Genomic DNA, 56395 nt, shown 5'->3' with positions numbered 1-56395 from the left:
CGTTGGTATGCTCGTCGACGATGCGGAAGATGGATTCGAGCGGCTGGCCGGCGGCCGCCTGCATGGTCCAGCCGGTGAGCTGCTCGGCGATCGGGTTCATGAAGGTGACGCCCATGGTGGCGTCGGTGCAGATCACCGCATCGCCGATGGAGCGCAGCGTGATATGCAGGCGTTCCTTCTCCTCGAACAGCGCCTCGGTGAGGCGGCGCTGTTCGGTGATGTCCCAGTTGGTGCCGATCATGGACACCGCGGTGTCATCGTCCTGGCGCAGCACCATTGCCATGGCCCGGATGTGGCGCACCGCGCCGTCGGGGCGCTGGATGCGGTATTCGGTATCGAAGGTGCGCGTGCCGCGCACCGCCTCGCGCATCTCGGTGCTTGCCTGCTCGACATCCTCGGGATGCACCATGGCCGTCCAGCGCTTGATGTCCGGCGCGCCCAGGGCAGGATCGACGCCGTGCAGCGCATGCATGCGCGCGTCCCACTCGATCGCGCCGCTGGCAATGTCCCATTCCCAGATGCCTACGCCGCCGGCTTCCACCGCCAGCTGGGTCCGGCGCGACAATGCCTCAAGCTTTTCCAGCGCGGCCTTGCGCTCGTCGATGTCTTCCACCTGCGAGATGAAATGCAGCGGCTTGCCCGTGTTCTCGTCGTGCACCAGGGAGACGGCCAGCAAGGTCCAGCGATAGTGGCCGTCCTTGTGGCGGAAGCGCTTTTCTATCCGGTACGACTCGATCTCGCCGGCCAGCAGGCGCTCGACCTGGTGCAGGTCGGGGGCGAGATCGTCCGGGTGGGTGATGGTCGGGAAAGGCAGCTCCGCCAGCTCGGCGGCATCATAGCCAAACAGGTCACAGATGGCGCGGTTGACCTGCAGCCAGCGGCCGTCCAGCCCTACCAGCGCCATGCCGATGGCCGAATGCTCCATGGCCTGGCGAAAGCGCCGCTCGCTGCCGCGCAGCTCGCTGCGGTCACGCCGGTTCTGCTCCAGCAGGAAGGCAATGCAGATCGGGAACACCATGATCAGCGCGGTCGACAGCTGCACCGACTGCAGCAGGAACGGCTCGTTCGCGCCCAGGCCGAGCGACGCGGTGATCAGCCCCAGCGCCACCGTGCCGCAGATGGCCAGCAACGTCAGCAGGGCAGTGGCAAAGGGATTGGTCAGCAGCGCCGCCAGCACCAGCGGCAGCGCCATCACCACGAACGGCTCGTTGCTCTTATATAGCGCCACGCCGCCCACCGCCAGGCTCAGCAGGAGCAGGCCGGCAAAACGGGGCAGCTGCGCGCGGCGGAAGGTATCCGCGAAACGCTCGCGCGTGATCGATACCATCAGCGGCAGCAACATGACGATGCCCATCGAGTCCGCTGTCCACCAGGTCCACCAGACCGCGCCAAAACCGCTGTGGTAGGCGGTGCTGATGGTGGCGGCGCCGATGGTGGCGCCCACCGCTGGTCCCAGCGTGCTGGCCGCGCCCAGCGTCAGCGCGAAGCGCGCCAGCGGTCCCGGGCGGGATAGCGTCGCGCCGCCGGTCATGGCGCGCACCAGCCACGCCGAAAAGGCAATCTCGGCGACGTTGCCCAGCGCCAGCGCCAGTGCAATGACCGGGCTATCGCCCATGGTCGCGTTGGCCGCCAAGCCTGCCACCAGCATCCCCGCCAGCTGCCAGAGCGCATCGCTGCTGCGCTGGTGCAGCAAGATGCCAAGGCCGAAAGCGTTGGCCAGCCAGAGCATGGCCACGTTTCCGGGGTAGCGCGACACGGCCAGCCCGGCCAGGGCCAGCAGGAAGAAGGCGATGGCGGATAGCGACACACGCTGCCAGCGCGGGTAGGTGGTGGGCAAGGGGCGGACATCCAAATCTGGCGTCATGTGGCGTCAGCCTGAAGCTGCGTTCTCGAAATTGAGGCGATGGGCGGGCGTCGGGCAGGTTGCACGCACGGCCCAGCTTAATGGATCAATATAGCGGCGATACGCCGGAATCACGAGGCGATAAACCCCGCTGTGTTCCCGCTGTTCGGACTAGCGCCGGACGCCGTTTTGCGGTAGGAGAGTGGCCGGCGGCGAGCCGCAACCGGCCCCGGCGGCCGGTCTGCTGCCAAGGCGGACAGGCGCGCTGCCGGTCCAGTCATACAGGCGTTTCAGGCATTGCCCTGCCGAGGAGGGGTATTGGCGCGGATATCGGACCGGCGCGAAACGCGTCCGCCTCGCCAGCCATGGCGGCCCTTGGGCGCGCGGTGACGACGCGACGGCAATTACCCCGCGCGTCATCGCGCGTAGCGCTGCGCGCACCGATGATATGGACAGCTTGCTCACGCACACCAAGGAGAAGACCATGTCCGAATCGGATCGCATCGCCGCACCTGCCAACCTCGCCGCCAACTTCACTGCCTCCGATCTTGCCGCCCTGGCGGATCGCTATCTTGCGGCCTGGAACGAAACCGACGCAGCTCGCCGGCGCGCGCTGATCGTCGGCGCCTGGACCGAGTCCGCCAGCTATGTCGACCCGCTCATGCGCGGTGACGGCCACGCCGGGATCGACGCCATGATCGCCGCCGTCCAGGCGCGCTTTCCGGGTTTTCACTTTACGCGCGTGACGCCGGTCGACGCACACGGCGGCAACCTGCGCTTTACCTGGGAACTGGCGCCTGCGGGTGCGGCAGCCGTGGTGGCCGGCACCGACTTCGCGACCGTGGCGGCGGACGGCCGGCTGCAATGCATGACGGGCTTTATCGACCGCGCGCCGCAAGGCATGGCCTGAGGCCGCCCGGGTGCGGTGCACGGTACCGCACGCGACTGCCCTTTTTGCACTATGCTCACAAGGTTGTACGGCGTGCGCACCGCGGCTGGGGCGCACGCTGCTGACCGGCCGCCGCCGGCGCGGCGCGGCGGATCGAACCGCTGCACCATGCCGGGGGCGGACCAGGGCAAACAGACCCAAGGAGCTCCCCCCATGACCACGCTAGATATCAACGGCAAGCCGTTGCAGGTAGACGTTGATCCTTCCACGCCCCTGCTGTGGGCGTTACGCGACAGCCTTGGCATGACCGGCACCAAGTTCGGCTGTGGCATGGCCGCATGTGGCGCGTGCACCGTGCATGTGAACGGCCAGGCCACGCGCAGTTGCGTGACGCCAGTCTCGGCGGCACAAGGCGCGCGCATCACCACCATCGAAGGCGTCACCGGCGACAAGGTTGGCCGCGCGGTGCTCGACGCCTGGATCAAGCACGATGTGGCGCAGTGCGGCTACTGCCAGAATGGCCAGGTGATGAGCGCCGTCGGGCTGTTGCGCAGCAAGAAGCACCCAAGCGATGCCGATATCGACCAGGCCATGGCCGGTAACCTGTGCCGCTGCGGCACCTACCAGCGCATCCGCGCGGCCATCAAGGACGCGGCGCGCGCGCTGGCTTAAGGGGACGACACCATGCGAATCAGATACCTCGAAGCGCTGGCCGGCGGCAATCGCAGGCACGCGGACGCCGGCGGCGTCGCCGCGCTGGACCGCCGCAGTTTTCTCAAGCTGACCGGCTTTGCCGGCGGCGGCCTGGCGCTCGGCATCTTGCCAGCCCAGGCCGCGCTGGCGCAGGAAGGCGCGGCGCCCAAGGCCCCGCCTTCACCGCCGCAAGCGTTCCTGCTGATCGCGCCGGACAACACCGTCACGGTGGCGGTCAACCGGCTCGAATTCGGCCAGGGCGTGCATACGGCGCTGCCCATGGCGCTGGCGGAAGAGCTCGACGTGGACTGGCGCAACGTGCGCGCCACGCTGGCGCCCGCCGGCGATGCATACAAGGATCCCGCCTTCGGCATGCAGATCACCGGCGGCTCCACCGCGCTCAACCATTCCTTCCAGCAATACCGCGAGCTGGGCGCGCGCGCCCGCGCCATGCTGGTTTCCGCCGCGGCTACCCAGTGGCAGGTCGATCCGGCGAGCTGCCAGGTGGCGCTGGGCGTGGTCACCTCCGGCAGCCATCGCGCCACCTTTGGCGACCTGGCGCAGGCCGCCATGGCGCTGCCGGTGCCGCAGCAGGTAACGCTCAAGAACCCGGCGCAGTTCAAGCTCATCGGCAAGCCCACGCGCCGGCTGGACGCGCGCGGCAAGCTGGAGGGGACCACCGCCTTCGGTATTGACGTGCATCTCAAGAACATGGTGGTGGCCGTGGTGGCACGCCCGCCGCGCTTTGGCGGCAAGGTGAAATCCTTCAACGCCGACAAGGCGCGCGCGATCAAGGGCGTGGCCGACGTGATGCTGGTGCCGGTGGATCGCGGCGGCACCGGCGTGGCGGTGGTGGCCAATGGCTACTGGCCGGCCAAGCAGGCGCGCGACGCGCTGGAGATCGTGTGGGAAGACAGCGGCTCCAGCGTTTCCACCAAGGACCTGTTCGCGCAGTACAGGACGCTGGCCGCGCAACCCGGCACTGTGGCGCTGCAGGCTGACCTGGGCGCCATGTCCGGCGCCGCGCGCACCATCTCGGCGGATTACGAGTTTCCCTATCTTGCGCATGCGCCGATGGAGCCGCTGAACTGCACTTTGCAGGCCGAGGTGTCGGGCAAGGCGGTGCAGAGCGTGAAGGTATGGGTGGGCTCGCAGTTCCAGACCGTGGACCAGGCCGCCATCGGGCGTGTGCTCGGGCTGCCACCGGCCAAGGTCACGCTCAACACCATGATGGCGGGCGGCGGGTTCGGCCGGCGTGCCGTGCCCACCTCCGACTACCTGGTCGAAGCGGCCAACGTGCTGCTGGCCTGGGTCAAGAACGGGCATGACGAACCGCTCAAGGTGATGTGGAGCCGCGAGGACGATATCCGCGGCGGCTACTACCGGCCGCTGCATGTGCACCGCGCGCGCATCGGCACCGATGCGAACGGGCAGGTGCTCGGCTGGCAGCATACCGTGGTCGGGCAGTCCATCCTCTCCGGCACGCCGTTCGAGGCGTTCATGGTCAAGGGCGGCGTGGACTCAACCATGGTCGAAGGCCTGGTGGAGAACGACTACGGCTTCCCGCTGCAACTATCGGTGCATCACCCGCAGGTGGCGGTGCCGGTGCTGTGGTGGCGCTCGGTTGGCAACACGCACACCGCCTTCGTCAAGGAAACGCTGGTCGACGAAGTGGCCGCCAATGCCAGGCAGGATCCGGTGGCGTACCGCCTTGCGCGGCTGGACGCGGGCAAGCACGCGCGCCATCGCGCGGCGCTGCAGCTGGCGGTGGACAAGTCCGGCTACGGCAAGCGCAAGCTGCCCAAGGGCCAGGCCTGGGGCGTGGCGGTGCACGAGTCGTTCGGCACGGTGGTGGCCTATGTGGTGGAGGTGTCGCTGGTGAAAAACGAGCCACATGTGCATCGCGTGACGGCCGGGGTGCATGCCAACCGCGTGGTCAATCCCATGTCGGCCGAGGCACAGGTGCAGGGCGCATGCGTGTTCGGGCTGGCGATGACGCGGCCGGGCTTTGCCATCGAGATCGAAAACGGTGTGGTGAAGAACAGCAACTTCCCCGACTATCCGCCGCCGCGCATCACCGATGCGCCGGTGGTGGACGTGTTCTTCGTGCCATCCGAGGATCCGCCCACCGGCCTGGGCGAGCCGGGCGTGCCAGCCATTGCGCCAGCGGTCGCCAACGCGCTGTTCACGCTCACCGGCAAGCGCCAGCGGCAGTTGCCGTTCGTGTTGGCCTGAGCCCTGAGCCCGGGCGCCGGGCTCAGGGCTCAGGGCTCAGGGCTCAGGGCTCAGGGCTCAGGGCTCAGGGCTCAGGGCTCAGGGCGCACGGTTGTCGCCAGCCGCGCGCCAGGCCTGCGTGAAGCGCAGCAGGTCGTCGGCCGAGGCATCGGTGATGGCCGCGTAGCGCATGCCGTCCGACTCCCAGATCCCCAGCTGGTAGCCTTGGCGCGCCTCGATCTGCGCTGGTGCCTGGCTGTGGCCGGGGTTGAGGGCTGGCTTGCTGTCCGCCGTGCGCGCTGGCAGCACGAACACATCGATGGGGTGCTGGTTGCGGCGGTAGACCAGCACCGCCACCGGCCGCCCGTGCACGTAGTCGAGCCGTCCCCCGACCAGCGGGAAACCTTGCGGCGCGAGTTCCCGTACCGACGGCGCGTAGTCGATCCGGCCATTGAACCAGGGTTTGACGGTGTGGCGGTCCGACGAGGCGACATCGATCGTGTGCCCCGAGATCAGCGCGCGCACATGGCTGCTTACCATCTCGCCTTCCACCGTCGGCCCGGAGCCATCGCTCAGCGCGTACTGGGCCATGCCGATGCCCAGCGTCGCCACCGTCAGCGCGGCCATGGCGGCATTGGCGGCGGGACCCCATTCGAAATAGCGCCGCATCCATTGCCACCATGCGCCACTGTTGCCGGCTGGCGCCGCCGCAGCGCCAGAGCCAGCCGCGGCCTGGGCTGCATCCAGCGCCGTGGTCAGCCGCGCGCGCAGGGCCGGCCCGGCGCGGTGGTAGGGCGCATGCGCGCGCAATACGGTGCGCAGTTCGCGCAGGTGCGCGAGCTGCGCGGTGCAGGCCGTGCATTGCGCCAGGTGCCGTTCAAGGCGCAAGGCATCGCCCGCGCCGAGCTCACCGTCGGCATTGGCCTGCAGCAGCAGGCGGGCGTCATTGCAGTTCATGGCCTGTCTCCCCGGCAGGTTGCGCCGGCGTGGCGTGGACGGCGGTTGCCGCGGCGGCCCTGCCCGTTGCCGGTGCGGTGGACAGGGTGCCTGCCGCGCCAAGGTCGGCGCCGCCCTGGGTGCCGATGCCGCACTTGCCCTCCGCGCGCAAGTCGAGCACTGCCGCCGCCAGCAGCTTGCGCGCGCGTGCCAGCCGCGACATCACGGTACCCAGCGGGATTTCCGCGATGACGGCGATGTCGCGATAAGGCAGGTCCTCCAGCTCACGCAGCACCAGGACTTCCCGAAAGGCCAGCGGCAGGCGCTCCAGCGCCACATGCAGCAGCCGGACATCCTCGGCGCGCAGCAGCCATTGCTCAGGGCTGTCGCCGTGACTATCCTGCCAGCCGGGCAGCGGCTCGCCATCGAAATGCCCATCGTCGTAGCCAGCGCTCTCGGCCTGGCCCGGCTGGCGCCGCTTGCGCCAGGTGGTGAACCACGTGTTGCGCACGATCGCCAGCAGCCACGCGCGCGGCTGATCGCCCCGGAAGCTTTCAAAAAAGCAGAAGGCCCGCAGGCAGGCTTCCTGCACCACGTCATCCGCCTCCACGGGGCTGCCCGACAGCCAGCGGGCCAGGTTGTAGGCGGCGTCGAGGTGCGGAAGCACCAGATCGTCGAAACGGCGGCGCTGGTCGGCAGCGTTCACGTCACTCCTTTGGCTCGGTGCCCGGGTTGGACGCATCGCGCGCCATCCCCGTTCATTCCGTCTCTGCCGCGTATACCGGGAATGCATTGAGTTTATTCCCGATTCTCACCACCACCACGTAAAAAAATTATCGCCAGCAACGGGAATAAACGCGCCTGCGCGCCGGTATGACAGGCAGGTCCACAGCAACCAGATCAAACCGATCGATCCGATCGATCCGATGGAGCTCAATATGAAGCGAGCATGGAAGCGGCGCGATTTTCTCGGGCTTGCCGCGTGCGCCGGCGGCGCGGTGTTTGTGTCGGCATTGCCAGGATGGGCCGCCGGACGCGACGAAGCGTTCTACTTTGTCCAACTCTCGGACGCGCACTGGGGCTTCCAGGGCCCGCCCAATCCCGACGCGCGCGGGACCTTGCCCAAGGCGGTGGCAGCGGTCAACGCACTGGCCGAGCCGCCGGATTTCCTGATGTTCACCGGTGACCTTACCCACACGACCGATGACCCCGCCGAGCGCCGCCGGCGCATGCGCGAGTTCCAGTCGATCATCGCCGCGCTCAAGGTGCCGGTTGTGCACCTGATGCCGGGCGAACACGACGCCAGCCTGGACCAGGGCGAGGCCTATCGCGAACTGTTCGGGCCCACGCACTATGTGTTCGACCACAAGGGCGTGCACTTCATCGTGCTGGACAACGTGTCCGATCCTGCCGGGCGGGTGGGCGCGGCGCAACTCGACTGGCTTGCCGCGGATCTTGCGCAGCAGCCGCAGTCCGCGCGCATCGTGGTGTTCACGCACCGTCCGCTGTTCGACCTGTATCCGCAGTGGGACTGGGCTACCCGGGACGGCGCACAGGTCATCGAGCGGCTGATGCCGCATCCCAACGTGACGGTGTTTTATGGGCACATCCACCAGGAGCATCACCACATGACCGGGCATATCGCGCACCACGCGGCGCGCTCGCTGATCTACCCGTTGCCGGCGGCGGGGTCGCAGCCGCAGCGCTTGCCGGTGCCGTGGGATCCGGCGCAGCCCTATCGGGGATTGGGCTGGCGGGAAGTGGAAGCGGGCAGGGCGTCGGGGGATGTCGGGATCGAGGAGAAGCCTGTCAATGGTTGAGCAGATCGTGCCACGCCGCTTTGAACGGCTTTGAGCTGCTTTGAACTCGCTATCAGGAGTTGGTCATGTCAGTCATCGGACGGGAAGGAATCAGCCGCAGGCGGGCGCTGTGCTGCCTGCTGGCGCTGGCGGGCGGGACGCCACTGTTGCAAAGCGCTGCCGCTGCGCCGCGGGTGATCAAGGTGCATGCGCGCAAGTTTGTCTTCACGCCAAACCGGATTGCGCTGCGGGTCGGAGAGCCGGTGGTGTTCGAGCTGACCGCGCAGGATGTGATCATGGGGTTTAGCGTGCCGGATCTCGGCATTCGGGAGGATTTGCCGCCCGGCAAGGTCGTGCGGGTTTCGGCCTTGCCCAAGGTGGCTGGCAGTTTTGGGTTCTTGTGCGATATTTTTTGTGGGTCGGGGCACGAGACGATGAACGGGGTGATTGAAGTTAGTTAGTTAGTTAGTTCGTTTGTTTGTTTGTTTGTTTGTTGCAACTGCAACTGATTAACGTCAAGGTCAAAGGCAACTGCAACTGCAGTTTCACCACCCCTGCGGGGCGGCGACCTACTTTCTTGTCTTGCCAAGAAAGTAGGCAAAGAAGGCGCGCCGGATGGGGCGACTACCCCCTCGGGCTTCGACGAAAAGAGCGGCCGGGACCCAAACTCGCATCGCCTTAAGGCGATACTCAGACATGGGTCCCTCTTTTCCGCTCTTTTCGCCGAATCCCGAGGCGCCCCATACGGCCTCTGAACACCTCCACGGCTCGCTTCGCATCGCCGTGGGTGTTTCCCGCCCCTTCGGGCGGGAAACACGGCTATCACAGTTGGTTGATCTTGCCGCTGGTTGGCTCCCCTCTCCCACTTGTGGGAGAGGGGCCGGGGGAGAGGGCGGGCGCTCGCAAGAGCGCGAGATCTCATTGACCGTGCCTCAATCCCCCTCTCCGGACGCCAGCACCTGCTGGCTCTCGCGTTTGGCCTCCGTGCCGCTCGCGTGCTCACGCCCCTCGCGCCGTGCCTGCCGCCGTTCCTTGCGGTTCATATACCAATAGTGCGCGCGATCCAGGTAGAGATACACCACGGGCGTGGTGAACAGCGTCAGCGCTTGCGACAGCACCAGTCCCCCCACCATCGCAAAGCCCAATGGCCGCCGCAGCTCCGAGCCAGCGCCATGCCCGAGCATCAGCGGCAGTCCGGACAACAGCGCGCACATGGTGGTCATCATGATCGGACGGAAGCGCAGCAGGCACGCCTGGTAGATGGCTTCCTCCGGTTTCATGCCGTGGTCGCGCTCGGCGGTGAGCGCGAAGTCGACCATCATGATGCCGTTTTTCTTGACGATGCCGATCAGCAAGATGATGCCGATCAGCGCGATCACGCTGAGGTCATAGCCGCCGGCCAGCAGGATCAGCAGCGCGCCCACGCCGGCAGACGGCAGGGTGGAGAGGATGGTGAGCGGGTGGATGTAGCTTTCGTACAGCAGCCCCAGCACGATATACACGGCGACCAGCGCGGCGGCGATCAGGTAGGGCTGCGAGGCAAGCGAGGCGCCGAAAGCCTGTGCCGTGCCTTGGAACGAGCCGGAGAGTGTCTGCGGGCGGCCCATGCCGGACAGCGTGCTGTTGATGGCCTTGACGGCATCGCCCAGCGCCACGCCCTTGGCCAGGTTGAATGAGATCGTGACGGCCGGGAACTGCCCCTGGTGGCTGATCGACAGGTAGGCGGTGCTGTCGGTGTCGATCTTGACGAAGGTGGACAGCGGCACTTGCTCGCCGGTCAGCGGCGAGGTCACATACAGCTTGCTGAACAAGCGCGGGTCGTCCTGCAGCGCGGGCGTGGCTTCCAGGATCACGTGGTAGCTGTTGATCTGGGTGAAGTACTGCGCGACCTGGCGCTGCCCGATCGCGTCATAGAGCGTGGAGTCGATCAGCGCGGGCGTGATGCCGAAGCTCGATGCGCGCGCGCGGTCGATGGTCAGGCGCGCCGCTGCCGCGGCGTTCTGCTGGTCGGACGCCACGTCAGCGAGCTGGGGCAGGGCGCGCAGGCGCTCCAGGATGCGCGGCGCCCACTGGTTGAGCTCGTCCAGGTTGGAGTCCATCAGCGTGTACTGGTATTGCGTGCGCGACAGCCGCCCGCCCACGTTGATGTCCTGCCCGGCCTGCAGGAACAGGTTGGCGCCCTGCACCTGCGCCAGCTTGGGCCGCAGCCGCGCGATCACTTCGTCGGCGCTGACGGTGCGGCCCGCGTCCTTGGGTTTCAGGCTGATGAAGAAGTTGCCGGTGTTGAGCGTATTCTGCCCGCCGGTCATGCCCACCGCGGCGACATCGGGGTCGGCACGCACGATATCGGCAAGCTGCACCATGCGCGCGTTCATCGACTTGAACGATGCGTCCTGCGCGGACTCCGCGATGCCAAACATAAAGCCGGTGTCCTGCTGCGGGAAGAAGCCCTTGGGTATGTAGATGAACAGCGCCACCGTGGTGGCGACCGTGGCGATGAACACGCACAGGGTGAAGAACTGGTGGCGCATCACCACGTCCAGTCCGCGCTTGTAGCTCGCCAGCATGGCGTCGAAGCCATGCTCGAACCACTGGTAGATGCGGCCGTGATGATGGCCGCGCGGCGGGGTCAGGTAGCGCGAGCACAGCATCGGCGTGAGCGTCAGCGAGACCAGCACCGATACCACGATGGTGAGCGTGACTGTCACGGCGAACTCGCGGAACAGCCGCCCCACGATGCCGCCCATTAACAGCAGCGGTATGAACACCGCCACCAGCGAGACCGAGATCGACACGATGGTGAAGCTGATTTCGGCGGCGCCCTTGAGCGCGGCTTCCATGGGCTCCATGCCGTCTTCCACGTGGCGGTAGATGTTCTCCAGCATCACGATGGCATCATCCACCACGAACCCCACCGCAATGGTGAGCGCCATCAGCGACAGGTTGTCGCGGCTGTAGCCCAGCAGGTACATGCCGCCGGCGGTGCCCATCAGCGCCAGCGGCACGGTCACACTGGGAATCACCGTGGCGGCCACATTGCGCAGGAACACGAAGATGATCATCACCACCAGCGCGATGGTGAGCATCAGCGTGAACTCCACATCGGCCACCGAGGCGCGGATGGTCTGGGTGCGGTCGGCCAGTGTGTTGACGTTGACGGTGGGCGGGATCGCGGCCTGCAGGCGCGGCAGCGCGGCGCGGATGCGGTCCACGGTCTCGATCACGTTGGCGCCCGGCTGCTTGGTGATGGCCAGGATGATGGCGCGCCCGTTGTGAAAGGTGTTGTCCGCCGGCGCGGCGGCGCCGGCAAAGCCCCAGCCGGCCAGCTTGGCGTTCTCCGGCCCGTCCACCGCCACGCCGACATCGCGCACACGCACCGGCGCGCCGTTGCGGTAGGCCAGCACCATGTCGTTCCACGCCGCCGCCTTGGTGACCTGGTCGTTGGTGTAGACGTTGAAGGCCTTGGTGGCGCCATCGGTGCTGCCGGTGGGCTGGTTGACCGTGGTGGCGGCAATCACGCCGCGCAGGTCTTCCAGGCTCATGCCCATGGCCGAGAGCTTCTGCGGATCCACCTGGATGCGCACCGACGGCTTTTGCTGGCCGCCGATGTTGACCAGCCCGACGCCGGAGATCTGCGAGATCTGCTGCGCCAGCACATTGTCGGCGAAGTCGTTGACCTCGGTCAGCGGCAGCGTGTCGGACTGCACCGCCAGCACCAGGATCGGCGAATCGGCCGGGTTGATCTTGCGGAAGGTGGGGGGCGTGGGCAGGTTGCTGGGCAACTGGCCGCTGGCGGCGTTGACGGCGGCCTGCACGTCCACGGCGGCGGCATCGATGCTGCGGTTGAGGTCGAACTGCAGCGTGATCTGGGCGTTGCCCTGCGCGCTGGTCGACGTCATCTGCGTGAGCCCGGCGATCAGCGAGAACTGCCGCTCCAGCGGCTGCGCCACGTTCGACGCCATGGTCTCCGGGCTGGCGCCGGGCAAGTTCGCCGACACCTGGATGGTGGGGAAATCCACCTGCGGCAGCGGCGCGATAGGCAGCAGCGGCCACGCGGCCACGCCGACCAGCAGCACGGCCAGCGCCAGCAGCGAGGTGCCGATCGGGCGCTTGATGAAGGTCGCGGAAATGCTCATGGCCGTGCGTTCCCGGCGCGGTTTGCCGGGGCTGCGGCGGCAGGCGCGGAGGCGGGCGCTGCGCCGGCATCCGCTATGGTGGTGGCCGCGGTCGTCTCGTTCACGCGGGTGCCGGGCTTGAGCTTGTACTGCCCGTCCACCACGACCCGCTCGTCGACCGCCAGCCCCTTGGCCACGACGGCCTTGGCGTCCTGGGTCTCCGCCACCTCGATTGCCCGGGACGCAACCGTATGGTCCGCCTGCACCACATAGACATAGGTGCCGGTCTGGCCGCGTTGCACGGCGGCGGCCGGGATGGTCAGCGCCTGGTCGCGCTCGCCGAGCACCAGCCGCGCATTGACGTACTGGCCGGGCCACAGCGTGTGCGAGGAATTGGGAAAACGCCCTTTCAGCTGGATGGTGCCGGAGGTGGTGTCGATGGTGTTGTTGAGCAGGATCAGCTTGCCTTGTCCCAGCAACTGGCCGCTGGCGCGCTCGCTGGCCTCGACCGCGAGCGGCGCGCCGCTGGCCTGCATGGCGCGATTGATGCGCTGGAATTCGCCGTCGGGCAGCGTGAATACCACGTCGATCGGGTCGATCTGGCGGATCACCACCAGGCCGTTGGCGTCGGCGGCGTGGACGATATTGCCCGGGTCGACCAGGCGCGCGCCAACGCGCCCGGACAGCGGCGCGGTGATGGTGGTGTAGTCGAGCTGCACGCGAGCGACGTTGACCAGCGCTTCGTCGGTCTTCACCGCGGCGGCTAGCTGCGCTACCTGCGCGCGCTGGGTATCCAGCGTTTGCTGCGTGGTGGCGTTTTCCTTGATGAGGCCCTCGTAGCGTTGCAGGTCGAGGCGCGCATTGGCTAGCTGCGCTTCGTCACGCGACTTTTGCGCCATGGCTTGCTGCAGCTGCGCCTGGAACGTGCGCGGGTCGATCTGCGCCAGCAACTGCCCGGCCTTGACGTCCTCGCCTTCGACAAAGCCGACGCGGTCGAGCTGGCCGTCCACGCGTGGCTTGACCGTCACCGTGGCCATCGCCTGCACCGTGCCGACGCCAGCCAGGCCGATCGGCACGTCCTCGCGCTTGACCTGTGCGCTGGTCACGGATACTGGCGACGCTGGCGGCGCTGCCCCGCGCGGCGCCACCATGCGCTTGAGCGGGCCGGCGGCGAACCACGCCAGGGCTGCCAGCATGAGCACGGCCAGGCCGATCAGGACGGGGTTGCGGCGGGAGAACTGGGTCGCCATGGATTGCCTTGGAAGTGGTCTGCCGATGTGGATCGGGGAATCAGGGAATCAGGGAATCAAGAGATCAGGGTTGCGCCAGCGCGTCGCTTTGCCAGCCGCCGCCGATCGCCTTGACCAGCGCCACGCTGGCTGCAAGCTCCCGGCCGCGCAACTGGATCGCGGTCCGTTCGTTAGACAAGGAAAGGGCCTGTGCCGTTACCACCGAGAGGTAGGAAGCGGTGCCAGCGCGGTATTGCGCCAGGCTCACGCGCTCCGCCACGCGGGCGGCATCCACCGCATGGTCCTGCACCACCACTTCCTGGTCGAGCACACGCAGCGCCGAGAGGTTGTCTTCCACCTCCTGCATGCCGCTGAGCACGGTTTGCCGGTACGCCGCGACCGCCCCGTCGTAGGCCGCCACGGCCTGGTCGTTTTGCGCGTTGCGCAGCCCGCCGTCGAAGATGGTGCCGGCCAGCGTCGCGCCCAGCGACCACACCCGGCCGGGCGGCCCGAACCAGTTGGCCAGGCTGCCGCTGCTGGCGCCGCCCACCGCGGAGAGCACCAGCGACGGGAAGTACGCAGCGCGCGCCACGCCGATATTGGCATTGGCCGCCGCCATGCGGCGCTCGGCCGCCGAGATGTCGGGGCGGCGCTCCAGCAGCGCCGAAGGCAGCCCCGGTGGCACAGCCAGCGGGCGCATCGAAAACGCCTCTGGCGCCAGCGTGAACTCGGCGGGCGCGCGCCCCAGCAGCACGGCGATGGCATGCTCCAGCTGGTTGCGCTGCACGTCGAGGTCGATCGCCTGCGCTTGCGCTGCGTTCAGCGTGACCTGCGCCAGCGCCACGTCGCCCGCGGTGGCCACTCCCGCGCGGAACTGGCTCTGGGTCAGCTTGAGGGAGTCCTCGTAGGCGGCCAGCGTGCGCGCATAGAGCGTCTTGAGTACATCGGTGACGCGCAACTGGATATAGTCCTGCACCAGCTCGCCCTGGATCGTCAGGCGCGCGGCGGCGAGGTCGGCGGCACTGGCCTGCGCGTTGTCGCGGGCCGCTTCGATGCTGCGCCGCACTTGGCCCCACAGGTCGATCTCCCAGCTGGCATCGAGGTTGGCCGAATGGGTGTTGGACACAGTCTGGATGCCCAGCGTGCTGGTGCGCGCGCGCCCCACTCCCACGCCAGCGCCGAGCGTGGGATACAAGCCGGCCCGCGCCGCCTGCGCCAGCGCGCGGGATTGCCGGTACTGGGCCTCGGCCTGGCGCAGGCTCTGGTTGGCTGCGTTGGCTTGCCCCACCAGCTCATTCAGGCGGGCATCGTCGAAGCCCGCCCACCACGCCTGTGTCAGATCCACCGGACGGGGCTCGGCGACCTTCCATTGGTGATCGTCCGGCACGGCCTCGCGATACGCGGCGGGGGTCTCGACCGGGGGGCGCTGATAGTCCGGCCCGACCGCGCAGCCGCCCACCCAGGCAGACGCCAGGGCGATGCAGAGCAGGCGCGGCGAGACCAAACGCGCGGCGTTCATGAGGGCGAGAAGCAAGCGATAGTCATGAAGGGCTTTTGTGAGGCGATGCCATTGTTTGTCGTTTCCTGCTCGGGCTGGCGGGTTGGTTTCCGCGCGCACGCACGCCGCCTGAGCGGCGTCGCGCGGGCGGGTCTTATGGCAAGGATAGTGCGGCGCGGGAATGTGTGAAACGCGCTGCGCATTACTGAATATTTCACTCGCTTACGCCGATGCGCCGGGCGGCGCCACGGCTTGCACCGCCAAGTGAAGCGCGAAATACACCCACGGATGCGGCAAGCGGCGGGCGCGCGTGCCTGTTACGGTATCTTGCAGCGGGTGGATGTCGGGTGGATGCCGGCTTGTGCAGCGCGGCAAAAGGCGAGCCAGCATCAGCGCCGCAGAGGACGCCACGGCGCCGCGCGAGCGGCCACGGGCGGGCTGCCGCAGCCTGTTGTAATCTTGTGTAATTGTGCGCCAGCGAGCCCCGGCGGGTTGCATTTGCTGCGCCTGCCGCGTAGAAAGTAGGTGTCAGGCGGCCGCGGCGGAAGGACTGCGGCAATCCGCACGGCCGGCTGACGCATATATCGACATGACATCTGGACGACGAGCGGGAAGGCGTGGCCATGGAGACCGATCAAGAAAGCACACTGACGTACGCGCTGCTGACCGTGCCAGCGCGTGCCGCCATCTGCCGCGCGCTGCTGGAGGCGGGCGAAGCCGGCATGCCGGCGTTCGACCTGGCCGGCGTCGCAGGGCTGAGCCTGCCGCGCGCCAGTCACCATTTCAATGAGCTGATGCAGGCCGATGTGCTGGCGCTGGTCGTGCGTGACCGGCAGGTGATCTATGTGCTCAAGGCCCGCCGCGCGGTGAGCCTGGCGCTGGAGTATCTCGACAGCAGCGGGCTGTAACAGTCCAGCGGCCAGCATGGCTGCAGCCAGCGGCTGCTAAAATGCGCCCCTGCGCGCCAAGGGCCTCCTGTTGTCCAGGTGGCCCTTTTCGTTTTGACGTTTCCCCAGCACGAAGTCTCCCACCCATGTCAGCCCTGGAACGTTTGTTTGTTGCCCTGGAAGAGCACGGTTGGGCCGTGTCCGACGACCTCATCGACACCACGCTGGCGGCGCGGCTGCATGCCGAGAGCCGCGCGGCGTGGCAGGCCGGCCTGTTCCATCCGGCCCGCATCGGGCGGGGCGAAGCCACCGCCCGCGACGCGGGCATTCGCGGCGATTCGATCCTGTGGCTCGACGACGCGCCCGCCGGCGCGGCCAGGGCGGATTTCCAGGCCTGGGCTGCGGGTTTGCGCGAGGCCTTGAACGAGCGCTACTTCCTGGGCTTGAAGCGCGAGGAATTCCACTTCTCGCACTATCCGGTCGGCACCGCCTACAAGAAGCACGTGGACCAGCATCGCGCGACACTGCATCGCAAGATTTCGCTGGTGTTCTACCTCAATCCTGAATGGAGCGAGCGCGATGGCGGCGAGCTCGCGCTCTACGGACAGGACGACGGCGCCACCGAGTTGCACCGCGTGCTGCCGCGGCGCGCGCGGCTGGTCGTGTTTCGCAGCGACCTGGTTCCGCACGAAGTATTACCCTGCCACAAGACGCGCTGGGCACTCACCGGCTGGTTCCGTACCGATCAGGCCTGAACCGCCCGAGCGGCATCAGCAGCGTAACCAGCACCCCGGGGAAAAGGCATGAGCACACGACCGAAGCCGCACGAAGACGACACCGCCGCTGGACAGTTTTCGGCCGAGCTCGAAGCACTGCTCCGGTCGCATGCCATGCGGCGGCAACTGGTCAAGGGCGAGGTGCTGTTTACCTACGGCTCCAACCCGGACGCGCTCTTCTGCGTCGAACGCGGCGCCATCAAGGTCAGCAGCACGGCGCAGAACGGGCGCGAGGCCGTGGTCAGCCTGCTGGAGCCCGGGCAGTGGTTCGGGGAGGTCTCGCTCTTCATCGACGCGCATCGCGTGTACGACACATGCGCCGCAGAGGCTAGCGAACTATTGGTGATTCCCGCCGCCACCTTCCATACGCTCGTCGCGCGCGAGCCGCGCTGGCTGATGGAGTTCACGCAACTGATCTGCCGGCGCTACCGCAGCGCACTGGAGTGGATCGACGAGGTGATCCTGATGCCGTTTCCGGTGCGGCTGGCGCGGCGCCTGCTTGCCGTCGAGCATGCGCACGCGCTGTCCACCCACGGCATGCCGGGTGTGCGGACATCCGGTGCCCCCGCCGCGCTCAAGCTCTCCCAGGAAGACCTGGGCCATATGCTTGGCGTGTCCCGCCAGAGCGTCAACCGGCAGCTCAAGGACTGGGAGAAGCAGGGCGTGCTGCGCCTGGAATACGGGCGCCTGACGTTATCCGACAAGGCGGCGCTGCAGGCCATCGCCAGCGAGTCCGCGCCTGGCACGTAGTGGGAGCTTGCGCTTCGTCGCAAGACTGAAATAACCGGCGGCTAAGATCGTGGCGGGGCCGGCCGATACTTTTCCCTTCGCGGGGATGGCAGGTTTTTTGACGAAATCCGTGTCTGCACGGCCCCGTCCCGATTGGCGGCGATGGCTGCTTCCTCCCCTTCCTCTGCTTCCTCCCTTTCGCGCCGCTTGTCAAAATAAACGATATATACTGTTTTGATACCACTGCGATCAAAACAGGAGGATGCATGGCAACGGTTTCGAATGGGCGCACGCGTGCGCCCGCGCCAGCCGCGGCGCAGAAAAGGGCAGCCACCGCAGTGAAGCGGCCGGTCACGCGCGCCAGTAAGACGGAGACGGCAGGCAAGGCTGCCAAGGCTGAAGCGGTCAAGACCGTGGCTGCCGCACCGAAAGCCGAGAAAGCAGAGAAGACTGAGAAGGCACAGAAGCCTGCCAAGGCCAAGGTCGTGCGCGACAGCTTCACCATGCCGGAGTGGGACTATGCCAAGCTGGCGGAACTCAAGCGGCGCTGCCTGAACGGCGGCGCGCACGTGAAGAAGAGTGAGTTGCTGCGGGCCGGGCTCAAGATGCTGGAGTCGCTGCCGGAGCGGCAATTGCTGGCCGTCGTGGCTCAGGTCGAGACCGTCAAGACGGGCCGGCCCGCCAAGCGCAAGGCGCGCGATGCGGCTTCCGGGCAGTAAAGCTGCGGCGTATATTGCGTGGCCCCCGGACGTATTCCGTCCAGGGGCGCGCCGTATTTTGCGGGTTTCGTGAATAGTTGATGACAGCCTCAACCATCCGCCGATTCGGTCGTTAAGATGGGCAGGGCTTACCAATCCTGAAGCCGGACCGGCAGGGCGCTGCCTTGCTGGTCCTTCGCTTTTCAGAGCCTTCACCGTTTCTTGCCGGCGCCATCGTCATCCGCAGAATGAGTCTCTTCAGGCCGTCTTTCTGGTGCCCGTTTTCTGTGTTCGCCGTCGTCACGGTGCCGCTGGCCGAGCCGCCGCGGGAACGGCCTCCGGGCGATACGTCCGCGCGCGGTGAAGCGAATCCAGATGCGCGGCGGGACCTCCTCACGGTGCCCACGCCTGCGGTCCGCTAGCCTGGCGGCAGCGGCCCTGCCAAGGCTTTTTTTGTTGCGCCGCAAGGCAACTCATAACCCGCTATATATCTGGAAAAGGCTCGCAAAGTGCCTATAATTATGGTGCGTTGCACCAATTCGTCTGCTGCCATCCTACACCCTGCTGTGCAGGATGGAACCATGCCCCCTGTCAACCTGAGGTAAATCCATGTTGCCGTGTGAGCGATGCAAGCGCCAGGCCGGCAGGCCAGGACACCTGCCGCCGCACGAGGATCTGGAGGCCGCGGGCGTCAATGCGCGGGCCCAGGACGGCGCCGCCTATGCCTACCGCTGCCGCCAGTGCGGCTGCACGCTGGTGCTGCGTAGTCCCAGCCGGGAAGTGCCTGACTACTGGGCTCTGGAAGGCTGGGCGCCTTCCGCCTGAAGTTGGCGGGATACCGGCCCGTGCCCGGCGTGCCCGTTATTGTTCCCGCCACACCGCCGTGCCATCATTGCCTAGCCGCCTGTGACTTGCCTGGCCGCGCTGAATCCGACACCTCCCAAACGTAACGTCAGTAACGTCAGCAAATTCCCCGGATGGATTGGAGCGATATCAAGATCTTCCTGGCGATCGCCCGCGCCGGCACCCTGGGCGGCGCCGCGCGCGCGATCGGGCAGACCCAGCCGACCATGGGGCGCAGGCTGAAGGCGCTGGAGGATGCCGTCGGGCATGCCTTGTTCCAGCGCACCAGCGACGGCTACGTGCTGACCGATGAAGGGGCTGCCGTGCTCGCCCACGCGCAGCGTATCGAGGCAGAGGCGATTGCTTTCGAGCGCCAGCTGTCCGGCCAGGCAGGGGAGCTGGACGGCACGCTGCGGATCTCCTCGTCCGACTGGTTTGGCGTGCATATGCTGACCCCGGTGATCGCGGACTTTATCCGCGCCCATCCACGCGTCGCGGTGGAACTGGTCACCGATGCGCGCTTGCTCAGCCTGGCACGCCGCGAGGCGGACCTGGTCTTTCGCATCCGCGCGTTCGACGAGGCCGATATCGTGCAGCGCAAGCTGATGCACATGGACTACGCGCTCTACTCGGCGCCCGGCGTGGCACCGCCGCGCGCGGGCGATGGCGAGGGCCATGCCCTGCTGACGCTGGATGCGGGCTTCGCGGACCTGCCCGACGTGGCCTGGATGCGCAAGCAGCTGCCGAACGCCCGGGTGGCATTCGGCAGCAACAGCCGCGAGGCGCAGGCCAAGCTGTGCGCGGCCGGCGCGGGGCTGGCTGTCCTGCCCTGCGCGCTGGCCGAGCGCCTGGGCGGGCTGCAGGCCATCGAATTGGGCGAGGCGCCACCGGGGCGCGACGTCTGGGTGGGCTATCACCGCGACCTGCGCCGCCTGCGGCGGCTGCGCGCCTTCCTGGATGCAACCATCGAGCGCCTGGGCAATAGCGCAGACGCTTAGTCCCCGGCAATCTCCACCACTAGCTTGCCCTTGGCTGTGCCTGTCTCGATGGCGCGATGCGCATCGATGGCGCTGTCGAGCGTGAAGTGCCGCGCATCGAGCCGCACGAAGAGCTTGCCCGCATCGGCCAGCCGCGCCGCTTCGCGCAGGATCTCGCCGTGGCGCGCGCGGCCCTTGCCGGTGAGCATTGGCATCAGCGTGAACACGCCCGAATACGTGGCTGCGCGAAACGATAGCGGCGCCAGCGCGTGCACGCCCCAGCCAAGGCAGCTCACCACATGGCCGCCATAGGTGCGCGCCGCGAGGAACGCATTGTCCAGCACCGAGCCGCCCACCGTGTCGTAGACCACGTCGAAGCCCTCGCCCGCAGTGTATTGGTCGACATACTGCGCGACTGATGTCGCGGCATGGTCGATCGCGGTGGCGCCATAGCCTTCGATGATCGCCTTCTGCGCGGCCGAGCCCGTGGCATATACCTGCGCCCCAAGCGCGTGGGCGATCTGCACCGCGATATGCCCCACGCCGCCGGCGCCGCCATGCACCAGCACCTTCTGGCCAGGCTGCACGCGCGCCCGGTCGACCAGGCCTTCCCACGCGGTGATGAACACCAGCGGCAACGCGGCGGCTTCGCGCATCGACAGCGCGGCGGGCTTGCGCGCGAGCAGGTCGGCATCGACTGCCGCGTACTGCGCTAGCGATCCTTGCAGGCCACCCACGCCACCGGTCATGCCATAGACCTCGTCGCCGGGCGCGAAGGCCGTCACGCCCGCGCCCACGGCTTCGACCACGCCGGCCAGGTCCAGCCCCAGCACGGCGGGCAAGGGGTGGCGGGCGTGCCCCGCCTGGCCGGCGCGGATCTTGGTGTCGAGCGGGTTGACGCCGCTGGCCAGGATGCGCACCAGTACCTGGCCGGGGCCGGCCACTGGCCTGGGAAGCTGGACGGGCGTGAACGGCGCGCCCGCGGATTCGACGATGAGGGCCTGCATGGTGGGGTGGGACATGATGCGCTCCGGATGGGTTGGCGATGAACTAGCGAGGGGTTTGAGACGGGTTGGTGTGACCATTCTTGGCCAGGCCGGCGCGCTCGTAAATCAACGCTTCTGTACTCTTGCCATGCAGTTTTGAATGGGGTGGCTTCTTGTCACGTCGCCGTGGATGTGGGTGACGTTGAGCATTGCGCAGCAGGCGAAAGTGCCGCAGGCAACACCACGGGTGGTATACGATGATCCGACCCGGAGACATTGGGCTGGTGATTCATGGGTAACTTTCATGTCGGCGAAATCCGTCCGGATTCCATCAGGACGCGAATAAAGATTTCGCCGCGCGGCCAGGCTCCATAACGATTTTCACAATTCCAGGGTAAACACGTATCAAGTCGTTGACTTGAAAACGCTACCCCCCGTCCCTATAATTAGCACTCGTTGGGCATGAGTGCTAACAGACCTCTCCCAGCGTACTAATTCTGCTGGCCGTCAGTGCTGGCGGTCATTTTTGTGAACCTGAAATCACTTTTTGTACCAAGGAGTCCGTATGAATCTGCGTCCTTTGCACGACCGCGTGATCGTGAAGCGTCTGGACAATGAAACCAAGACCGCTTCCGGCATCGTGATTCCCGACAACGCTGCCGAAAAGCCTGATCAAGGTGAAGTGCTCGCCGTGGGCCCCGGCAAGAAGGACGACAAGGGCGCTTCGATCGTCCTCGACGTCAAGGTGGGTGACCGCGTGCTGTTCGGCAAGTATGCCGGCCAGGCCGTGAAGGTGGATGGCCAGGAACTGCTGGTCATGCGCGAAGAAGACATCATGGCTGTGGTGAACAAGTAATCCACGCACCCCATTCGTACAGATTTAGGAGATTCAGAACATGGCAGCTAAAGACGTAGTATTCGGCGACGCCGCCCGTGCCAAGATGGTCGAAGGCGTGAACATCCTCGCCAACGCAGTCAAGGTTACCCTGGGCCCGAAGGGTCGTAACGTGGTGCTGGAGCGCAGCTTCGGCGGCCCGACCGTGACCAAGGACGGCGTGTCCGTGGCCAAGGAAATCGAGCTGAAGGACAAGCTGCAGAACATGGGCGCGCAAATGGTCAAGGAAGTGGCTTCCAAGACCAGCGACAACGCCGGTGACGGTACCACCACCGCAACCGTGCTGGCCCAGTCGATCGTGCGCGAAGGCATGAAGTATGTTGCCGCCGGCATGAACCCGATGGACCTGAAGCGCGGCATCGACAAGGCTGTGGTGAACGCGGTTGAAGAGCTGAAGAAGCTGACCAAGACCACCACCACCAGCAAGGAAATCGCGCAAGTTGGCTCGATCTCGGCCAACAGCGACGAAGTGATCGGCAAGCTGATCGCTGAAGCGATGGACAAGGTTGGCAAGGAAGGCGTGATCACCGTGGAAGACGGCAAGTCGCTGGCCGACGAGCTGGAAGTCGTGGAAGGCATGCAGTTCGACCGCGGCTACCTGTCGCCGTACTTCATCAACAACCCGGAAAAGCAAGTTGTCGCCCTGGACAACCCGTTCGTCCTGCTGTTCGACAAGAAGATCTCGAACATCCGTGACCTGCTGCCGGTGCTGGAACAAGTGGCAAAGTCGGGCCGCCCGCTGCTGATCATCGCTGAAGACGTCGAAGGCGAAGCCCTGGCGACCCTGGTGGTGAACAACATCCGTGGCATCCTGAAGACCGCTGCTGTCAAGGCTCCGGGCTTCGGCGACCGCCGCAAGGCCATGCTGGAAGACATCGCCATCCTGACCGGCGGTGCAGTGATCGCTGAAGAAATCGGCCTGACGCTGGAAAAGGCAACCCTGCAAGAACTGGGTCAAGCCAAGCGCATCGAAATCGGCAAGGAAAACACCATCATCATCGACGGCCACGGCGACGCAGCCTCGATCGAAGCACGCGTGAAGCAAATCCGTGCCCAGATCGAAGAAGCGACCTCGGACTACGACCGTGAAAAGCTGCAAGAACGCGTGGCCAAGCTGGCTGGCGGCGTTGCAGTGATCAAGGTTGGTGCAGCCACCGAAGTCGAAATGAAGGAAAAGAAGGCACGTGTGGAAGATGCACTGCACGCAACCCGTGCAGCCGTGGAAGAAGGCATTGTCCCCGGCGGCGGTGTGGCCCTGCTGCGCGCTCGCGCTGCCATCGCTAACCTGACCGGCGACAACGCTGACCAGAACGCTGGCATCAAGATCGTGCTGCGCGCCATGGAAGAGCCGCTGCGTCAGATCGTGCTGAACGCTGGCGAAGAAGCTTCGGTCGTCGTGGCCAAGGTTATCGCAGGCAACGGCAACTACGGCTACAACGCCGCCACCGGCGAGTACGGTGACCTGGTGGAAATGGGCGTGCTGGACCCGACCAAGGTGACCCGCACCGCGTTGCAGAACGCTGCTTCGGTCGCATCGCTGATGCTGACCACCGACTGCGCTGTTGCCGAACTGCCGAAGGATGACTCGGCTCCGGCAATGCCGGGCGGCATGGGCGGCATGGGCGGCATGGACGGCATGATGTAAATCTGCCGGCCTGCCAAACGGCAGCCTGCTGTACCCGCATCACCCGTAGTAGCAAAAACCCCCGCTGGCGCGAGCCGGCGGGGGTTTTTGTTTATGGGGCGACAGTACCGGCCGAAGGGGCGCCGTCGCGGGAAAGGCTTACAGCTCCACCGTGTAGCACCAGTCGAAGGCCGGGTTCTCCAGTTCGCCGGTCTTGCGGCGGATATAGCCGCGCGGGTTGCACACCACGCGCGCATCTTCCAGGCGGTAATCGAAGCCGGTATGCGTATGGCCGTGCACCCACAGGTCGGCCTGCGCAACCAGGTCCGGCCTGCGCGAGATAAAGCCGGCGGAGACCAGATCGTGGGAGAAGCGCGGGTCGAGGCTGCCGAGATCCGGCGCATGGTGGGTCACCACCACCGTCTTGCCGGCAAAGGGCGTGGCGAGCTGCGCCGCCAGCCAGGCGCTGGCCGCTTCGTGCCGCGCCAGCGCGTCGGCCGTGGTGAAGCGGCGCCGCTGGCCCTCGCCGTCCGCCACCTCGATCAGGCGGTGGTCGACCATTACGCCGGCGCAGGCCAGCATCGACTCCTCGCGCCGGTTGGCGCCAAACAGCGCGTAGTCGGTCCACCAGGTGGTGCCGATCACGCGCACCGGCTCGCCTGCCAGGTTGTCGAAACAAGCCACCGAGTCATTGAGCACGCGCACATGCGGCGCCGCCCCTGCGGCCTCCGCCATCGCCGCGTCCACTTGCTCGAAGGCGCTCTCATAGTACTCGTGATTGCCCGGCACATAGACCACCGGCCCCGAAAAGGTGCGCGCGGCCCAGTCGACGCCGGCACGGCCATTGGCGATATCGCCGGCCAGCACCACCAGGTCGGCGGGGCAGGGGGGTATCGCCGCCGGTATGTCGTGTTCGAGGTGCAGATCGCTAAGGATGCGGATCTTCATGGGGTCTCCATGCGAAATGCCGACGCGCCGACGGCAAGGGGCCTGCCTGTATTCTTCATGCGAGCGAAGACCTGGTCAAGCGTCATGGGCGCGTCGCGCCGTTCACCTCCCGCCGGCGGGCATACTAGCTATTAGTGCCACCAGCAAAAATGCCCGGACAAAGTCCGGGCAAGACTGGCTCCCTGGCATTGCACCGGGAGACAATCGAGGGAGCGACGTCCAGTCAGGCGAGGCTAGCTAACTTACTGGCCGGACATGGTCGGCAGCAAGACCCGATAAATCTGGATGAATGCGGGTCCAAGCAACACCAGCAGCAGTGTCGGGAAGATCATGAAGATCAAGGGGAACAGTAGTTTCAGCGCAATCTTCGCGGCCTGTTCCTCAGCACGCATGCGGCGCTTGGTTCGCAGCATGTCGGACAGCACCCGCAGCGACTCCCCCAGGCTCGTGCCGAAGCGATCGGCCTGGTTCAGCATGGATGCGAATTTGTCCACGTCATCCACACCGGTGCGCAGCGCCAGGTTGGTCAGCGCCTTGTCCTTGGCGAAGCCAGAGCGCAGTTCCAGCAGCATCAATTGCAGCTCGTCGGCCAGCACCGGGCAGCGCAGCGCAAGTTCATCCGCCACGCGCATCAGCGCCGCGTCGAGCCCGAGCCCGGCCTCCACGCAAACCGTGAGCAGATCAATCACGTCCGGAAACTCCTCGAACACCGCGCGCTTGCGGTTATCCACCTTGCGCGATAGCACGGCATTGGGCAGGTAGTAGCCAATCGCACCTAGTACTGCCAGGAGCGCTACGGTCTTGTACTGCCCCTGGAACGCCGGCATGCCGCTCACCGCTACCAACGCCAGCATGGGAAGCCCGATGGCCAGTACCGTCTTGGCGGCGAAGTAGAGATGCGGCGCAGCGCTGCTGCGCCAGCCGGCGTTCATGAAGCGCACGCGCATCTGCGAGCCTTCCCAACCCTCCTTGGGCAACGACAGGCGGGACACGGGCCTGGCCCACCGCACCAGGTTGTCGAGCCAGGCATTGTCCTGCCCCGTGCCGGCTCCCGTGGCCGTACCGACTATCTGCCCCAGTCTCTCGCGTGCCCGGCTTGGCGTGAATGTCAGCAGCAGACCGAACACCGCGCCGAACGCCGCCACGAAAATGAGAACCAGCATCAGGACCTGCTCTGTATGGACACCTTGCATGATCGCCTCCGGAATCGAGAATTCTGCCTGCTTCTGGGTCGCGTACATTCAGACCCGGATACGGATGATCCGGCGCATCCAGACGACGCCGAGCGTCATTCCTCCCAGCGCCATCCCGACCATCTTGAGGCCTATCGGGTCTTGCCATAGCACTGTCATGAAATCCGGATTCACCACGAGAATCAGTCCCGCGGTGGCGAACGGGAGCAGGCCCAGTATCCAGGCCGATAGGCGCCCCTCTGCCGAGAGCACCTTGATCTTGTCGAACAGCTTCAGGCGTTCACGCACCAGGTTGCCGATCGTGTCGAGAATTTCGGCAAGGTTGCCGCCGCTCTCGCGCTGTATCAGTACCGCGATCACGAAGTAGCGCAAGTCGTTGATCGGCACTCGCATTGCCATGTTTGTCATTGCCTCGTCGAGAGCGACTCCGTAATTGATCTCCTCAAAGGTAGTCCGGAATTCGCGGCCCATCGGGTCTTTTACCTCCTGCCCCACCATCCCCAGCGCACCCGAGAAGGAGTGCCCCGCACGTAGCGCGCGGCTGATCATGTCGACAGCATCGGGCAATTGCGTCTCCAGTTGCTTGAGGCGTTTATGCCGAAGTGCGATGACATGCCAGACAGGCAATGAGCCAACCAGTAACGCGCCCAGTACCACCAGTCCTGGTGGCACGGGCAGCAGCGGCACGAGCGCCAGCGTGCACAGCGCGACCAGCCCGCAATATCCGAGTAGCTGCGCAACCGACCACGTGCTCCCGGATTGCTCGAGCCATCGGTCGAGCCCGCCGACGCGAGGCAGCATCAGCAGCCAGCGCTGCAGCAACGGCGTGTTGCTCAGCATGCGCCCCTTCAGGATCGACAGGGTCTCCGCGCTCACCTGCCCGCCGGCCGACAGCGACCGCAGCCTGGCCTCGATCCGCTTCGCCGCCGGGCCGTGGTAATTGTTCCACCAAAGGTAGGCGCCTTCGATGCAAAGCACCACCGCAGCGAACAACAAGATGATGAAGGCATAAAATATGAAGCTCATTTTCTTCTCCCCGCATTCTCTGTGCCGCTGGCCGGTTCAGACGTCGAAGCGCTTTGCCGGGTCATAGGTTTCGTCGGGCAAGCCCACGCCGAACACGCGCAGGCGTTCGGCAAACTTCGGGTACACGCCTGTGGCGCGGAAGTGCCCGTTGACCGTGCCATCCTGGGCTACACCGGTACGGTGGAAGGTAAAGATCTCCTGCATGTTGATGATCTCGCCCTCCATGCCGGTGATCTCCTGGATGCTGACTATCTTCCTGCGCCCGTCAGTCAGCCGTGACGCCTGCACAATGACGGTGATTGCCGAGGATATCTGTTGCCGGATTGCCTTCGGTGGAAGATTGAGGCCGGCCATGCTGACCATGTTCTCCAGACGCGTAAGCGCATCGCGCGGTGTATTGGCGTGGATGGTGGTCAGCGAACCCTCATGGCCGGTATTCATTGCATTGAGCATGTCCAGCGCCTCACCACCTCGCACCTCGCCCAGGATGATGCGGTCAGGACGCATGCGCAGCGCGTTGCGTACCAGGGCGCGCTGCGTGATCTCACCCTTGCCTTCGATATTCGGTGGCCGGGTTTCCAGTCGCAGCACGTGCGGCTGGCGCAACTGGAGTTCTGCTGCATCCTCGATGGTGACGACGCGCTCGCTCTCGGGAATGAAGCCCGACAGGATGTTCAGCAGCGTGGTCTTGCCGCTGCCGGTTCCGCCTGACACCAGCACGTTCACCTTGGCGTGCGCTAGCGCTTGCAGGAGTTGCGCCATCGGCGGCGTGAGGCTCTTGAGTTCGACCAGGTTGGCTACCTGCAGGGGATTGACGGCGAACCGCCGGATCGATAGCAAGGGACCATCGATGGCAGAGGGGGGAATGATCGCATTGACGCGCGAGCCGTCCGGCAGCCGCGCGTCCACCATCGGACTGGTTTCGTCAATGCGCCTGCCGACCCGCGAAACGATCTTCTCGATGACTTTCATCAGGTGTGCATCGTCGTAGAACGTGACATCGGTGAGCTCCAGCTTGCCGCGCCGCTCCACGAAGGTCTGTTTCGCCGTGTTGACCAGGATGTCGGAAACCGTAGGGTCTTGCAGCAGTGGCTCAAGCGGCCCGAAGCCGAACATCTCGTCGTAGACCTCCGAAGTGAGCAGCCTGCGCTCGGCGTCATTGAGCAGGATCTTCTCTTCCTCGATGATGCTGCTCACCAGCATGTTGATTTCCTGCCGGACCTGCTCCTGGGGGAAGCGTGCCAGCCGTTCCAGCTCCACACGGTCCAGCACCGTCTCATGGATGGCCCGCTTGAACGAGCGGTAGTTCGCCGGAGTCGGCGGGAACTGGATTGCCCCATGGCCATTGGCGATGAAGGCAGGCTGGCTGGGGCTCGACAGTTGATCGCGGATTGACATGATGATCTCCGGTAAGGGAATCAGGAACTCGGTGGCTCAGGTTGCGCGCGTGCGCAGCATCAGCTTGCGCAACGGCGACACGCTGTCTTGTTGCGCACGGCGCTCGGCTCCGGTTGCGGCAACGAACTGCGTACCCAGTGCCAGGATCGCCTTGGCGATGGCGCTGCGTTTGTGGGATTTTGCGACCGGCTCTCCGTGGCTGATTGCCTCGTCGACAGCCGAGGAATCGTCGGGCAGCGCGTGGAAGATCTTCATGCCAAACACGTCGCCCAGGGCCGAGCGGGCCAGCGCATTGCGGCGGCCCTCGCGATTGAGCAAGATGTGGACCTTGTCGGCCGAGTAGTGCAGGGCGCGCAGGATATCAAGCAGGCGGCGTCCCGGGCGGGCAAAGGCAATGGTTGGTTCGACGACGACGCAGATGCGATCGCTGCGATCCAGCAGGCCGATGGACAGAGGGTCGAGCGCCTGTCCGATGTCCACGATCACAAAGTCGTAGACCGGCTGGACCACTGAGAGTATCCACTCGAGTTTCTCTTTCTGAATCTGGCTTGCCTTGATCGGGTCGGTGGCGCCGGCCAGGATGTCGAAATTGCTCTCGACATGCGTCAGGCAGGCATCCAGGAACGCCGCATCCATCCGCTCGATCTGACTGCAGATTTCCGGGAGGGTGGAGGGCGGTGGCTTGTCGCTGACAAGGTAGGTCAAGTCTCCGAACTGCCGGTTCAGGTCGATTACCAGGACGCGCTTTCCCAACTGGGCGCCAAGCGCATACCCGAGATTGCTGGCGAGGAAGCTGGTGCCCGCGCCGCCCTTGCATGAAATGAACGAGATCACTTGCGCCAACTCGCGATTCCTGGGCACATGGCTGGCCTCCACCCGCCGCAACGCTTCCGCCAGTTGCGTCCTGTCCAGCGGCCACGCGAGGACGTCGCGCACACCCGCGCGCAGGGCTTTGATCAGGCAGTCGGAGCTCGGGTTGGGCGTGACAAGAATGCAAGGCAGTTCGGGGTGCTGCTCGCGCAAGGCTTCGATGCTATGCATCTGCGATGCCCCGACGACGGCTTGCTCGATGATGAGGAGATCGGCCAGCTGCATCTGGCTGCCATGGAACGGAAAGCGGGCCGGTCCTTCCAGGAGCGACATGGTCTGGAAGTTCCCGATCCCTGCGCTCAGGCGGGAAATCTCGTCAAGTTTTTGGGCATCTTCCGATGCGATCAGGATCTTCAACATGGTGCGTTCTCCAATCTCGGGCAATCTAGCTGCAAACCGATCCACCGCTTGACGAGTTCATGCTCTCTCGGGACAGCGTGGATGTGAAGGGTGGCATGGTCAGCGTGATCGGAAGCAAGGGGATGAACGTGCGTACCGAGACGTTGGATATGCTGACGGTTGCGCTCTGGCAGGTGCCCCGCGCGGTGACCGCATCGGAGTCGCATCCCGTTGGCAGATAGTTGAGCTGGATGTTGGAGGCGCTGAGCAGTGGCAACAGTGAGCGCATCTTGGTCTTGATGATCGCGTCGTCGGCGTCGCAGACGATGGCCATGCGCGCGCCAAGCCGTGTGGCCTCGGCTGCGGTGTTCCAGTAGAACAGCACGCGGGAGAACTCCACGATGCCAATCAGCAGGGGGAAGAAGATGCCGGCTATCAAGGCGAACTCGACAGCAGTCGCGCCGCGCTGCCGCGTAGGCCGGAAGAGGGTTCGCGTTTTCATAGCACCTGCCTCATGACGGTAGCGATGTCGGTAAAGGTCAATCCGCTTGCATTGATGAAGGTCTGGATGGGCGAGTACGTATATCCGGTGATCTTTACCGTGACGAGGTTGATCGTGCCGGCCGGCGTGCCAGTGCCCGTACTGTTGTCGTAGGTGCTCACGTTGGCGAATGACATGCCGGGGCAGCCTGATGCGTCGACCCTATCGCAGATCACTACCATCGATGTAGTAAGGCCGGTCGCGAGCGCTGAGCCCGAGCAGCTCGTATTGCCGTAGACGGCCAGGCATTTCGCCGACCCCGTTGGATAGCTGATATCCAGCGGAGAGAACTGCGACAGGTAGCGGGCCGCGGAGCGCGTGCCTTTGGTCAGGGTGTCGAACTGGTAGATGGCGCGCCCGAATTCCGCCACGCCACAGACCATCAGCAGCATGGGGACCAGGAGAATGCCGAACTCGACGGCCGCCACGCCGCGATGGTGCGCCAGGAGCATTTTTCTTGTCTTCATGATCTCCTCCTATTGCACGAGAACCGGCACTAGCGGCCCTACGCCAGTACCTGCGCCAGGGATGCCTTGCGTCGCGCAGGGGCTGCCTGGCGCGCTTGAGTCGCCCCGGTACTCGAGCCGCACGGAATCGATGTTTCCGCCGGTTTGCATGGGCTCGATCATCAGCAGGCAGGCCCAGCTTATTACCGGTGCGCTATGGTTGCCGGGGTTGGCGAAACCGGAGCAGTCCACAATCGGTGCGAGCACGAGGCGACGATCCGCGCCGCTCTGGTACGAAGCTGCGGGGGCGGCATTGCCCTGTGTGCTCAGCCCGGTAACGGAGTCGCCCTGATAGGCACGATAGGCCTTGCGCGCGGCAAGGAAGTTCGGCTGGGTCTTGCCCGATGTATCCACGGAGCTGCCGTCGTAAGCGCTGCTCTTTGCCGTCCAGGTGGTGTCGTTGTATGTGAATCCCGTAAAGTCGGTCACGCCTAGCACTTTCGAGCCTTTGACGATGCCGAAGCGGCTGTTCCAGTCATCCGCCAGTGATGCCTTGTTGCCGGCAGATCCAATCAATGTCCCTTGGGCAGGCAGGTTGCACTGTCCCGCGCCGTCAAGTTGCTTCGCAATCTGGCTGGCACTGTTGCCTCCGCCCAGGTCCGCCCAGCCAAAGTTGCCACCTCCGTAGGTGCCCTTGTTGCTGGAGTCGAGCTTGGTCACCAGCCACTGCCCGGTGGTGTAGGGGGACTGTGGCGGGCTGATGGTGCTGGGTTTGCAGACAAAGACGGGGATGGCGCAGGTCGTCTGAGCAGAGCCGGTGGTTGCCACCGCGAACGAGGCGACGGTTGTGGGCCCGATACTCACGCCCGGCAGGAAGTTGAGCACCTGGGCGAACCAATTGGCAATGCCGGCGCGGCTGACAGAGCATTTGACGTACTTGATGCTGGCGAGCGGGTAGCTGACGCTGTTCTTGTCCAGGAAGGGGTCGGCCAATGCGTCGCTGTATGTCACGCTTTGGTTAGCGACAAGCTGTACCGACTCGCTCTGGAACAATGCCATGTTACGAAGGCCGGCGGTAATTCCCGCCGCTTCCGAGACGGTGAGCGGTGTCGCTCCCGTCAGGTCGCGCGCTGCAGCCAGCGCACAGGCATCCGCGCCGTTCTGCAGTTCGCTCTTGGCGACGTAGAGTTTGCCCAGGTCGAGCGCCAGGCCGAGGAAGCCTACCAGCATGACCAGCGCGATCGCAACGATGATCGCTACCGCCCCGCGCTGCCGGGCGCGATGGCTCGACAGCGCGGTCCTGCGAAGCGTTGATTTGGACATGATGAGTCTCCCCGAGCAAACCGATTTCAGCGCGTTCCCGCACCGCCCGCCATGCCGATGCCGCCGAAGCCCCCCGCACCGAAATCCATGCCACCTGCAGCGCCGGTGCCGGCGGGGCGCAGGCGTATCAGCGACCGCTCGTAGTTGGTCATTGCGGCCACGGCGGTCTTGCCATCGGTGCCCGTCAGCGACGGCAGTCCAGCGGGCGCGTCGGGATTGATGATCTGGGAGCGCGTCACGGTGGTAACGGCCTCGCCAAAATGCTTGTCCCAGTTTGGCGTCGAAGTCATGCAGGCGGACAGGGTCAGATTGCCAAGCACTGCCAGCGTGACGGCGGCGCGGCGCGCGTACTTCAGGTTCTCTTTCATGGTGGTTCTCCTCGTGGACGGACGCTTCGGCAGCTCAGTTGGCGCTCGGTGTTTCGGCCGGGCGGGCTCTGTCCGGCGCCAGGCCGCTGGGGCTGGCAGTGGTAGCGGCGCGCGCCTGCGCCAGCCGTGCCGCGGTGGCTTCGATGCGCGCGATGCGCGTGGCGGCAGCGTCCGCCGGCGGAACGCCCGCAGCGCTCGCCCGGGGCGCGGGCGGGGAGATGACGGGCACGTCATCCAGCGGCTTGGCTGCCGGAACCATGCTCAGCGGAGCCTTTGGTGCCTGCGGAGCGGGCGCTGCCGGGACCGCTGCCGGCGCGGGAGCTGCCGGGGCAGGCAGCGAGGGCGTCGGGCTCGGTGCATCAGTCTTCTTGCCGGAGCCTTCCATATTGCCCATCAGGTAGAGCGCGAGCGGGTTCGGTGTCGAGAAGCTGTCGGTTGGCAGCGGATAAGATGCGCTTTGCATGGGTTGGACCAGGTGCGGGGTGATGATGAACACCAGTTCGGTCAGGTCCTGCTGGAAAGACGTGCTGCGAAACAGCGTGCCCAGCACGGGAACTTCGCCGGCGCCCGGCAATGCCTTTAGCGAGCCGCGTGCGCTGTTTTGCAGCAGGCCGCCAATGGCAAAGCTCTCTCCGTCCCGCATCTGCACGGTGGTGGAAGCGCGGCGGGTGGTGATCAAAGGCAGGATGGTCTGTCCCGTCAGGCTGCTGCCGCTGACCGTGGCGCCGGTGGGCGAGAGCTCGGAGACCTCGGGCGCCACCCTGAGATTGATGTGCCCATTTGCCAGTACGGTCGGCGTGAACTTCAGGCCAACGCCAAACTCCTCCTGTTGCAGGGTGATGGTGGATGCACCACCGAGGGCATTGCTTTGCGCCACCGGGATATAGATCTTGCCGCCAGCGAGGAAGCTTGCTTCCTGGCCGCTGATGGTGACCAGGTTCGGCTCGGCCAGGATCTTCACCAGACTGTCATTCTTCTGCGCATCGACGGCCACGTTGAAGGGCCGGTTGTTCGCCTTGTTGGCGAAGATGGCCCCGGACGCGCCGCTCAGCAGCGAGGTCACCAGGCCACCGCTCCAGGAGCCGAAGCCGCCCTGGAGGTTGACCGCCGAACCGAGTTGATTCAGCAACGTCTTCGACACTTCGGCCACCTTGACCTCGAGCATGACCTGCTGTGGCGTGTCAACAGACAGCATGTTGAGGACGCCGCCTTTCTTGTTGCCTTCGCCCTGCGCCGCCGCGGCGTACGCATAGGCGATCTCCATGGCCTGTTGCGCGGCCTGCGCGTTCGAAACGCTGCCTGAGAGCACCAGGTTGTCAGCGGCTGTCAGCACGCGGATCTGCGATTCGCCGGGCATCAGTTGCGCCAGCGAGGTCTGGAGGCCGCCGGCGTCTGCATTGACCACCACGTTGATGATGCTGCAGCCGCCACTGCGTCCTTGCACGATCATGTTCGTGGTGCCGACGCTGCGGCCAAGCACGTAAAGGGTTTGCGGCGACACCATGGTGGCCTGGACTACATTGGGGTTGCCGAGCGTGCGGTTGCGTACCGGCTCTGGCAGGGGGATCAGCGATGACTTGCCGACCGGCACGATGATATTGCTCTCGTTGCGGATCGCGCCGGTGCAGTTCGGCCCACGGCTGTCCGCGGGCACGGCGGCAGCCGGCGCGGGCGCCATGCTGATGGTCATCTGCACCGGGCCGCCGGCAGGCGCGCCCATGGCCGCCTTGGCAGGCGCCGCGGTGGTAGATTTGGCGATGGCGCCGGCTTCGAGCGCCACCTGGGCAGTTGCACCCAACGGTACGCACAAGATTGCACCCGCGACGCTCGCGAGCGCAATGGCTCGGGCACCACTCAGGACTTCCGTATTGACGTTGTTCATTTCGTGTCTCCCCCCGGAGAGGCTGTACATCGCGCCTAGAGTTGCCAAATAGAATCTGGCTGGGCGGCCGCCCTGGCCATCAGAAACATTCAACACTGCCCTGGATGCCGGCCAGCACACCGATGCAATGGCCTGGCCTGGCCGGTGTCGCTACGAGCGGGCGCGGTCTTGCCGGCGCGTGCGGCGCATTGACCGTGACCACCTTGACGGGCTGTTCCGTCGGCGGCGTGCCGAGCAATGTGATCTTGGTGGCGCCACCGGTGCTGACCGCGGCGACGTCGACCTGGTTGCGCAGGACGAGCGACAGGGTGCCCACACTGCGGGCGACGTCGAGCTTCTCTGCCTGCTCGGGCGTGACTTCGAGCGTGACGGCATTGACGACTTTCGGCTGGGTGTCGTCGCGGCTGACTTGCTGGGCTACCGCCAGCACCAGGATTTTTTCCAGCACGATCTTGGAGATGCTGCCATTGCCCGCGCCCTTGGCCTCGGTCTCGTTCGTGTTGACAATCACGTCGACGTGATTGCCTGGCAGGGCAAAGCCCGCCACCCCGACCACATCATTGACGCGTACGGTGATGGCGCGCCTGCCCTGGCCAATCACGGCAGAGAGTCCACCTTTGGTGCCCAGCGGAGCGAGCTTGGCGTCGAGAATCGGCTCTCCGCGTTGGACACTGGTACGAACCACGCGCCCCTCGAGGGATTTGAGGTCCTCAAACGCGCCAGGCGGCACGCTTCCAGCTGGCCAGCTCACCAGGCTAAGTTGCGCATTGGTGAGCGGTTGTCCGAGATTCAGGTCGCCGGTTGCCACTACGACCTGTTTGAGAGAGCTGGAAGATTGTTGCACCAGCCATCGCGAGGCGGAGACGACCGCCGCGACCCCCGCGACCAGGGCGATGAACAGCATCAGAATTGCTCGAGCGTTTTTCATGATGACTCCCCTTACCGTTGTTCGTTAGACAGCATGCCTGCACTCAGCTGGCGGCCTGAGGCGCGGCCTGCCATGCGATCCCCATGCCGCAGGGACGCGTGGATTCGGGTACTGCCTGCGCACCGAAATAGCACTTCCAGGCGCCGCGCAGCGCGTCCTGCGTCACCTGCGGCGGACCGCGGTGGTAGAGCACGCTGGACGCCACCAGCACAAGCAGGTCACGTGGAATGCAGGCCAGGAGCGGTGTCCTGCTGGGGAAGTGCAGTCCCTCCAACAGGAAGTCGAATGCCGCTTCGGTACTTTCCAGTCCGACGTCGCTGGTGGCGCGCAGGTACACCTCGCGGTAGTCATCGCTCGACAAGGGGCCGATGAAGAGCTTGCTGCCGAGCCGCCGCAGGAATGCCTCGTCGCCCAGCTGCTGGGGATCCAGGTTCGTCGAGAACACCGGCCACACATCGAACGGCACCGTGAATCGCACGCCGGTCTGCAGCGAGAACATGTCGACGCCGCGGTCCAGGGGCACAATCCAGCGGTTGAGCAACTCGCTCACGCCTACCAGTTGGCGCCCAAGGTCATCGACGATGTAGATGCCATTGTTGGCTTTCATATGCGGTGGCGCCTGGTAGAAGCCCGACATGGCGTCGTAGCGCAGGTCCAGCATGGACAGCGTCAACTCGCCCCCCGACAATACGGCGGGGCGGTGGCAGATGGTCCAGCGGCGATCGGTCGAGCGCTGCTGCAGCGCTGCGTCGGCGGTATCGAAAGGGACATGCACGAGCGGGTCAAAGACCTGGATGATCTCGCCGGCGACGGTAATCGCGTGCGGTACCGGCACGGCACCTGGCAGGAGCTTGCCAAGGCGCTGTGCCAGGTAAGTCTTGCCGCTGCCGGCGGGGCCATACAGCATCAGCGCCCGGCCGGTATTGACTGCCATGCCCACCTCGTCGAGCAGGTGAGAAGGGATGACCAGGTCGCCGAAGGCCGCAGTCATATCGTCCCTGGATACCGATGCCTGGCGCACGGAGTGACGCTGGACGGCAGCGAGATACGCGTCGAGGGTGACCGGCGCTGCGCCGACATAGCTGCTGCGCGCAACCAGTTCGGCGGCCCTGGCATACCCCGCATCGGTCAGGCGGAAGCGTACGTCAAGGTCGCTTGTGCCGCGGCGCGCCACCTCTAGCATGCGCTCTTGCACCGCGATGCTGGCGATCTCGTGGGTCACCATGGCGGGCAACTTGAGGGTGTCGGCCAACTGGGCGAGCATGGCGCTGCGATGCAGGTAGGCCGCCTTCATCAATAGTCCCACCAGCAGTGTGACGTCGATGCCGGTGTCGGCGACCGTCCTCGGCGCGGGATGCCACGGATGCATCTGTTCGCGCCTGGCATCGTCCGGGCTATCGGCTTCGATGCCTGGCGTGGGTGCCCGCTGCGCAGTTCCCGATGTTTTGTGTTCGATCATTGCTCCCCCCGTCTATTGGCTGGTACGGCCTTACAAGTCCAATTTCAGTTTCTTGTTCAGGTGAGTCATGGCGAATGGCTGTCGTTACACGGAGGCGAACAGCACGCTGATCGTGCCCGCGGCAATGGCCACGCCGTAGGGCAGCGACCCGACCGACCATGACGATTCGTTGCTGGCACTGCTGTCCTGGGTGAGCGCAGGCCTGATCCGACCGAACGACGTCAGCATCAAGGCAAGGTTGTGGCGCAACTGACCAAGGCTGCCACGCCACAACGTTAGTGCCAGCGCCCACACCCCACCGGCCACGAAGGTAGCCAGCGCAATCTCGAACGCCATCGGCGCGCCCAGCCAGGCACCCACCGCGGCCATCAATTTGACATCGCCGGCTGCCATGCCGCGCAGAAGGTAGAGGGGCAGGAACAGGGCGAACCCGGTGAGCCAGCCACTTGCCCAGGTCAGAGCTCCGGCGCTCCAGCCGTGCATGATGATCTGTACAGGCAGCGCGAGCAGCCACGCCCCGAAGGTCAGCCAGTTGGGAATGCGACGTTGCTGGGCATCGATGGCTGCTGCGGTCAGGACCAGCACGATCACCAATGGACCGACGCATTGCGGTAAGGCGGACTGGGCTAGCATGATGTTCCCTCTACTTTTTTTTGTTCTGTCTGTGCCGGCCCGTTATTCGGACCTGGCATTCCTGCTCAAGCGGTGACTGCGGAAGCGATCTTCTGGTAAAGGTCAAACACGCTGGTGCCAACCGACGTGACCGAGAAGAGTATGGCGACGGCGATCAGGAGACCCAGCAACGCGTACTCGATGGAAGTCACCCCGGATTGATCACGATGTAGTTCCCTGAGCATTTGTCTTAGCTTTGGCATGGTGTCCGCCGTGTCGTCGTGGATCGTTGGATTGGGCAGGATGGCTCGTGTCGTGAAGCCCCCCTTTCCACCGTGTGCCATCGTGATTCCGCCTCGGCCAAGGCGGGGTGCGGACGGGCTGAAGAGCCCGTCCGCGTCGCTTTAGCCGTTAGCCGACGTGAGCGAAGTGCCAATCTTGTTGAAGGTGGTCGCGAGCTGCGTGCCGACGATCGTGACCGCACCAATGATCACGACGGCGATCAGTGCTGCGATCAGGCCGTACTCAATGGCGGTGACGCCATCTTCATCGTTGGCGAAGCGCTTGATGTTGTTGATCAGGGTATTCATGGCAATCTCCTTCGGTGTCGGGAAAAAACTTGATGCAATGAAAATCAACTACGGGCGAGGGTTGTTCGTTGCGGAGGGCCGCAGATTGCGAAGGCGTGGAACGGCCACTTACCACCCTTGTGTTCGCGACAAAGCCGAGAGATGGCGGCGCTATGCGTGGCGGCAATCCGGATCCCGTCCAGCATGCCCTTCACCAGCGCCTGCGAGGGTGGTCCTGGCAGGCGATTCGGTGTGCCGTCCCTCCAGATAGTCCTTGCGGCTTCCGGATGGACAGCGGGCACGGCGTGTTGGCGGTCAGCAGTCATGGCGTAAGTTCATTTAGCTGATTCGTTGTCGGGCTTCGGCGCCGTTGATGCGTGCCTCCGCTTCCTCGGCATCCAGCTGGAGCTGTCCTGGGGCCGTATGCCAGACCATAGGCAAAAGCTGGGCCACCCCACCGCGATTCGTTGAATTCAAAGGGTCTCCGGGAGGGCGGGCGCGCAGAGAGCGTGCCAGCCAGGGTCTGCGTCGGCATCGTCGTTGCTGCGTGGAAACGTGCGGCGCGGCGACCGACGCGTTACAGCGGCCTATGGATGAGCCGTGACCGATCCGCCTAGTCCTAAGTCGCTAGGAAGGAAGGATGACTTTCCGCAAATGGGCATTGCAAAGGGCGTGCACAGCCTCTGCACGCGGACGCGAGGCCCGGCAGATCCGCCGAATGGTTGAGGTGACGGCGGCGAGGCTGACGCCAAGTGGCATGTTTCCGGCGAGAAACGTCAAATGGCAGCCCGTCTTACGGAGATCTGGCACGTCCTCGGCGCCAGGCCTGGCTCTGGGAGCTATTCGCTTGCGATTCAAGGCTGAAACGTTGGGCCTTTATCGCCCTGGAAAGCCGTAAAACGCGGTGTTTTCCGGCAGGGGGCGCGCTTGTTTAATCTTGGGATTCAGACAAGACTAAAACCACGGCACCCGAAGAGAAACTGAGAGTGCGTGCCAGGAAGCAGCTAAAGATGCTCGGCAAATAGTGCGTCGAAAGCCAGAGGCAAACCGGCATCGCGCAGCGCCTTTTTCAACGCACGAGAAAAGCGCCATTGCGAGGACATGAACAGGAGCGAATTGTGAGGGCCAGAACGCGCGAAGGCAAGGAATCCCCGCAGTCCGGCGCGCTCGGCCTCGACCGGGTTCGCTTCTACAGCATTGTCGTGCTGGTGTTCTTCGGTCTATTTGTCGTCGCTTGGGGATGGGCCAGCAACGGCTTCATGAGCGGCCGTGCGGCGCGTCCCGGGGTGGATTTTTCCGTATTCTGGAGCGCTTCCTATCTAGCGCTGCAAGGGGCTGCGCAGGATGCCTATGTGTTTGAGTCGCTGGCCCCGGTAATGGCGGCGTTCGGCTCGCAGGCCTCAGGCGGCGATTTCTTTATGCCCTGGCTCTATCCGCCGACATTCCTGCTGGCTGTGCTGCCATTGGCGCTGCTGCCGTTCCCGGTCAGTTATTTCCTCTTCTCAGCCGGCACGGCGTATCTCTATGTAACGTCCCTGCTAAGGTTGCTTGGTTCCGCAACGAGCTGGAGGTCTGGGAATTGGCTGCCGATCGTCGCGTTTCCTGGGGTTTTGCTGACCCTCTTGCTGGGGCAGAATTCCATGCTGACAGCCAGCTTAGCGGCACTCTCGATGTGCTGGCTGCAGCGGCGCCCGGTGCTCGCCGGCATTTGTATTGGCCTGCTCTGTATCAAGCCGCAGCTCGGCCTCTTGTTTCCCATTGCCTTGATCGCGGCACGGGCGTGGAGGGCCCTCGCCGCTGCGGCCCTGACCGCACTCGCGTTGCTTGGCGCCAGCCTGGTGGCGTTTGGCTGGGAGACCATCCCGGCCTTTCTTGGCGCTGCCGAACTGGCGCGGGTGCAGCTGATCGAGCATAGCCCGCAGGGGTGGCTCATTTCGCCAACAGCGTTTGCGGCGGTGCGCCTGTCCGGCGGCAGCATCGCCCAGGCTTATCTGGCCCAGGGCCTGGTTGCCTTGTTTTCGATCTGTGGCCTGCTCCATGTCTGGTTGCGGCAGACTCCCACAGGGCTTCGCGTCGCCATGCTCGCCACGGCCACCATGCTGACGACCCCATATCTTCATGGCTATGAGCTGACCTGGATGGGGCTTGCCATCGTCGGCATGGTGAGCGACTGCCTTAGGCGAGGATGGCTGCGCGGCGAGCAGCAATTGCTGGTAGCCGTGTGGCTCTTGCCCTTGTATGAACTTCTCAATCCCTTCATGAAGCTCCCGCAGATCGGTCCCGTGATCCTGATCCTGGTGGCCGGCGCAATCCTGCGGCGGGCGGGCATCCAGGTGGCGTGGAGCGTGACATGCGCATGATGAGAGCCGCTGCCGCTGCCGCAGTCGATGGCGACCAGGTGCCGGACGAGCACTGGCTGAACCCCGAGCGGGTGCGCCTGTACTCAGCCGTGGCGCTCGTCGCCTACGTTCTCTTCTTCTCGATCTGGATCTGGCGTGCCTGTCTGTCGAGGCAAGGTGATGCGAGCCTGTTCGGTGGCGACTTTGTCGCGTTCTGGAGCGCTGCCCAGCTTGCCCTGAACGGAAACCCGACGGGTGCCTACGATGATGCCACCTTGCGGCTGGTCGAGATCGCCGCGATGCCGGCCCTTGCCTCCGCCGGGGGCACGCTTCCGTGGCTATATCCGCCTAGCTTCCTGCTGCTGGTCTGTCCGTTGGCGCTGCTTTCATTCGGCGCAGCGTACGGGGCTTTTATCGGGACGACCGGTGCGCTCTACTTGTGGGCGGGGAGCCGCATTGCTTCCTGGCGCGGCGCATGGCTGCCAGGCATGGCCTTCCCCGGTATCGCCGTGGTGTGCGCGACGGGGCAGAATGCCCTGCTCACTGCCGGTCTGGCCGCGCTCTCGCTGACGATGGTGCGGCGTCACCCGGTTGCTGCCGGGCTGGTGATGGGAATCCTGACCATCAAGCCGCACCTGGCGTTGCTGTTCCCGCTTGCACTGGTTTGTGCCCGGGCCTGGAAGGCGCTGGCAGCCATGGTGGCTTCTTCAGCCGCGCTGCTGGCTTTGAGCGCTTCGGTGTTCGGCACGGAGACCTTTTTCTCATTCCTCGCCAATGCGGATATGGCACGCCTCGCGGTGGAGGGCGGCGAGGCAAAGCTCGTCCGGATGCCGACAGTGTTTGCCTTGATGAGATTGCTGGGCGGCAATCTCGCGCTCTCCTATGGCATCCATGCCATGGTGGCGGCCCTTGCCGCCGGCGTCGTGATCTATGCGTGGTGCAGGCCGGCCAGTTTCCCGCTGCGGGCGAGCGCTTTGATGGCGGCCACGCTGATGCTCAGTCCTTATCTCTACGACTACGACCTCGCATTTCTCGGTTTCGTGATTCTCTGGCTTACCGGTTATGCCATTGAGCGCGGATGGATGCGCTGGGAGAAGGAGTTGCTACTCGTCCTTTGGCTCACGCCACTGCTCGGGTTGCTTGTTGTCCAGGCGATCGGATTCCAGTTCATGCCGCTTGCGATCCTGGCAACGTTGTTTCATGTAGTCCGTCGAATCCGCACGGAGCGAGTTCAGAACCCGGAGCCGTGCCACAACAATGAAACGCGGGTGGGGGAGGTGGGTCATGATTGATCAATACGATAGCAAACAGATCTCTCTGGTAGTGCCATTTTTCAATGAGCGCGATGCTATTCCAGGGTTCTTCAAATCCGTTGTGCCAGTACTCGAATCGATCGAGGCGGCCACGTTCGAGATCGTCTGCGTCAATGATGGCAGCAACGACGGCACGCTGGAAAGGCTGCTTGAGATCTCGCGGCGGGACGCTCGCGTGCGGGTGATCGACCTGACGCGGAATTTTGGCAAGGAAGCCGCGCTTACCGCGGGGATCGATGAGGCGCTTGGCGATGCGGTCATCCCGATCGATGCGGACCTGCAGGATCCGCCAAGCCTGATTCCCGTCCTGGTTGCGCGCTGGCGGGAGGGGGCCGAGGTCGTCCTCGCACAACGCGCGAGCCGCTCGTGCGATTCGTTTCTCAAGCGCACGGCGGCGCTGGCCTACTACCGGGTGCATAACTATCTGTCGGAACTGAAGCTGCCGGAGAACGTCGGCGATTTCCGGCTGATGGACCGCGTGGTCGTCAATGCGCTCAAGCAGTTGCCGGAGCGCAGGAGATTCATGAAAGGCTTGTTCGCCTGGGTGGGCTATCGGACCGTGATTGTGCCCTACGAGCGTGAGGCGCGTAACGCCGGGCATTCCAAGTTTTCCGGCTGGCGTTTGTGGAATCTCGCCCTGGAGGGCATTACCAGCTTCAGCACGCTGCCGTTGCGCGTATGGACGTATCTGGGGTTCCTGATCGCCTCCATCGCTTTCTGGTACGGCATCTTTATTATTGCGCGCACGATTGTGCTTGGCGTGGAGGTGCCCGGCTATGCCTCCTTGCTTTCGGTGCTGCTGTTCTTTGGCGGAGTTCAGCTCATCGGCATCGGTGTGGTAGGGGAGTATGTCGGCCGCATCTACTACGAAGCCAAGGGGCGGCCCATCTACCTGGTGCGCCGTCGCTATCAGGAACGGCGCCAGACGGGGCAGCTTGCCGCCGGCAAGCGGGTGGTCAACCTGGCCAGCGTGCGGCGAGTATCCCAGGAGCGGTGATGCATGTTGCTGGGGGCAGCTTATCGGTAGGTCCAGATCTTATGCATCAGGAAGCTGAAGGGCGTCACCACCATGACGATCACCAGCAAACCGATCCAGTAGCTGCCCCCCGTTGCCTGGACGGCCCAGGAGATGAGCACCGTGAGGATCAGCGCGAGCGCGGATACAACAAGAAAGCGCGCGAGGTTCTTGCGGTGCAGCCGGCTCGAGAAGCTCCACAGTGTATTGAGCAGGTAGGAGCAGCCCGTTGCCATGATGAAGGCAACACCGTTGGCCAGCATGGGTGACGCCGAGCCCCAGGCGATGAGTGTCGAGGCCGTTGTCACATGCAGCAGGGTCGCTGCGACACCTGACAAGGCGAAGCGCATAAGCCGGGTTGTACCGGCGCGATCGATCCGTGCGCTCACGGCAGCCGGGCAACAGCCAGCAGGGAGATGCCGAAGGGCAGAGGTGACATCGAGAGCCAATGCCGTTCCGCGGAGAATATCCGGTGCAGCAGGGCATTGAGCGGTGCTGCGGGCACCGCGCTGCCCGTCGAGGCAAGGCTGCCGCTGAGCCGGTCCTTGAGGCGTGCGGCAATGGCAAACGGGCACAGCAGCGCGTTGAAGTGCGATATCCGCTCGAGTTCCAGGCCCGCGGCGCTGACGGTTGCGCGCAACGCCTGCCGGCTGTAACGCCGCTGGTGGTGCAGGAATTCGTCGTGCTGGCTCCAGAGCCACTGATAGGCTGGCACGGTGATCAGCACCGCGCCGCCTGGCTTCAGAATGCGTCGTGCGCTCACAAGCGAGGCCGTATCCTCGGCGATATGCTCAAGGCAGTCCAGAAAGCAGATGAGGTCGAAGCCCGGCGCGGAAAATGGGATATCGTCGGGCCACCTGCCGCCGCGGATATCGAATTGGCCCGCCGTCTTCTGTTCGGCGATTTGCCGCGCGGTGGCATCCATTTCGACGGCGCTCACGTTGCCAAAGCGGGAAAGCATGGCGAGATTGCCGCCCGTGCCGGCCCCCACTTCGAGGATGGACGCGTCGGCCGGCAAGCGCAGGCGCTTGATCATGGCTGCGACGATATCCCGGCGGCCGCGGAACCACCAGTGAGCGGCTTCGGTTTGCGCCATTTCAAGATAGGCATTGGGCGACATGGCTTTGCTCCTGTACTAACGCGCTTTCTGGCATTGGACTAGCCTTGCAGGCAAACCATGCCCAACCCGCCCTTTCTCACCTGAAGCCTGTGCTCGCGCATCATCCGGAACAGTGTGACTCGCGAGATCCCTAGTTCGGCGGCCACGTCGATAAGCCGCTCGTGGTGCCGCTGCAAGGCCTCCTTGACGGCATTCAGCTCCGCCGCCTCGCGCACTTCCGCCAGTGTCTGGGGGCGGGTCTCGGGAGGTGGTTGCAGGTCCAGGTCGCACGGTGTGATGACGCCGTTCTCGCACATGGCTGCCGCATGCCGGATACGGTTGATCAGCTCGCGGACGTTTCCGGGCCAGTCATGCGCACTGAGGGCGCGCAGCGCCGCTGGCGAGAAGCCCTTGATATGATCCGGGGAATGCGAGCGGATATTGTTCAGGATATGCTCGGCCAGCAGCGTGATATCGCCTTCCCGTTCGCGCAACGGCGGCTGCTTCACGCGCAGCACGCACAGGCGGTGATAGAGGTCGCCGCGGAAGCGTTCTGCCGCAACTGCCGCGTCGAGATCGACGTGCGTAGCAGACACAATGCGCGCATCGACCGTGATCGACTCGGTGCTGCCCAGCCTTTCTATGCGGCCGGTTTCCAGAAAGCGCAGCAGGCTGGCCTGGCTTTCGAGCGGCATATCCCCGATCTCGTCGAGGAAGAGGGTGCCTCCGTGTGCCATCTCGATGCGCCCGGGCTTGCGCTTGAGGGCTCCGGTGAAGGCGCCGCGCTCGTAGCCGAACAGTTCCGACATGAGCAGGGTGGGGGGGATTGCCGCGCAGTTGACTGCCACGAAAGGCTGCCCGGCGCGCCGGGAGGCGCGGTGGATCGCCTGGGCGGCTAGCTCCTTGCCCGTGCCCGATTCGCCGGCGATGAGTACCGGCGTATCCCATCTGGAGACTTTCTCTACGCCGCGAAACAGGCTTTGCATGGCAGCGCAATTGCCGATCATGCCGTCGAGGCCGCTCGCCGGGATCGGTGGATGCGAGGCCTCCAGGCGCAGCTGCACCATGCCGACCGCGTGGCCCAGGGAATGGGCCAGCGCCGACATATCGCAAGGATCTCTGTAGTAGTCGACGAAGTGCAGCCCGAGCAAACGGCGCGCTGAATCCGAGAGCGCTTCCTTGCTCGTGACAGTGGCGACCCAACTCATGTTCGGCTGAGCGAGCCAAGGCTCGAACGACTCGAGTTCGGCGTCACTGAATCCACTGTGTATATCGAGGAGCCCGCTGATGGGCTGCGTGTCCTGGGCGAGTGCGTCGAGCTCTCGCTGGTTTGACGCGAAGATCAGCTTCCAGCCTTGTTGCGCCAGGAACCTGCAACGCATGGCGTCGTGATGCTGCGACAGATACAGCAGCGGACGATTGACGTACGCGGTCATATAACCCTCCCCCGATCTCTTCTTCTTGTTGCGAGCTAGTGTCCGTTCCGGACTTGTTCTAGTTCGCGGTCTTCTTGAAGGGCGATGCCTGATCCAGCGCATCGCGGCTTCGGGAATGGAGGGTCTTCAGTTTGCCAGCTGCGTGGCGCTCGGGGGCCGGGCCACATCGGGCCCGGCTCGATCACCGCACCTGGCTAAGCACGAATGCCAGCTTGTCACGAACGAGGGTGAAAATTGAACGTCGGCATAATGCCGACAAGCTCCCCGGACCCGACTCGCATGGTGGACCTCCCGTCCCCACCTGACTTCAGGAACCCTGCCAACGGGCAAAGCCCGCCGGAGCACCCGCACCCGGCGCGTCACGGACTGTGCATCGCGCCTTGCGCAGGTGCCGCGGGTCGATCCTGACCATTGACGGATCGACCCGCGCCTGAAATGACTGCAACTGCCTATCATCGGGCAGGCACGTTTGCGCATGCCTGTCCTGCCTGGGCCGTGTAGTTATCTGGCGCGGCCCTGCGCCTGAGCCCCTCCCCTGATCCCGCCTGGGCTTGCGGGTTTTTTATAACCTTGTTGTCGGACTTGGTGGTTGCAAGGCGGTGCCGGTTGTTGTGGTCTGGCTTGCGGCTTTAGTCCGATCAGATGTTCTGCGAAGCATAAATGCGACGAACGTGCCAACGCTGCTAAGTCATTGATTTCACTAACAGGGCCGGTAATGAGCGCGTTGCTTGCCAACGCAAGTGTGTAACAGAATGTTTCTCCCGTGTTACTGCGCATCGGCCTGCGAATCTTGTGTTTCAGTATGCGCCCGACCGTGAAATGCGAAGTTCTAGCACCTTGAGCTTGTTGGATGGAACGGCTGCTTCGCATTTCCAAGCTCGTGCTTCCGTCCCGGATGCGTGCTCTCCCATTGCCGGCACGTGGCCTGCGGTAGCGCTATCCCGGCATCAGCGGGTCAAATGGTTGCATTTCTGAAAATGCGTATCTCCGGCGGTACTCGGTGCGAGGGCTGGAAAGAACTAGCAGTGGCACGTACCGATGAGAACGGAAGTACGAGAGATTCTTACTAACGACAAAGATCGTAGTCCGAAGGGTGGACGATATAGCGCGCGACGTACTTTTCACAAGCCAGAACGCGGGCCGGACTCATCTGTATGGATGAGTTGCGCATGCCTTACATAAATCGCCGGTATCACGCGGATCGGTTGCATTTGTGAAAACGGGCCCGGATCTGCAAAGGCACGGTGCCTCGGCGGAATTGCCCCAGGCAACCGGCGGTCAGGGAGCGATACTTGGGCGCCTAGTACTTTGGTAGTCCCACGTAGAGTCGATGCCGGACGCAGCCCGACTAAGCTATCTTGCATCCAGTACCTCGCCTGAGACGAGCGAGCGGGGCGCGCAGCTGGATGAGTCCGGGGAGGGGCTGCAAAATGAAAATTGGCGACAGGGTCTTCACGCGCGGTGACGCGATCAGATGGATGATCGTGCTCGGGTTTCTGGTTCTGGATTCGATCTGGCTCGCGGTAAGCGGGCGTTCCGTGGCCCATGCCAGCTTCGTTGCCATCTGCAGGGCCGTGGCGATGCTTGCCGCCATTGCGCTGATTCTCAGCTTGATCGCGGGCATGCCGCGCGTGACAGCAACATCGCGCGGGCTGCACTATCGGCGGCTGGCGTTAGTGGCGCAATGTGGCGCTCTGCTGGTGGCCTTCACCAATATCATGAGCGTGATGTCTTATTTGATGATCACGCTGGCCCCGCCTCTGGTGGATGCCAGGCTGGCCGAGTTGGATAAGCTGTTGGGTTTTGACTGGCCGCAGGTCTACAAATGGGTCAGGGCGCGGCCCGCAGTGACTCTCTTTCTGCAGTTGGCTTACGCCAGCGGCCTGGCTCAGCTGCTCGTGGTTCCCATGCTGACCGGTCTGGCGGGGCGGGCCGAACATTTGCGTGAGTTCATGTCAAACATGATTCTCTCGTGCACGCTGCTGTTGCTGATTGCCGCCCCTTGGCCAGCCGCCGGGGCTTACGTCTCGTTCGGCGTAGCAAGCGCCGCCGAGATGGCCAGCGTTTCACACTTCAACGTATTACGTGCCGGAGCGATGCAGGTATTCGATCTCGCGCACGTACAGGGGCTGGTGTCCATTCCGTCCTATCACACCGCCATGGCGCTGATCTTTGTGCAAACGATGCGCTGGACCCGCACCGGGTTCGTGGTCGCATGCCTGTTGAACCTGGCGATGATCCTGTCGACGCCGACGGAGGGGGGGCATTACCTCGTGGACGTCGTGGCTGGCGTGGGATTGTGGGCCCTTACGGCAGGCTTGCTGCGCGTATGCAGAGCGGCCAAACCACAAGTGCTCGACCAACACGTCGCCCAGCCGCAGCCTCTCTGACCTTCCGGAGCCGCGAGATAGTGCGGCGGGCCGGTTCCGCCGTCCCGCTGGAACCGAGCCCGCGCCTGAAAGAACTGCAAAGCAGATAGAAATCGCCGCACCGGCAGCGTTTCTGCTGCCGTGTGCGGCGTGGGCCATGGATTCTGAAAACTGCGCTGGCCCGGCGCTCAACCTCCCCGCGAAGCAAGCCCTGTCACGGCCACTGCTCCACTCCCCGTTCAAGTTTGATTATCGTGATGCCGCGGCTGGTGGTTTTGCACCGCCTTGTCGCTGGCATCCCTGGCGTACCGTATTTGCTGACATCGACTATCTTTTCGGTCGCTCTGCTCTTTGTAACGAAGACAAGAGCGACGAACGTGCCATGGTTTGTAAGTTACTGATTTTTTTAAGAATGCAATTTACGAGCTTGTTACATTTTGCGTTTCTTGTAACAAAGTGTTTCCATGTCGTTACTGCTTTCGGGGCCGTTGTGTGCGCCGCAGCACGGCAGGCATGGCAAAAAGCGACGCTCTGTCTTCTCTCAGATCACCATAAGTGGCGAAAGGGAGGGGCGAGGTGTACTTTGCTGCGTCGCCCGGGAACAATCCAAAGGGTATTCGTGAGAACGTATTCGGGTGGTGGAGCAGTCGTCGCACGAACGTGCGAATCGTTGCAGTGGTGATACAACCCCGCGCAAATAGGCTGTGCACAATGGTGCCCACCGACTGCCGGGGGGAGGGCTAGCGGCGTACCGCACGCGCCAAAAGCATGCGCCGGCGACAAAAGATGTAGCCGGATCGGTGGGTGAATGTGGGCTAACTCACATTGGCCAAGGCTTTTCCTCGCCCTGTTGGATGAGTAGGGAACTTCCTGCCATGCCGGGCGAATACGATCGATTTGGTTGCATTCCTGATACATTGCTGGCCGCTATGCCGGGATAAGAGATATCGTCGCGCGGCGTGCGGGCACCGCGGTTAGCCGGCGCATCGCCAATTTGCACAATTCACGGGAGAAAGCAGGATGCAGCTAGACAACAACGCGTTCCACGCGCCGGCATATGAGCAGCCGGCCGCCACGGTGCGTCCTCTGCGGTTCGAGTTCATCGGCTCGGGCTCCGAGTTTTTCCGCATCTGGATCGTCAATACCTTGCTGACCATTGTCACGCTGGGCATTTATTCGGCCTGGGCCAAGGTTCGCACGATGCAGTACTTCTACCGCAACACGCGGCTGGACGGCGCGAGCTTCGACTACCACGGCCGTGCCTCGGCCATCCTCAAGGGCCGAGCCATTGTGTTTGGCCTGGCGATGGTGTTCCAGCTTGCCAGCCACATTTCCCCGTTCCTGGCATTGGCGCTGGGCCTGGCTGTGGCGGTGGTGTTTCCGCTGCTGCTGGTACGGTCCCTGCGTTTTCGCATGGCGAACTCCAGCTACCGCGGCCTGCGCTTCGCCTTCACCGGGAGCGATGCCCAGGCCTACAAGGTGTTCCTGCTCTGGCCCGTGCTCACGGTGCTCAGCCTCTATGCGCTGGCGCCGCTGGCGCACCAGCGCTTCAAGCAATACCAGCATGACAACACCCGCTTCGGCACCGCGCCCTTCGGCATCAGCGCGAGCGCGGGCGGCTTCTATGGCGTCTACCTGCGCGCATTCGGCATGATGGTGGCGGTCGTGGTGGGGATGAGCGTGGTCGGCGGCATGCTGGGCAGGGGCATCGGCGCCGGGATTGGCGCTGGCATGGGGGCGGGCATGGGCGCGCCGGTGGTGGCGGCGATCATGGCTGTCATTGGCTTTTTCGTGGCGATGATGGCGATCGGCCCCTTCTTCATGGCGCGGTTGCAGAACCTGGTATGGAATCACACCACGCTGGCGCCGCACGCGTTTCGCAGCGAGGTCAAGGCGGGCCGCCTGTTGTTTATCTTCGCCACCAACATGATCGCCAATGCACTGACGCTGGGCCTGTTCCTGCCGTTCGCGCGCGTGCGTTCGATGCGCTACCGTATCGAGAGCATGACCATGCTCGCGGCGGGACCGCTGGACGCCTTCGTGGCCGGCGAGACGCAGCAGGTTGGCGCGCTGGGCGACGCCGCGGTGGACTGGTACGACATCGACATCGCACTGTGACCGCGCTGTGACCACAGTCATCGTAGTCATCGCCGTGCCAGCTTCGTTTACTTCGATACCAAGGCCTTGATGCAGGATATCCCCGACGCCACGGCCACCGCCCCGGTAGCCGCCACTTACTTCGACGGCCGCTCGTCGCGTGCCCATCGGGTGATGCTGTCCATCGAAGGGCGCGATGCGGTGCTGCGCGAAGCCGATGGCACGGTGCTGCGCCGCGCGCCGCTAGCCGCGCTGCGCGTCTCCGAACGGGTCAAGCGCGCGCCGCGCCTGGTCACGTTTGCCGACGGCGCCTTCTGCGAGGTCACCGACCACGCCGGCTTTGCCGCATTGCTGGGCGCCAGCGGCCACCGCGAGGGCTGGGTGGTGCGTGCGCAGAACAGCTGGCGGCTGGCGCTGCTGTCGGTGCTGGGTCTGGCCGCGGCGCTGCTGCTGGGATATTTCTACGTATTGCCCTGGGGCGCCGGCATGGTGGCGCGCAGCGTGCCGCCGGCGCTGGAAGCCCGCCTCGGCGAGGCCACGCTCGCCAGCATCGATCAGGGCCTGCTCATGCCCTCGGCCCTGCCGCAGGCGCAGCAGCAGCGGATTCGCGCCGACTTCGCTGCGCTGGTGCGCCCGGCCGATCCGGGCCACGAGTACAAGATCCTGTTCCGCCACGGCGGCAAGCTCGGGCCCAACGCGCTGGCCCTGCCGGGCGGCACCATCGTGGTGACGGATGAACTCGTCAAGCTGACCGGTGTGGGCCCGGGCCTCATGGGCGTGCTCGCCCACGAGGCCGGGCACGTGGCCGAGCGCCATGGCCTGCAGCAGATCCTCCAGGCCTCGGCGGTGGGCGCGCTGGCGGCCTATTTCTTTGGTGACTATTCCACCGTGCTGGCAGGCGTGCCCGCCGCGATCCTGACCCTGCGCTACTCGCGCGACCATGAGCGCGCGGCGGATGCGTATGCGGTGCAGGTCATGCAGCGCAACCACTTGCCGGTGTCGGCGTTTGCCGACGTCTTGCAGGCGCTGGAGGACGCCCACGCCCGGCAAGCGCAAGTCCAGGCGGCCAAGGCCGACGGCGGGGGTGACGCCAGCGCGCCAGCCGCCTCCGGCGAGCGCGAAACCAAGCGGGAGCGCCGCAGCCGGCGTGCCGCGGAGGATGGCGGCAACAACGGGGATGGCGACGATGGCGACAGTTTCTTCTCCACCCATCCGCTCACGCGAGAGCGCATCGAGGCGCTGCGGGCGGCCGGACGCTAAGTCTCAGGCGCCCGGCTGCGGTGCATTGGGCTGAGGTGCAGCAAGCGGCGCGCGCAGGGCGACGGCCGCCACCTGGCTTTGCAGCCAGCTATGGAACCGCAGGATGGCCTTCTCGCGCGGGTTGCCTTCGCGCCAGGTCACCCAGTAATGCAGGCTGGACGGGATGCGGGTGGTGCCGATCTGCACCAGTTCGCCGCTGGCAAGGTAGTCGCTGGCGAGTTGCAGGCGCGCGGTGGCCACGCCAAGTCCTGCCACTGCCGATTGCAGCATCATGCCGGCGTCCTGGAAGATCGGTCCGCGCTCGGGTTCCGTGCCAGGCAGGCCGGCGCTTTCCAGCCAGTCGCGCCACGGTCGCAGCGCGAAGCGCAGCATTGGCAGGCGCGGCAGGTCGGCCAGCGTGAAGCCGGGGTAACGCGCGAGCAGTGCCGGGCTGGCTACCGCGATGACATGGTCTTCGATCAGGTTGTGGCAGGCAAAGCCGGGCAGGTCCACGCGCTGGTGCCAGATCCCCACGTCCACCGAGTACGGATCGGGCGGCGTGATCTCGGCGTGCAGCCGCAGGTGCAAGTCAAGCCCTGGCAGGGCCGCGTGCAGGCTCGGCAGGCGGCGGATCAGCCACGCGTTGGCCAGGTCGGCCATGACGCTGACTTCCAGCCGCACCACCTGCGGGGCGCCACCATTGCTGGCCTCGCGCAGGCCGTCTTCCAGTTCCGCCAGCCCGTCGCGAATCCGCTCGGCCAGCCGCGCACCCACATTGGTGGGCATCATCAGGTGGCCGGTGCGCTGGAATAGCTTGGTGCCCAGCTTGTCCTCCAGCGCGCGCAGATGGTGGCTGATGGCGCTGTGGGTCAGCGCCAGTTCCTCCGCAGCGCGCGAGAAGCTGCGATGGCGGGCCGCGGCCTCGAGCGCCCGCAGTGCCTGCAGCGCGGGCAGGTGGGGCGCGCGCTGCGAGCGCAGCGGCTCGGGCGGCGGGGCGGGTTCAGCCGGGCGGGTGGGCAAGCTGGGCTGGCCGGACAGGCCAGGCTTGATGGGTTTCGGGGGTCGGGAGCTCATTGCCGTCAAATTCTACTCACAATTGCGGCGGGTATCTTTCGTTGGTGTTGCACGCGGCGACTGACGACAATGCAGGCATGAATTCTGCCAATGTATCCACCCCTGCCGCTGCGGCGCCGTCTCCTGCTTCCCAGGCTGGCGATCCTGCGCTGGCCGCTGCCCGCTGGCGCGTGCTTTGCATCTTTTCGCTGGGTTTCCTGGTTTCCTATATCTTCCGGGGCGTCAACCTGGGCTTCGCGCCGCATTTGATCCGCGAGATGGGGCTGGGTGCCGCCGACCTGGGGCTGCTGACCAGCTTTTACTTCCTGGGGTTTGCCTGCGCCCAGTTACCGGCTGGGCTGATGCTCGACCGCTTTGGCCCGCGTCGCACCGAGGCGGCATTGCTGCTGGTGGCGGTGGCTGGCGCGCTGGTATTCGCCTCGGCGACCAGCATGGCCGCGCTGGCGGCAGGGCGCTTGATGATCGGCGTGGGCGTGTCGGTTTGCCTGGGGGCTGCCATCCAGGCCCTGTCGATCTGGTTCCCCCTGTCGCGCATGCCCTTGCTCAATGGGGTGGTGATGGCGATCGGTGGGCTGGGCGCCGTCGTGGTGGGCGCGCCGCTGGGCTGGCTGCTGTCGTGGACCGACTGGCGCACCGTCAGCTATGGGCTGGCCGGGTTGACGCTGGCCATGGCGGCGCTGCTGTGGCTCGGCGCCCCCGAGACCAGCCGCGCTGGCAAGCAGCGCCTTGCCGAACAGCTGCGCGGCACCTGGCAAGTCTTTCGCAATGCGCGCTTTTTGCGCGTGGTGCCGCTGGCCCTGCTCAATCAAGGTGTGTTCCTGGCGGTGCAGACGCTGTGGGTCGGTGCCTTCCTGCGGGACGTGGCCGGCTATTCGCCGGAGCAGGGCGCTCGCCTGGTGTCGGTGATCGGCTTTGCCATGATGGGCGGCTGCGTGTGCGCCGGCTGGGCCGCGCGCCATCTTGAGCGTGCCGGCGTGAGCCTTTACACCTTCGCCGGCGTCGGCATGAGCGGGTTCATCGTGATCCAGTGCCTGATCATGGCGGGTGTGCCGCTGCCGCCGGCGTTGCTGTGGGCGGCCTATGGCGTGTTCGGCTCCAGCGGCATCCTGGCCTATGCCGTGCTGGCGCGCAGCTTCCCCGATGCGCTGATCGGGCGCGCCACCACGGCGCTGACCTTGACGGTGTTCCTGTCCACCTTTGCCTGCCAGGTTGGCATCGGGCTGGTGCTGGACCTCTGGCCCGCCGATGCGGGCCGCTACCCGAAGGCGGCGCACCTGAGCGTGTGGGGCGGGCTGGTGGCGCTGCAGGTACTGGCCGCGCTGTGGTACATGCTGGGGGCGCGTCGCGCAAGCAGCGCTACAGCATGACCGGGCGGTCGTCGAGCTCGTTCGGATTGGGCCGGTCGCCCGAGGGGAAATGCTGCGCCAGCTGATGGTGGATCTTTTCCACCGCCGCCAGCACGGGTTTGACCGATAGCTCCCGGGCCAGCCCGCTCGCGAGTTCGCCGCAGATGGCGCGCCAGGTTTCCGGGGCCACGCGGGCATCGATGCCACGGTCGGCCAGCAGCTCTACCGCGTGATCCGCCAGGTTGATATAAAGCAGCACCCCGGTGTGGCCTTCGGTGTTCCACACCTCCAGCGCGCCGAACAGGGCGCGGGCACGGGCGCGCGGGCTGGTGCCGGAGAAGGCCAGCGCCAAGGGCAGGCTGGATTCGATCACGACACGGACTTCGCCGTGATGCCGCTGCTCGCCGGCGCGCACCGCCTGCTGCAGTTGCTGCTGGGCGTCGGCGGGGAAGAGTTTGCTGGCGGCGCCGGGGCGCGTGCCGAGATGGCGCAGGGCGCGTTTGAAGTGTGGCATGTGTCGTTACCAGTTGCCGGAGGCGCCGCCTCCGTCGAAGCCACCGCCGCCGCCGCCACCGAAGCCACCGCCACCACCTCCTCCGAAGCCACCGCCGCCACGTCCCCAGCCGCCACCCCCGAGACCGCCAAGGGTGCCGCCCAGTCCGCCGGCAGCCGCGTCCCAGCCGCGCCCGCGCGTCACGATCCGCGAGCCGCCCGAGCGGCGGGCCGCGGAGATGAAGAAGAACAGGATGATGGCGAGCGGGAACAGCACCGGCAGCCAGTCGGTCCACGAGCCGCTCTGGGCGGCCTTGGCGCCGGCCTGCGGGCCGGGCAGGGCTTCCTTGTCGATGGTGGCCTGGATCGCCGAGACGCCGGCCGCGATGCCGCCATAGAAATCATTCTGGCGGAAGTGCGGCGCCATCACGTCCTGCAGGATGCGCTTGGACATGGCGTCGGTCAGCGAGCCTTGCACGCCGCGCCCCACTTCCAGGCGCATCTTGCGCAGGCCGGGCGGGTTGTCCTTGGCGATCAGCAGGATCACGCCGTCGTCGATGCCCTTGCGCCCGGCGCGCCAGGCGTCGGCCACGCGGATGCTGTAGGCATCGATGGGCTCGGGATCCGTGGTGGGCACCATCAGCACGAAGATCTGGCTGCCGCGCTGCTGCTCGTACTCTGCCAGCACGTTTTCCAGCGCGCTGCGCTGGCTGGCGCTGAGCGTGCCGGTGAGGTCGGTGACCCGCTGCGTGAGCGGCGGCACCGCGACAAAGCCGTCGCCGGCGGCCATGGCCGGGAACGCCAGCAGCGCGCCCAGCCACAGCAGCAGCGCCAGCATGGCGGCTGTCCAGCCACTGCGCTCAGAGGGATTGCGCATAGGTATGTCCGGGGTCAGAACTTCACCGTGGGCGGTGCCGAGATGGCCTTCTCGTTCTCCACCGTGAACGACGGCTTGACCGGGTACTTGAAGATCATGGCGGTCAAGTTGGTGGGGAAGCTGCGCGCCAGGATGTTGTAGTCGCGCACCGCGGTGATATAGCGCTGGCGTGCCACCGTGATGCGGTTCTCGGTGCCCTCGAGTTGCGATTGCAGGTCGCGGAACGACGCATCGGCCTTGAGTTGCGGATAGTTCTCCGACACCGCCAGCAGGCGCGACAGCGCGCCGCTCAGCTCGCCCTGGGCTTGCTGGAAGCGCTTGAAGGCTTCGGGGTCGTTGAGGGTCTCGGGCGAGACCTGGATGCTGGTGGCCGCGGCGCGGGCCTTGGTCACGGCTTCCAGCGTCTCGCGCTCATGCGTGGCATAGCCCTTGACGGTATTGACCAGGTTGGGGATCAGGTCGGCGCGGCGCTGGTACTGGTTGATCACCTCGCCCCAGGCCGCCTTGACGGCCTCGTCCTTGGACTGGAAGTCGTTGTACCCGCAGGCGGACAGCAGGCTTGCGCACAGGGCCAGCATGAGCCAGCGCAGCACAGAGCGCCCGCAGGACAGTGACAGGGAAGGGGATGCGCGCATCGAAGACTCCGGAATTCGTGGAGTCCCCAGTGTAGCGCAGGGGCCGGCCGGCGCAAGCGAATCGGCCCGGGTGCGGTTGACGGCAGGCCGGCCGTCCCGGTAGATTGTCGTTTCTGCCGTGGTTGCCACGGTGTGCTCCCATTCAGCCCCAACCTGCCATGCGCGCTGTTTCGTCGATTTCCGCACTTGTTTGCCCTGCCTCGCAGCGGCAGGTGCCGGCGCGCGCCAAAGCCAAAAAACAGCCGCTCGTCTGACCGGGGCGCTGCTTCCGTCAGATGAGCGACGGAGCGGCACCTGCGTACCAGCGTACAGGGGCGAGGCCAGGTTTGAAGGTTCAGGCTTTCCCACTGCCCCACGCGGGCTCATCTGCCACCCGGCGCGCTTCTGCACGGTTTTTATTGACCGGTCGTACAGGAGTGATTCGATGCAAACAGTAGATCAAGCCCAAGCCCAACAAGTCCAACAGGATTCGCAGGCACAACACGTCTTTTCAGGAATCTGGCTGCCATTGGTGACGCCATTTGCCGACGGTTCGGTCGATTTTCCCGAGCTGGCCCGCCTGGTGGTGCACTACGCCGGCAGCGGCATCGCGGGGATCGTGGTGTGCGGCAGCACCGGTGAGGCGGCCGCGCTCGATGAGGCCGAGCAACTGGCCGTTCTGGATACGGTGCTGGCCAGCGCCGGCAGCTTGCCGGTGATGATGGGCGTGGCGGGCAGCCAGCTGAAGCAGGTGCAGGCGTGCGTGCGCCGGCTGGCTGGGAGGCCGCTGGCCGGGCTGCTGGCGCCCGCGCCTTATTACGTCCGTGCGTCGCAGGCCGGCCTGCTGGATTATTTCCGCATGCTGGCCGACAGCGCCCCCGCGCCGCTGGTGCTGTACGACATTCCCTACCGGACCGGCGTGAAGCTGGAGACGGAAACCATCCTGGCGCTGGCCGCGCATCCGAATATCCGCGCCATCAAGGATTGCGGCGGCGATTACCAGGGCACGCAGGCCGTCATTGCCGACGCTCGCTTGAGCGTGCTGGCGGGGGAGGATCACCAGTTACTGGGCACGCTGTGCCTGGGTGGCACGGGCGCGATCATCGCTTCTGCGCATCTGTATCCGGCGCTGTTCGTGGCACTCGCGCAGGCGGTGGCGGGGCAGCGGCTCGAGCATGCGCGCCGGCTTTTCCATGCCGTGATGCCGATGATCAAGCTGCTGTTCGCCGAGCCCAATCCGGGCCCGCTCAAGGCCATGCTGGCGCGCGAGGGATGGTTGCGCAATGAGCTGCGCGCGCCGATGACGCCCGCCAGCGCCGCCCTGGAGGTGGCGCTGGCGCGGGCCTGCGAGCGGCTTGGGGCGGCTGTTCCCGAGTTGCTTGGCTGACTTGGTGGGCGTTTGAGTTATCGAGTTTTCGGGCGGGCGACTGCTTAACTTCAACTGCAGCTTCAACGGCTTAAGGGCAAGGGCAACTGCAGTTTCACCTCCCCTGCGGGGAGGCGACCTACTTTCTTGTCTCGCCAAGAAAGTAGGCAAAGAAGCGACCCGGAT

50 protein-coding genes (1 of these 50 cut by a window edge) are annotated in these 56395 nt (G+C 65.1%); 21 read left to right on the top strand and 29 right to left on the bottom strand.

Translation table 11 applies throughout. From position 1 onward, the window contains the following. A protein-coding gene (locus tag AC1Q7Q_RS23985; protein WP_492376469.1) for a diguanylate cyclase crosses the window boundary here: on the bottom strand, positions 1-1864 show its 5' portion. It extends 1520 nt beyond the left edge of the window; only the first 1864 of its 3384 coding nucleotides appear in the window; its start codon is at positions 1862-1864; its stop codon lies off the left edge, out of view. A gap of 463 nt (positions 1865-2327) precedes the next feature. Here AC1Q7Q_RS23985 and AC1Q7Q_RS23980 point away from each other — a divergent pair, with 463 nt between their 5' ends. The 3 genes from AC1Q7Q_RS23980 (at position 2328) to AC1Q7Q_RS23970 (ending at position 5660) form a co-directional block, all read left to right on the top strand. Next, positions 2328-2753 carry a nuclear transport factor 2 family protein gene (locus AC1Q7Q_RS23980; RefSeq protein ID WP_492376468.1) on the top strand — a complete coding sequence of 142 codons (426 nt, stop codon included), beginning with the start codon at positions 2328-2330 and terminating at the stop codon, positions 2751-2753. Positions 2754-2945: 192 nt separating this feature from the next. Then, a complete protein-coding gene (locus tag AC1Q7Q_RS23975) occupies positions 2946-3404 on the top strand; it encodes a (2Fe-2S)-binding protein (protein WP_150988428.1) in 459 nt (152 codons plus the stop codon). Positions 3405-3416: 12 nt separating this feature from the next. After that, a complete protein-coding gene (locus tag AC1Q7Q_RS23970) occupies positions 3417-5660 on the top strand; it encodes a xanthine dehydrogenase family protein molybdopterin-binding subunit (protein ID WP_492376467.1) in 2244 nt (747 codons plus the stop codon). A gap of 78 nt (positions 5661-5738) precedes the next feature. On the opposite strand, the gene AC1Q7Q_RS23965 is transcribed toward AC1Q7Q_RS23970, so the two are convergent. After that, a complete protein-coding gene (locus tag AC1Q7Q_RS23965) occupies positions 5739-6596 on the bottom strand; it encodes an anti-sigma factor family protein (RefSeq protein ID WP_492376466.1) in 858 nt (285 codons plus the stop codon). Then, the gene (locus AC1Q7Q_RS23960) at positions 6583-7281 is read right to left on the bottom strand and encodes an RNA polymerase sigma factor (RefSeq protein WP_492376465.1); all 699 of its coding nucleotides are present in this window, start codon (positions 7279-7281) and stop codon (positions 6583-6585) included. Before AC1Q7Q_RS23960 ends, AC1Q7Q_RS23965 begins: the two co-directional genes overlap by 14 nt. A gap of 232 nt (positions 7282-7513) precedes the next feature. Between AC1Q7Q_RS23960 and AC1Q7Q_RS23955 the strand changes: the two genes are divergently transcribed. Both AC1Q7Q_RS23955 and AC1Q7Q_RS23950 read left to right on the top strand, forming a co-directional pair. Further along, positions 7514-8395: a metallophosphoesterase family protein gene (locus AC1Q7Q_RS23955; RefSeq protein WP_492376464.1), complete on the top strand. Its 882-nt coding sequence runs from the start codon at positions 7514-7516 to the stop codon at positions 8393-8395. Positions 8396-8460: 65 nt separating this feature from the next. Further along, complete coding sequence (locus AC1Q7Q_RS23950; protein ID WP_492376463.1) at positions 8461-8835, top strand: cupredoxin domain-containing protein; 375 nt, start codon at positions 8461-8463, stop codon at positions 8833-8835. 471 nt (positions 8836-9306) lie between these two features. Here AC1Q7Q_RS23950 and AC1Q7Q_RS23945 read toward each other — a convergent pair whose 3' ends face one another. From AC1Q7Q_RS23945 to AC1Q7Q_RS23935, 3 genes are all read right to left on the bottom strand, one after another. After that, the gene (locus AC1Q7Q_RS23945; protein WP_492375027.1) at positions 9307-12510 is read right to left on the bottom strand and encodes an efflux RND transporter permease subunit; all 3204 of its coding nucleotides are present in this window, start codon (positions 12508-12510) and stop codon (positions 9307-9309) included. Next, positions 12507-13739: an efflux RND transporter periplasmic adaptor subunit gene (locus tag AC1Q7Q_RS23940; RefSeq protein ID WP_492375028.1), complete on the bottom strand. Its 1233-nt coding sequence runs from the start codon at positions 13737-13739 to the stop codon at positions 12507-12509. The genes AC1Q7Q_RS23945 and AC1Q7Q_RS23940 overlap by 4 nt, the downstream gene beginning before the upstream one ends. A 64-nt stretch (positions 13740-13803) precedes the next feature. Further along, positions 13804-15237: an efflux transporter outer membrane subunit gene (locus AC1Q7Q_RS23935; RefSeq protein ID WP_492375051.1), complete on the bottom strand. Its 1434-nt coding sequence runs from the start codon at positions 15235-15237 to the stop codon at positions 13804-13806. A gap of 602 nt (positions 15238-15839) precedes the next feature. Here AC1Q7Q_RS23935 and AC1Q7Q_RS23930 point away from each other — a divergent pair. From AC1Q7Q_RS23930 to AC1Q7Q_RS23905, 6 genes are all read left to right on the top strand, one after another. Beyond that, a complete protein-coding gene (locus AC1Q7Q_RS23930; protein WP_492375029.1) occupies positions 15840-16124 on the top strand; it encodes a helix-turn-helix domain-containing protein in 285 nt (94 codons plus the stop codon). A 125-nt stretch (positions 16125-16249) separates the two neighbouring features. Continuing rightward, on the top strand, positions 16250-16858 hold the full coding sequence (locus AC1Q7Q_RS23925; protein WP_492375030.1) for a 2OG-Fe(II) oxygenase: 609 nt from the start codon (positions 16250-16252) through the stop codon (positions 16856-16858). Positions 16859-16906: 48 nt separating this feature from the next. After that, a complete protein-coding gene (locus tag AC1Q7Q_RS23920) occupies positions 16907-17629 on the top strand; it encodes a Crp/Fnr family transcriptional regulator (protein ID WP_492375031.1) in 723 nt (240 codons plus the stop codon). A gap of 245 nt (positions 17630-17874) precedes the next feature. Continuing rightward, complete coding sequence (locus tag AC1Q7Q_RS23915) at positions 17875-18327, top strand: hypothetical protein (RefSeq protein ID WP_492375032.1); 453 nt, start codon at positions 17875-17877, stop codon at positions 18325-18327. Positions 18328-18915: 588 nt separating this feature from the next. Continuing rightward, complete coding sequence (locus AC1Q7Q_RS23910; protein ID WP_492375033.1) at positions 18916-19131, top strand: hypothetical protein; 216 nt, start codon at positions 18916-18918, stop codon at positions 19129-19131. 152 nt (positions 19132-19283) lie between these two features. Then, positions 19284-20147 carry a LysR family transcriptional regulator gene (locus tag AC1Q7Q_RS23905; RefSeq protein WP_492375034.1) on the top strand — a complete coding sequence of 288 codons (864 nt, stop codon included), beginning with the start codon at positions 19284-19286 and terminating at the stop codon, positions 20145-20147. Here the strand turns inward: AC1Q7Q_RS23905 and AC1Q7Q_RS23900 are convergent. Further along, positions 20144-21148 (bottom strand): zinc-dependent alcohol dehydrogenase family protein, encoded by a 1005-nt coding sequence (locus AC1Q7Q_RS23900; protein WP_492375035.1) that lies wholly within the window; start codon positions 21146-21148, stop codon positions 20144-20146. The two genes, AC1Q7Q_RS23905 and AC1Q7Q_RS23900, sit on opposite strands and share 4 nt — an antisense overlap. 529 nt (positions 21149-21677) lie before the next feature. Between AC1Q7Q_RS23900 and groES the strand changes: the two genes are divergently transcribed. Beyond that, the gene (groES, locus tag AC1Q7Q_RS23895; protein ID WP_006160236.1) at positions 21678-21968 is read left to right on the top strand and encodes a co-chaperone GroES; all 291 of its coding nucleotides are present in this window, start codon (positions 21678-21680) and stop codon (positions 21966-21968) included. Positions 21969-22008: 40 nt separating this feature from the next. Next, on the top strand, positions 22009-23652 hold the full coding sequence (gene groL, locus AC1Q7Q_RS23890; RefSeq protein WP_416047786.1) for a chaperonin GroEL: 1644 nt from the start codon (positions 22009-22011) through the stop codon (positions 23650-23652). A gap of 138 nt (positions 23653-23790) precedes the next feature. Here groL and AC1Q7Q_RS23885 read toward each other — a convergent pair whose 3' ends face one another. The 15 genes from AC1Q7Q_RS23885 to AC1Q7Q_RS23815 form a co-directional block, all read right to left on the bottom strand. Next, the gene (locus tag AC1Q7Q_RS23885) at positions 23791-24579 is read right to left on the bottom strand and encodes a metallophosphoesterase (RefSeq protein ID WP_492375036.1); all 789 of its coding nucleotides are present in this window, start codon (positions 24577-24579) and stop codon (positions 23791-23793) included. 242 nt (positions 24580-24821) lie between these two features. After that, complete coding sequence (locus AC1Q7Q_RS23880) at positions 24822-25772, bottom strand: type II secretion system F family protein (RefSeq protein ID WP_150988482.1); 951 nt, start codon at positions 25770-25772, stop codon at positions 24822-24824. Positions 25773-25820: 48 nt separating this feature from the next. Next, complete coding sequence (locus AC1Q7Q_RS23875; RefSeq protein WP_416047789.1) at positions 25821-26798, bottom strand: type II secretion system F family protein; 978 nt, start codon at positions 26796-26798, stop codon at positions 25821-25823. Between the two features lie 36 nt (positions 26799-26834). Next, the gene (locus AC1Q7Q_RS23870) at positions 26835-28196 is read right to left on the bottom strand and encodes a TadA family conjugal transfer-associated ATPase (protein ID WP_492375037.1); all 1362 of its coding nucleotides are present in this window, start codon (positions 28194-28196) and stop codon (positions 26835-26837) included. Positions 28197-28232: 36 nt separating this feature from the next. Continuing rightward, entirely contained in the window at positions 28233-29426 is a 1194-nt protein-coding gene (locus tag AC1Q7Q_RS23865) for a CpaE/TadZ family protein (RefSeq protein WP_492375038.1), read from the bottom strand. Positions 29427-29451: 25 nt separating this feature from the next. Continuing rightward, entirely contained in the window at positions 29452-29907 is a 456-nt protein-coding gene (locus tag AC1Q7Q_RS23860) for a TadE family protein (RefSeq protein WP_492375039.1), read from the bottom strand. Continuing rightward, positions 29904-30413: a TadE/TadG family type IV pilus assembly protein gene (locus AC1Q7Q_RS23855; RefSeq protein WP_492375040.1), complete on the bottom strand. Its 510-nt coding sequence runs from the start codon at positions 30411-30413 to the stop codon at positions 29904-29906. The genes AC1Q7Q_RS23860 and AC1Q7Q_RS23855 overlap by 4 nt, the downstream gene beginning before the upstream one ends. A gap of 9 nt (positions 30414-30422) precedes the next feature. Continuing rightward, positions 30423-31715, bottom strand: coding sequence for a pilus assembly protein TadG-related protein (locus AC1Q7Q_RS23850; protein WP_492375041.1), 1293 nt, complete (start codon positions 31713-31715; stop codon positions 30423-30425). A gap of 26 nt (positions 31716-31741) precedes the next feature. Then, complete coding sequence (locus AC1Q7Q_RS23845) at positions 31742-32083, bottom strand: hypothetical protein (RefSeq protein WP_492375042.1); 342 nt, start codon at positions 32081-32083, stop codon at positions 31742-31744. Between the two features lie 34 nt (positions 32084-32117). Then, positions 32118-33965, bottom strand: coding sequence for a type II and III secretion system protein family protein (locus AC1Q7Q_RS23840; protein WP_492375043.1), 1848 nt, complete (start codon positions 33963-33965; stop codon positions 32118-32120). A 79-nt stretch (positions 33966-34044) separates the two neighbouring features. After that, on the bottom strand, positions 34045-34893 hold the full coding sequence (cpaB, locus tag AC1Q7Q_RS23835) for a Flp pilus assembly protein CpaB (RefSeq protein ID WP_492375044.1): 849 nt from the start codon (positions 34891-34893) through the stop codon (positions 34045-34047). A gap of 43 nt (positions 34894-34936) precedes the next feature. Next, a complete protein-coding gene (locus tag AC1Q7Q_RS23830) occupies positions 34937-36262 on the bottom strand; it encodes a DUF8689 domain-containing protein (RefSeq protein WP_150988571.1) in 1326 nt (441 codons plus the stop codon). Between the two features lie 174 nt (positions 36263-36436). Beyond that, the gene (locus AC1Q7Q_RS23825) at positions 36437-36985 is read right to left on the bottom strand and encodes an A24 family peptidase (RefSeq protein ID WP_492375045.1); all 549 of its coding nucleotides are present in this window, start codon (positions 36983-36985) and stop codon (positions 36437-36439) included. Between the two features lie 65 nt (positions 36986-37050). Next, a complete protein-coding gene (locus AC1Q7Q_RS23820) occupies positions 37051-37308 on the bottom strand; it encodes a Flp family type IVb pilin (RefSeq protein ID WP_338404696.1) in 258 nt (85 codons plus the stop codon). A 60-nt stretch (positions 37309-37368) separates the two neighbouring features. Next, the gene (locus AC1Q7Q_RS23815) at positions 37369-37554 is read right to left on the bottom strand and encodes a Flp family type IVb pilin (RefSeq protein ID WP_043344388.1); all 186 of its coding nucleotides are present in this window, start codon (positions 37552-37554) and stop codon (positions 37369-37371) included. A 1097-nt stretch (positions 37555-38651) separates the two neighbouring features. Between AC1Q7Q_RS23815 and AC1Q7Q_RS23810 the strand changes: the two genes are divergently transcribed. The 3 genes from AC1Q7Q_RS23810 to AC1Q7Q_RS23800 are packed head-to-tail and all read left to right on the top strand — an operon-like array spanning position 38652 to position 42182. Beyond that, on the top strand, positions 38652-39893 hold the full coding sequence (locus AC1Q7Q_RS23810; protein WP_150988578.1) for a glycosyltransferase family 87 protein: 1242 nt from the start codon (positions 38652-38654) through the stop codon (positions 39891-39893). Continuing rightward, positions 39884-41164 (top strand): glycosyltransferase family 87 protein, encoded by a 1281-nt coding sequence (locus tag AC1Q7Q_RS23805; protein ID WP_492375046.1) that lies wholly within the window; start codon positions 39884-39886, stop codon positions 41162-41164. Before AC1Q7Q_RS23810 ends, AC1Q7Q_RS23805 begins: the two co-directional genes overlap by 10 nt. After that, positions 41157-42182 (top strand): glycosyltransferase family 2 protein, encoded by a 1026-nt coding sequence (locus AC1Q7Q_RS23800; RefSeq protein ID WP_150988510.1) that lies wholly within the window; start codon positions 41157-41159, stop codon positions 42180-42182. The genes AC1Q7Q_RS23805 and AC1Q7Q_RS23800 overlap by 8 nt, the downstream gene beginning before the upstream one ends. A gap of 20 nt (positions 42183-42202) precedes the next feature. Here AC1Q7Q_RS23800 and AC1Q7Q_RS23795 read toward each other — a convergent pair whose 3' ends face one another. Genes AC1Q7Q_RS23795 through AC1Q7Q_RS23785 form a run of 3 tightly spaced genes read right to left on the bottom strand, consistent with a single transcriptional unit; the run spans position 42203 to position 44735 of the window. Next, on the bottom strand, positions 42203-42538 hold the full coding sequence (locus AC1Q7Q_RS23795) for a GtrA family protein (protein ID WP_492375047.1): 336 nt from the start codon (positions 42536-42538) through the stop codon (positions 42203-42205). A gap of 47 nt (positions 42539-42585) precedes the next feature. Continuing rightward, a complete protein-coding gene (locus AC1Q7Q_RS23790; protein WP_492375048.1) occupies positions 42586-43320 on the bottom strand; it encodes a class I SAM-dependent methyltransferase in 735 nt (244 codons plus the stop codon). A 38-nt stretch (positions 43321-43358) separates the two neighbouring features. After that, on the bottom strand, positions 43359-44735 hold the full coding sequence (locus tag AC1Q7Q_RS23785; RefSeq protein WP_150988519.1) for a sigma-54 dependent transcriptional regulator: 1377 nt from the start codon (positions 44733-44735) through the stop codon (positions 43359-43361). Between the two features lie 1430 nt (positions 44736-46165). Here AC1Q7Q_RS23785 and AC1Q7Q_RS23780 point away from each other — a divergent pair. From AC1Q7Q_RS23780 to AC1Q7Q_RS23770, 3 genes are all read left to right on the top strand, one after another. Beyond that, positions 46166-47125 (top strand): phosphatase PAP2 family protein, encoded by a 960-nt coding sequence (locus AC1Q7Q_RS23780; protein ID WP_492375049.1) that lies wholly within the window; start codon positions 46166-46168, stop codon positions 47123-47125. Between the two features lie 999 nt (positions 47126-48124). After that, positions 48125-49222 carry a YjgN family protein gene (locus AC1Q7Q_RS23775; RefSeq protein ID WP_492375050.1) on the top strand — a complete coding sequence of 366 codons (1098 nt, stop codon included), beginning with the start codon at positions 48125-48127 and terminating at the stop codon, positions 49220-49222. A 69-nt stretch (positions 49223-49291) separates the two neighbouring features. Next, positions 49292-50461, top strand: a complete 1170-nt coding sequence (locus tag AC1Q7Q_RS23770) for a M48 family metallopeptidase (protein WP_492375052.1) — start codon at positions 49292-49294, stop codon at positions 50459-50461. Between the two features lie 3 nt (positions 50462-50464). On the opposite strand, the gene AC1Q7Q_RS23765 is transcribed toward AC1Q7Q_RS23770, so the two are convergent. Beyond that, on the bottom strand, positions 50465-51514 hold the full coding sequence (locus AC1Q7Q_RS23765; protein ID WP_492387223.1) for a LysR substrate-binding domain-containing protein: 1050 nt from the start codon (positions 51512-51514) through the stop codon (positions 50465-50467). A gap of 77 nt (positions 51515-51591) precedes the next feature. On the opposite strand from AC1Q7Q_RS23765, the gene AC1Q7Q_RS23760 reads away from it, so the two are divergent. Next, a complete protein-coding gene (locus AC1Q7Q_RS23760) occupies positions 51592-52881 on the top strand; it encodes an MFS transporter (RefSeq protein ID WP_492376841.1) in 1290 nt (429 codons plus the stop codon). Here AC1Q7Q_RS23760 and AC1Q7Q_RS23755 read toward each other — a convergent pair. From AC1Q7Q_RS23755 to AC1Q7Q_RS23745, 3 genes are read right to left on the bottom strand one after another with little or no spacing between them, the layout of a single operon-like run. After that, on the bottom strand, positions 52871-53374 hold the full coding sequence (locus AC1Q7Q_RS23755) for a TPM domain-containing protein (protein ID WP_492387222.1): 504 nt from the start codon (positions 53372-53374) through the stop codon (positions 52871-52873). The two genes, AC1Q7Q_RS23760 and AC1Q7Q_RS23755, sit on opposite strands and share 11 nt — an antisense overlap. 6 nt (positions 53375-53380) lie before the next feature. Continuing rightward, positions 53381-54229 carry a TPM domain-containing protein gene (locus AC1Q7Q_RS23750; RefSeq protein ID WP_492387221.1) on the bottom strand — a complete coding sequence of 283 codons (849 nt, stop codon included), beginning with the start codon at positions 54227-54229 and terminating at the stop codon, positions 53381-53383. 14 nt (positions 54230-54243) lie between these two features. Further along, positions 54244-54864, bottom strand: a complete 621-nt coding sequence (locus AC1Q7Q_RS23745; protein ID WP_183035167.1) for a LemA family protein — start codon at positions 54862-54864, stop codon at positions 54244-54246. A 424-nt stretch (positions 54865-55288) separates the two neighbouring features. On the opposite strand from AC1Q7Q_RS23745, the gene dapA reads away from it, so the two are divergent. Continuing rightward, complete coding sequence (gene dapA / locus AC1Q7Q_RS23740; RefSeq protein WP_492376829.1) at positions 55289-56230, top strand: 4-hydroxy-tetrahydrodipicolinate synthase; 942 nt, start codon at positions 55289-55291, stop codon at positions 56228-56230. Positions 56231-56395: the final 165 nt, after the last annotated feature.

It is taken from the genome of Cupriavidus sp. GW823-FHT07A04 (assembly GCF_058794615.1).
Note: the sequence above shows the minus strand (reverse complement) of the source record. Positions and strands in the feature narration are given on the sequence as shown.

Bases quoted from the DNA above. Each gene is read 5' to 3' on its own strand.
- AC1Q7Q_RS23750 (WP_492387221.1), bottom strand. From the start codon at position 54,229: ATGCGCAATCCCTCTGAGCGCAGTGGCTGGACAGCCGCCATGCTGGCG.
- AC1Q7Q_RS23775 (WP_492375050.1), top strand. From the start codon at position 48,125: ATGCAGCTAGACAACAACGCGTTCCACGCGCCGGCATATGAGCAGCCG.
- AC1Q7Q_RS23785 (WP_150988519.1), bottom strand. From the start codon at position 44,735: ATGACCGCGTACGTCAATCGTCCGCTGCTGTATCTGTCGCAGCATCAC.
- AC1Q7Q_RS23865 (WP_492375038.1), bottom strand. From the start codon at position 29,426: ATGTTGAAGATCCTGATCGCATCGGAAGATGCCCAAAAACTTGACGAG.
- AC1Q7Q_RS23755 (WP_492387222.1), bottom strand. From the start codon at position 53,374: ATGCCACACTTCAAACGCGCCCTGCGCCATCTCGGCACGCGCCCCGGC.
- AC1Q7Q_RS23940 (WP_492375028.1), bottom strand. From the start codon at position 13,739: ATGGCGACCCAGTTCTCCCGCCGCAACCCCGTCCTGATCGGCCTGGCC.
- AC1Q7Q_RS23965 (WP_492376466.1), bottom strand. From the start codon at position 6,596: ATGAACTGCAATGACGCCCGCCTGCTGCTGCAGGCCAATGCCGACGGT.
- AC1Q7Q_RS23770 (WP_492375052.1), top strand. From the start codon at position 49,292: ATGCAGGATATCCCCGACGCCACGGCCACCGCCCCGGTAGCCGCCACT.
- dapA (WP_492376829.1), top strand. From the start codon at position 55,289: ATGCAAACAGTAGATCAAGCCCAAGCCCAACAAGTCCAACAGGATTCG.
- AC1Q7Q_RS23905 (WP_492375034.1), top strand. From the start codon at position 19,284: ATGGATTGGAGCGATATCAAGATCTTCCTGGCGATCGCCCGCGCCGGC.
- AC1Q7Q_RS23955 (WP_492376464.1), top strand. From the start codon at position 7,514: ATGAAGCGAGCATGGAAGCGGCGCGATTTTCTCGGGCTTGCCGCGTGC.
- groES (WP_006160236.1), top strand. From the start codon at position 21,678: ATGAATCTGCGTCCTTTGCACGACCGCGTGATCGTGAAGCGTCTGGAC.
- AC1Q7Q_RS23935 (WP_492375051.1), bottom strand. From the start codon at position 15,237: ATGAACGCCGCGCGTTTGGTCTCGCCGCGCCTGCTCTGCATCGCCCTG.
- AC1Q7Q_RS23870 (WP_492375037.1), bottom strand. From the start codon at position 28,196: ATGTCAATCCGCGATCAACTGTCGAGCCCCAGCCAGCCTGCCTTCATC.
- AC1Q7Q_RS23760 (WP_492376841.1), top strand. From the start codon at position 51,592: ATGAATTCTGCCAATGTATCCACCCCTGCCGCTGCGGCGCCGTCTCCT.
- AC1Q7Q_RS23805 (WP_492375046.1), top strand. From the start codon at position 39,884: ATGCGCATGATGAGAGCCGCTGCCGCTGCCGCAGTCGATGGCGACCAG.
- AC1Q7Q_RS23790 (WP_492375048.1), bottom strand. From the start codon at position 43,320: ATGTCGCCCAATGCCTATCTTGAAATGGCGCAAACCGAAGCCGCTCAC.
- AC1Q7Q_RS23980 (WP_492376468.1), top strand. From the start codon at position 2,328: ATGTCCGAATCGGATCGCATCGCCGCACCTGCCAACCTCGCCGCCAAC.
- AC1Q7Q_RS23925 (WP_492375030.1), top strand. From the start codon at position 16,250: ATGTCAGCCCTGGAACGTTTGTTTGTTGCCCTGGAAGAGCACGGTTGG.
- AC1Q7Q_RS23900 (WP_492375035.1), bottom strand. From the start codon at position 21,148: ATGTCCCACCCCACCATGCAGGCCCTCATCGTCGAATCCGCGGGCGCG.
- AC1Q7Q_RS23950 (WP_492376463.1), top strand. From the start codon at position 8,461: ATGTCAGTCATCGGACGGGAAGGAATCAGCCGCAGGCGGGCGCTGTGC.
- AC1Q7Q_RS23860 (WP_492375039.1), bottom strand. From the start codon at position 29,907: ATGAAAACGCGAACCCTCTTCCGGCCTACGCGGCAGCGCGGCGCGACT.
- AC1Q7Q_RS23920 (WP_492375031.1), top strand. From the start codon at position 16,907: ATGAGCACACGACCGAAGCCGCACGAAGACGACACCGCCGCTGGACAG.
- AC1Q7Q_RS23855 (WP_492375040.1), bottom strand. From the start codon at position 30,413: ATGAAGACAAGAAAAATGCTCCTGGCGCACCATCGCGGCGTGGCGGCC.
- AC1Q7Q_RS23915 (WP_492375032.1), top strand. From the start codon at position 17,875: ATGGCAACGGTTTCGAATGGGCGCACGCGTGCGCCCGCGCCAGCCGCG.
- AC1Q7Q_RS23780 (WP_492375049.1), top strand. From the start codon at position 46,166: ATGAAAATTGGCGACAGGGTCTTCACGCGCGGTGACGCGATCAGATGG.
- AC1Q7Q_RS23930 (WP_492375029.1), top strand. From the start codon at position 15,840: ATGGAGACCGATCAAGAAAGCACACTGACGTACGCGCTGCTGACCGTG.
- AC1Q7Q_RS23830 (WP_150988571.1), bottom strand. From the start codon at position 36,262: ATGCATCCGTGGCATCCCGCGCCGAGGACGGTCGCCGACACCGGCATC.
- AC1Q7Q_RS23945 (WP_492375027.1), bottom strand. From the start codon at position 12,510: ATGAGCATTTCCGCGACCTTCATCAAGCGCCCGATCGGCACCTCGCTG.
- AC1Q7Q_RS23875 (WP_416047789.1), bottom strand. From the start codon at position 26,798: ATGAGCTTCATATTTTATGCCTTCATCATCTTGTTGTTCGCTGCGGTG.
- cpaB (WP_492375044.1), bottom strand. From the start codon at position 34,893: ATGAAAAACGCTCGAGCAATTCTGATGCTGTTCATCGCCCTGGTCGCG.
- AC1Q7Q_RS23815 (WP_043344388.1), bottom strand. From the start codon at position 37,554: ATGAATACCCTGATCAACAACATCAAGCGCTTCGCCAACGATGAAGAT.
- groL (WP_416047786.1), top strand. From the start codon at position 22,009: ATGGCAGCTAAAGACGTAGTATTCGGCGACGCCGCCCGTGCCAAGATG.
- AC1Q7Q_RS23885 (WP_492375036.1), bottom strand. From the start codon at position 24,579: ATGAAGATCCGCATCCTTAGCGATCTGCACCTCGAACACGACATACCG.
- AC1Q7Q_RS23745 (WP_183035167.1), bottom strand. From the start codon at position 54,864: ATGCGCGCATCCCCTTCCCTGTCACTGTCCTGCGGGCGCTCTGTGCTG.
- AC1Q7Q_RS23850 (WP_492375041.1), bottom strand. From the start codon at position 31,715: ATGTCCAAATCAACGCTTCGCAGGACCGCGCTGTCGAGCCATCGCGCC.
- AC1Q7Q_RS23825 (WP_492375045.1), bottom strand. From the start codon at position 36,985: ATGCTAGCCCAGTCCGCCTTACCGCAATGCGTCGGTCCATTGGTGATC.
- AC1Q7Q_RS23880 (WP_150988482.1), bottom strand. From the start codon at position 25,772: ATGCAAGGTGTCCATACAGAGCAGGTCCTGATGCTGGTTCTCATTTTC.
- AC1Q7Q_RS23800 (WP_150988510.1), top strand. From the start codon at position 41,157: ATGATTGATCAATACGATAGCAAACAGATCTCTCTGGTAGTGCCATTT.
- AC1Q7Q_RS23975 (WP_150988428.1), top strand. From the start codon at position 2,946: ATGACCACGCTAGATATCAACGGCAAGCCGTTGCAGGTAGACGTTGAT.
- AC1Q7Q_RS23840 (WP_492375043.1), bottom strand. From the start codon at position 33,965: ATGAACAACGTCAATACGGAAGTCCTGAGTGGTGCCCGAGCCATTGCG.
- AC1Q7Q_RS23765 (WP_492387223.1), bottom strand. From the start codon at position 51,514: ATGAGCTCCCGACCCCCGAAACCCATCAAGCCTGGCCTGTCCGGCCAG.
- AC1Q7Q_RS23820 (WP_338404696.1), bottom strand. From the start codon at position 37,308: ATGGCACACGGTGGAAAGGGGGGCTTCACGACACGAGCCATCCTGCCC.
- AC1Q7Q_RS23910 (WP_492375033.1), top strand. From the start codon at position 18,916: ATGTTGCCGTGTGAGCGATGCAAGCGCCAGGCCGGCAGGCCAGGACAC.
- AC1Q7Q_RS23970 (WP_492376467.1), top strand. From the start codon at position 3,417: ATGCGAATCAGATACCTCGAAGCGCTGGCCGGCGGCAATCGCAGGCAC.
- AC1Q7Q_RS23845 (WP_492375042.1), bottom strand. From the start codon at position 32,083: ATGAAAGAGAACCTGAAGTACGCGCGCCGCGCCGCCGTCACGCTGGCA.